Source organism: Acetobacter sp. (genome assembly GCF_047723915.1).
Taxonomy (GTDB): domain Bacteria; phylum Pseudomonadota; class Alphaproteobacteria; order Acetobacterales; family Acetobacteraceae; genus Acetobacter.
In genome coordinates this window covers 1-57,671 of sequence record NZ_JBDOBQ010000015.1, presented here as the reverse complement: position 1 = coordinate 57,671, position 57,671 = coordinate 1, and the positions used below count along the sequence as shown (strand labels likewise).

Below are 57,671 nucleotides of genomic sequence, written 5' to 3'. Positions count from 1 at the left end.
TACGGACACGCAATGGGGCGCCAATTTCTCCACCACCTTTGCCGCCGCCCGCAACAAGGTGGAAAACATGGCGTCCGACACCAACAAGACACCGGGCTACGCCATTTTCGACCTGACGGCATGGTACAAGCCCAGCATCGTCAAGGGGCTGCGGCTCGGGGCCGGGATGTATAACATGTTCGATAAAACCTATTACAATGCGCTGAACATTCCGGACAGCCCGACGCTGCCCAAGGCCTATTATTCGCAGCCCGGCCGCAGCTTCAAGGTAACGGCCATCATCAATTTCTGATCTCTCCCCGGCGCGAGGGCGGTCGGGCGTCATACGCCCGGTCGTCCCGAGCGTGACCCTCCCGCATGCAGGCCAGCAGAATGAGCAATGTCAATGACCTGGCGCCGCTTTCGCGCCGTATCAAGGACGTGACCCACCCGGTCCATGAATCTCTGGACCGGGCCATCATGACGCGTCACCTTTTCCACAGTGCGGAGGGGTATCGCACCTTCGCGGTCATGAACTATCTCTTTCACCGCGATCTCAACGGGCTGTACCAGAATTCGGAACTCATGGCGCTTGTCCCCGATCTTGGCGTGCGCAGCCGTTTTCACCACCTGCGCCAGGATCTGGAGGACCTGCGCGTTCCGCTGCCATACAGCACTGTCGACCCTGTACCCGCCGAGGTTTCGTCAGCCATGGGGTGGCTGTATGTGGCCGAAGGGTCCAAGCTGGGCGCGAATTTCCTGAGCAAGCTGACCGAAAAACTGGGCTTTACCTCGCAGTTCGGCGCACGGCACCTTGCCGCCGATCCCGCGGGGCGCGGACAGTCCTGGAACACCTTTCGCGACGCGCTCGATACGGCCGATCTCGACGCAGGCCGCGTCATTGCGGGCGCACAGGCCGGTTTTACGCGCGTGCGGCACTATCTCAACACCCTGACACAGCACACGCACGCACCCTGCTGAACAGCCCCACCCGACCTCCGGCCTGACCTGCGGAAAACGTGATGGGCCAGCATGTTGCGTTTGCGATGCATTATCATATAGAAACCATGCGGCCCGGAATCCGTCATGATTCCGCCCATAACAGTCTGGAGAAAACGGGTATGTTCACACGCAGGCAGATGGCCGCCTTGTTGGTGCCGCTCGTGGTGCCCGCCCGCGCCGTATGGGCGGCGGACCATACCGTGACCGATTGCCGCGGCAGAACTGTCACGACAGGCCCGGCCCGCAGGATTGTCTGCATTGGCGGCACCATTACCGAAACGCTGTACGGGCTGGGTGCCGCCGACCGGATCGTGGCAGTGGACATCACCTCCAACTGGCCCAGGGAAGCCCTCCAGGACAAAAAATCGGTCGGTTATATGCGGGCTCTTTCCTCCGAAGGGGTTCTGGCAATGAACCCCGACCTGATCCTTGTCATGAACGATGCAGGCCCCCCTGCGGCCCTGGAGCAGCTTATGGCCTCCCGGGTGCCGCTCGTGTTCGTGGACGCAACCCATTCCCCCGACGCCATTCTGGCCCGCACGCGTTTTCTGGCCGATCTTGTCGGCAAACAGGCGGCGGGGGAGCAGATGTGCGCACAGATCCGCCAGAACCTGGAAACCTTGGCAGCGTGGCGCAGCACGCATACCGCGTCCCGGTCGGTCCTGTTCATCATGCGCATGACCGGCGGGCGGGCCATGGCGGCCGGCACGGGCACCGCGGCCGATGCGGTTATCCGGCTGGCAGGGGGAACCAATGCCGGGGCGGGCATGCAGGGCTACAAGATCGTGGACCGCGAAAGCCTGGTGGCACTCAGCCCCGACCTGATCCTGACCATGCAGCAGGACGCCGGGACCGTGCGCGCGGCCCTGCTGGCGGACGCGGATTTCCGCCTGACCCCAGCGGGCCGGACCGGCGCCATTGTGGCCATGGAAGGCGAGCGCCTTCTGGGCTTTGGCCCCCGAACGCCCGAAGCCGCGCTGGAGCTCGCCCACCAGATCGCCGGGCTGGACACCCCCCGGTGACACGCTCCGGACGCCGGGCCACCGGACTGCTTGCCGGGCTTTCTGTCGTGCTTGTTCTGGCTGTGCTGCTCGGGCTCGACACAGGTGCAACCGGCCTTGGGCTGCGCGCCCTGTGGTCCGGACATACCGGGGCCGACGCGCAGGCCGCGTGGCTGGTCATCATGCAGATCCGCGCCCCCCGCATGGCAATGGCCACGCTGACAGGGGCGGCACTTGGCCTGTCCGGGGCCATCATGCAGGGGCTGTTCCGCAACCCGCTGGCCGACCCGGCGCTGATCGGGGTTTCGCCCGGGGCGGCACTTGCCGCGGCCTGCGTTATCGTGTTGCAGGGCACATGGGCGGGCCTGGGGGTTCTGGGGATATGGGGTGTGCCGGTCGCCGGGGTAATCGGCAGCTTCTGCGCGACATTCCTGCTTTATCTGTTCGCCACGCGGCAGGGTGTCACGTCGGTTTCGTCCCTGCTGCTGGCGGGGGTGGCTTTCGGGTCCTTTGCTGGTGCGCTCACGGGTATTCTCGTTTTCAAGGCGGATGAAACCGCCCTGCGCGACCTGACATTCTGGACAATGGGCAGCTTTGCCGGCGCAAACTGGACCGGCGCGGAACTGCTGGGGGGCTTTCTGCTGGTCGCGGCTGCCATTTCGGCCCGCCTGACGGTACCGCTGAACGCCATGCTGCTCAATGAAGGCAATGCACGCCTGATGGGCCACCCCGTCGAACGCGTGAAAGGCGGGGCCATGCTGGCCGTGGCCTGCGCCGTAGGGCCCGCGGTCGCCCTGTCGGGCGTGATCGGCTTTATCGGCGTGGTGGTGCCGCATCTGGTGCGGCTGGTCACGGGGCCGGACCACCGGTTCGTTCTGCCATGCAGCGCCGTGCTGGGTGCGGTGCTGCTGATCGCATCGGACACGCTTGCCCGCACGATTGCCGCCCCGGCAGAAATGCCGGTCGGGATCATCACCGCCGTGCTTGGCACGCCTGTCTTCGTGTGGCTGCTGGCCCGCCAGCATACGGGAAACCGGGGATGACGCTTGAACTGCGCCACACAAGCTGGAAAGCGGCGAAACAGGTTGTGCTCGACACTGTCAGCGTGACGTTCGAGCGTGGCGCGGTCACGGCTATTGTCGGCCCCAATGGCGCTGGCAAAAGCACGCTGCTGCGCATAGCCAGCGGACTGCTGCCCCCATCGGGCGGGGATATCCTGCTCGACGGGACCCCCCTCGGCACCATGGCCCCGGCCAGGCTTGCAGCGCACAGGGCCATGCTGGCGCAGGAAAACGCGGGGGAGGCCCGGTTTACGGTGCGCGAACTCGTGGCCATGGGGGCCACCGTATCCGCCCCGAATCTGGGCCGCACGGGGCTGGACGCCCTGGTGCAGGCCATACTGGCACGGCTGGGGCTGCAGGCACTGGCCGAACGCGACGTGATGAGCCTTTCCGGCGGGGAACGCCAGCGCGCGCATCTTGCGCGGGTTCTGATACAGCTTGAAGCAGCGGCAACCGATGGCCCACCCGGCTTCCTGCTGCTGGACGAACCTCTTTCAGCGCAGGACCCGGCCCACCAGCGCCAGGTGCTGCATGTGGCGCGCGACTTTGCGCGCCGGGGTGGTGGCGTGGTTCTGGTCGTGCATGACCTGAACTGGGCCTCCGCCGTTTCGGACACCCTTGTGGTCATGCACAAGGGCACAATCCACGCGGCAGGTGCGCCGGGCGTGGTTTTCAACGGGCAACTGGCCCGCACGGTTTTCGGTCTGCCAGAGGCATGCGTGGGATTCCACCCCGCCACCGGCAGACCGTACTGTCTTCCCCATGACACATTCGATGATGGAGCAATGCAATGTACATCGCCATGAACCGCTTTACGGTCAGACCCGACAGCGAAGAGGATTTCCGCCGCCGCTGGCTGGACCGGGATGTCCTGCTCAAGACCGTGCCGGGTTTTGTCAGCTTCCAGTTCCTCAAGGGCCCCGTGCGGGAAGACCATATCCTGTATGCCTCCCACACCGTGTGGGAATCCTATGACGCCTTTATCGGCTGGACGAAATCCGAACAGTTCCGCCAGGCCCACGCGCAGGCCGGAACCGGCAAGCCCCAGACCATGGGACCGCCGGTGTTCGAAGGGTTCGAGGTGTTGCAGAACATCGAAGTGAAATGACCACCCGCCTGCCCCGCACGACACGGGGCAGGCAATCCGGGGAAAAACTCCATGTTTGTTGTCATGAACCGTTTCAAGGTTATCCCGGACAGGGAACAGGCTTTCAGGAGCCGCTGGCTCGATCGCGAGATTACGCTCAAGGGTGTGCCGGGCTTTATGTCCATCCGTTTCATGAAAGAGGACAGCCACACCGATCATGTGCCTTATGCCTCGGAAACACAGTGGGTCTCGCGCACGGCTTACGAAAACTGGCGTGTCTCCGATGCATTTCGCAGCGCGCATAAGGACGTGGGCACCGGCGAGCCGCTCACGCTCGAAAAACGCGAGACACGATTTTACGATATCCTGAAAACGGTCGAATAGCGCACGGGCGCCGGTCCTGCCCCGCCCGGACTCTGCCTGACGGTCCGTGCGGCACCGGGCGAAAGACCCATGACCAAGACAGGACCGCCCACACGGCCCGCGCCGCACCGTTCAGAAGCTGGGAACAGAGCCGCCGGGCAGGCTGCTGGGCATGATCCGGGACCGGCACCGTTGGACAGAACTCGGTGGGCGTGGGCCGGGGCCAGAACTGCGGGGCAAGGCTCGGCGGCCATGGACCGGGACCAGCACCGTTGGGCGGGGCTCGGTGGGCAGGCGTTCAGGCCGGCAGCCTGTCAGGAACTGCCTGTGGGGCTGCCTGACCGGTGCTGGCGCGGATTTCAATTTTGCCGTTCTGCAGTCTTGCGTCCCACACACGCAGCACCTTGCTGGCATCCTCCACGCATACGCCGTCTTCCAGGCGGAAATGCTGCTTGTACAGCGGGGACGCCACAACCGGGCGGCCCTGCAGATCGCCCATGATACCGCGCCCGATGACATTGGCATTGGAGAACGGGTCATGATTGTCGATGGCAAAAACACGCGCTGCCGCGTTTTCCCCGGCGGGCAGATAGAACAGGGCCACCTGCGCGCCGTCATGCCAGGCGACCACGCCCGAACGCGCAACCAGATCCCCCTCGTTACACAGTGCCTGCCAATCCGCGGGGCCAGGGGCCGGGGCCGCCACCGGCCGATTTTCCGCCGGGCGGGTCTGATCCCGTTCCGCCACCATGCCAATACCCGGATCAGGCCTGCCATCGTTGACAAAGGTTCTGAAACGCTTGAGCTTTTCCTGATCGCCCAGCGCGTCGCGCCATTCGCACTGGTAAGTGTCGACTACGGACTGCATCTGCGCTTCCAGTTCCGCAGCAATGCCCAGACTGTCGTGAATGACGACATCGCGCAGGTAGTCCAGCCCGCCTTCAAGGTTTTCGCGCCAGACCGAGGTGCGTTGCAGCCGGTCGGCGGTGCGGATGTAGAACATCAGAAAACGGTCGATGTATTTGAGAAGCGTCACGGAATCCAGGTCGGTGGCGAACAGTTCGGCATGGCGCGGGCGCATGCCCCCATTCCCGCAGACATACAGGTTCCATCCGTTTTCCGTGGCAATGACCCCGACATCCTTGCTCTGTGCCTCCGCGCATTCGCGCGTGCAGCCCGAAACGGCAAATTTCAGCTTGTGTGGCGCCCGCAGGCCCTTGTAGCGGTTTTCCAGATCCAGCGCCTGGCCCACGCTGTCCTGCACGCCATAGCGGCACCATGTCGACCCCACACAGGATTTTACCGTGCGGGTCGATTTGCCGTAGGCCTGTCCGGTTTCGAACCCTGCTGCGATCAGTTCGGACCAGATATCGGGCAACTGGTGCAGTTGCGCGCCAAACAGGTCAATACGCTGGCCACCGGTGATCTTGGTGTACAATGCGTATTTCTTGGCCACCTGCCCCAGAGCGATCAGCCTGTCCGGCGTGATTTCCCCGCCCGCCACGCGCGGCACCACGGAATAGGTGCCGTTTTTCTGGATATTGGCCATGAACATGTCGTTCGTGTCCTGCAGCGGAATATAGCGCGGATCGGTGATCGGCCTGTTCCAGGCGGACGCAAGGATCGAGGCGACCGTGGGTTTGCAGATATCGCAGCCCAGCCCGCCATTGCCGTGGCGCGCCATAAGCGCCTCGAACGTGTGGATACCCTGCACCCGCACCAGCGCGTACAGGTCCTGCCGTGTATGGGAAAAATGCTCGCACAGGCTTTTATCGACCGTAATGCCGCGCGCCGTCAGTTCGGTCTCGAACACGGTTTTCAGCAGCGCGGTGCAGCCGCCACACCCAGTGCTGGCCTTTGTGTCGGCCTTGAGCGTGCCCATATCGGTGCAGCCACCCTCGATCGCGGCACAGATCGCACCCTTGGTAACGTTGTGGCACGAACAGATCATGGCGGTGTCCGGCAAGGCGTCCGCGCCCAGCAGGTCCGCCCCCTCCCCCCTTGGCAGGATAAGTGCTGCCGGGTCCGCAGGGGGTTTGATGGCGTTCTGCACATATTGCAAGATCGTGTCATAATAGGCGTTGTCACCCACCAGCACAGCACCGGTCACGCGGCTGCCGTCGGCGGACAGGACCAGACGACGGTACGCCCCCTCGGCCTCGCCGATAAAACGGTAGCTGGTGCTGCCCGGTTCGGCACCGTGCGCGTCACCGATCGACCCGACATCCACCCCCAGCAGCTTCAGCCTGGTGGACATGTCGGCCCCGGTAAAGGCCGCATCCTCTCCCGCCAAGACGGCGGCGACGGTGCGCGCCATGGTATAGCCGGGGGCGACAAGGCCAAAAACCGTGTCGTGCCAGGCCGCGCATTCGCCAATGGCAAAAATATGCGGGTCCGTCGTGCGACACTGGCTGTCGATGACGACACCGCCACGCGCCCCCACCGCCAGACCGGCATCGCGGGCGATCCGGTCATTGGGGCGGATACCCGCGGAAAACACAACCATGTCGGTTTCCAGACTGGAACCATCGGCAAAGTTCAGGCGATGACGGTGGTTTTCACCCGGCACGATCTCGCGCGTTGCGTGGGAGGTCAGCACCGTAATCCCCAGGGCTTCGATCCGTCGGCGCAGGGCCGCTCCCCCATCCGCGTCGAGTTGCACGGGCATGAGCCGGGGGGCGAACTCCACCACGGCGGTCCGCACCCCCAGCGACAGCAGTGCGTTTGCCGCTTCCAGCCCCAGAAGGCCGCCGCCAATCACCACGCCATGCGCCGCACCGTCCGATGCCGCGCGGATGGCGTCCAGATCGTCCAGCGTGCGGTAGACCAGCCCTGCGGTGCCCTCATTCCCCGGAATGGGCGGCACGAACGGGAAAGAACCGGTGGCCAGAATCAGCGTGTCGTAAGGGAACACGCCCTGCGCGGTCCGGATGGTGCGGGCCGCGCGGTCGATTGCCAGCACGGGTGTGCCCAGATGCAGATGCAGGCCGTGCGCGTCATGAAAACCATCGCGGTGCAGGTGCAGCGCCTGCGCGTCCTGGCCCGTCATGTAGTCCGACAGATGCACGCGATCGTAGGCGAGGTGACGTTCGGCACCAAAAACATGAATCTGGTGGCTTTCGTGCAAGCCGTGGCTGACAAGCTGTTCGGCGCAGTAATGCCCGACCATGCCGTTGCCGATGACGATAATGGATTTTTCGGGGTTCATCGTGACGGACATCACAATACGGCCTCATTCTTCGCGGGGTATCGGCGGTCTGGCCGCTTGGATTTCATATAGGGTGCAGCAACGCACCGGCCCACCCGGTGCCGGGCGCACCGCACGCCGACATATATGGACGGGGCGGACCTATCGGGACAGCCCTCTTGCCACGCATCCGGGCAGGGTCGCCAGCTTACGCGATCCGCGTTGCGGATCGAAGTCTGATATCGAGATACCCAACATCTCAAGAAACGATGGGTTTGTTCGTCCGTATTGGTTTACGCTGATGGCACAAGGCGTTTTCAACCCTCCGGAGGCAGCGGCATGGTTATGACAGGCACGCATGAGTTCCTGGCGACGACCGGCGTTCGCCTGCCCATTTTCCAGGCCCCTATGGCGGGTGTCTCCTCCCCGGCGCTGGCGGCCGCCGTCTCGGAGGCCGGGGGGCTGGGCGCTCTGGGGCTGGGCGCGGCAGGGGTCGACGCGGCGGGGCGCATGATTGCCGAACTCAAGGCCCGGACAGCACTGCCTTTCAACCTGAATGTTTTCTGCCATAGCCCGTCGGTCCGTTCCGCTGAGACGGAAAGCGCCTGGATCGCCCGCTTTGGGGGCCATTTCGCGGCACAGGGTGGCACGCCCCCTGCCGCATTGCAGGAAATCTACCGCAGCTTCAATGTCGACAGGGCCATGACAGCGCTTTTGCTGGCGACCCGGCCCAAGGTTGTCAGCTTCCATTTCGGCCTGCCGCCCGGCGATACAGTTCAGGCCCTGCGCGCCGCCGGGATCGTTCTGCTCTGCTCCGTCACCAGCCTGTCGGAAGGGCGGGCAGCCATGGCCGCCGGTGTGCATGCCGTGATCGCACAGGGGTACGAGGCAGGCGGCCACAGGGGCATATTCGACCCGCGCGCCCCCGATGACCAGCTCAGCACTGCCGCGCTGGTCCAGATTCTGGTGCGGCATCTGACATTGCCGGTCATTGCGGCAGGGGGGATCATGGACGGGGCCGGCATTGCCGCCGCCCTGACTTTGGGGGCCGCAGCCGCACAACTGGGCACGGCCTTTGTCGCCTGTGACGAATCCCTTGCGGATGACGCATACCGCACAGCACTGACCGGCGAGCCCGGCTACCATACGGTCATGACATCGGCTCTTTCCGGTCGGCCCGCGCGCTGCCTGGCCAACAGCTATACCGAACTTGGCCGCCAGATCCCGGTCGGTGACGTGCCGGACTATCCCGTCGCATACGATCTGGCGAAGGCGCTGCACGCCGCGGCAAAACAGAACGGCCAGACAGGTTACGCCGCGCAATGGGCAGGACAGGGCGCACCGCTGGCCCGCCGCATGCCAGCCGGCGAACTGGTACGCGTGCTCGCCAGCGAACTTGCACAGGGGACGGGCTGAACCCCACCAGCCCCCGGCCGCACGGTGTTGCCTCACCGACCAGACCGAACGCCCCCCGTCACGGCAACCAACGTACAAAAGCATGCAGGAGCGAGAACGCGCAGGCCGGGGGCTGCTTTTTTCTTACCCCATGTGCAGGCGGTGTCGCGCCGCATGCACATGCTCCACGAAACGGGACAGGGCATTGGGCACATAGGCATTGGCGCGGCGGATGAACACAGTCTGGACCGATGCCTCCGCCGCAGGAAGGTCATGGGCCGAAAGCACCCACCGCGCGGCGATCTGGGGCAGCATGGAACGGGGTGCCACCGTCACACCCAGCCCGGCTGCCACACAGCTACAGATTGCATCGAACGTTCCGAACTCGCTGGTTCTTGCTATGCAGACACCCCGGCGCGTCAGGACATCTTCCAGTTTCCGGCGATAGGAACACCCCGAATGTAATACCAGAATGGAGACCTCGCCCCCGGCCAGAATACCTGACAGGTCGGCCTGTTCCGGGGCTGCCAGAAGCACCAGGTCTTCCTCATAAACAGGTTCGGCGCGCAGGCAGGGGTGCGCAAGCGGACCGCAGACAAACGCGCCATCCAGTTTCTGGTCCAGAACCTGCCGTATCAGGTCCATGGTCGTGCCGGTGCGCAGCGTCAGGTCCACGCGCGGAAAGGCTTTTGCATAATCGCTGAGCAAGGCGGGAAGATGGATCGCGGCAGTGGTTTCCATCGCACCGATCGCCAGCCTGCCCTGGGGTGTGCCGTCATCATGCACGACTGTCCTGACGCTGCCCAGCAGGCTGCCGATCTGCCCGGCCACGGGAACCAGCCTGCTTCCGGCGGCGGTCAGTTCCACACCGCGTGTATGACGGCGGAACAGTTGAACGCCCAGTTCGGCCTCCAGCCGCTGAATGCGCGATGTAACATTCGACTGCACGGTGTTCAGGCGCTCCGCCGCCTTGCCAATACCGCCTGCCTCGCAAACAGCTAAAAAAAACTGGAGGTCGCCGCTGTTCATCCCATCTCTCCTGAAGATGCCTGACATCTGAACATCGGCCTTCCAGCCTGTCAAACCATCTTATATAACGATGGCAAAGAGGGACGCAGCAAGGGCATTTCTGCCCTGTTTTGCCCCGTTTTACCACGTGTCGCGCAGTTCGACCCGGCTTGCGGTCCGGCGAGCGACCCTGAGCCGGGCCAATATGTTGCGAACACGAAACGTATGAAACCCGCATGTGAACAAAGCTTTCACAGCGTATTTCCAGGACCTGATCATGCAGATGACAGCGGCGTTCACCGAGCTCATGGCCATTCGCGGCCTTACGGCCCCGGCACCGGCACCGGGCGAAGTGACCCTTCAGGGGCAGGACCCGATTTTTGAGACACCCTACCGGGTCGGTGAGACAATGGCGCAGATTTTCGCAGCCTGCGGTGTCGCGGCCAACGACCTGTGGGCAATACGGTCCGGACGCCGCCAGTCGGTTGGCATTTCGGTCAGTGCGGCGGCGGCCACCGTAAAAAGTAGTGGCTGCACCTTCCGGCGTGCAGACGACGGGACGTATGCCGTCATCCCCGGTTCCGACGCCATGAAACACATGGTCTCTCTGACGCAACCGTGGCCCACGGCGGATGGGCAATGGTTTTTACCGCATACGAACCTGCCGCATCTGGAACGCCGCGTGCTCGACCTGCTGAAATGCGACAGCACGCCAGCCTCGATCAGCGCGGCAATCAGGACATGGAATGCCCTGGAACTGGAAGAAGCGATTGCCAATGTGCAGGCCTGTGGCGGTATGGTCCGCACCGCCGAAGACTGGCTTGCCCACCCCCAGGGAGCCTATCTGGCCGAACGGCCCGTTGTTGAAATGGACAGAACCGGAGACAGTGTTCCAGAAAGGTTCAGCCCGGGCGCCATGCCGCTGTCAGGCGTGCGCGTGCTGGACCTGACCCGTATTCTTGCCGGCCCCACATGCGGCCTGAGCCTGACGGAATTCGGGGCGGATGACCTGATGGTGACAGCCCCGCATTTGCCGCAGGTTCCGGAATTCGTCCGGGATACCAGCCACGGTAAAAGAAGCTGCTTTCTCGACTTTACCACCCATAATGGCGCGGCCCGGCTGGCTGAACTGGTCAGCGAGGCAGATATCGTCATTGACGGCTATAGGCCCGGCCGGCTTGGCGCGCATGGGTTTGGCTGGGACGACCTGATGCGGATCCGGCCCGGACTGATCCATGTTTCGGTCAACTGCTTCGGGTCTGGCGGCCCGTTCGGCGACAGGGCGGGCTGGGACCAGGTGGCGCAGGCGGTGACGGGCATGTGCCATACGCAAGGCCTGGCAACCGGCGGCGGGCAACCGCAACTGACACCGGTTTACATGTGCGACTATGCCGCAGGCCGACTTGGCAGTTTTGGCGCCATGCTGGCCCTTGCCCGCCGCGCGCGAGAGGGCGGCAGCTACCGTGTTCAGGTTTCCCTGTGTCAGTCCGCCATGTTTTTCCAGCGTCAGGGCGTCGTTACGGCGTATGACACCGCGCCCGGCGGCATGTCCGATACGGAATTTCGCCAATACCGGATCGACGAACATGGAACCTGCTATGGCGACCTGCGCTGCCTTGGACCTGTTCTGCACATGTCCGAAACCCCGTGCCGGTGGCCGCGTGTCACACCCCGGCTGGGATCGGATGCGCCAGTCTGGCTGCCGCGCTGAACGACCGGATTTCGGGCGTTTTTCAGGGCGGCCTTCCCGCACGGGTTTTTGGCACGGGCTTTTCGGCGCAAGCTTTTGGGGTGGGCGCAACCCAGCTCCTGCCCGGGCACGTGACCGGGCACGCGGCCACGCGCGCGACTGGCGCACCGCCCCGTATCACGAGGCCGTGCGAGGGGTGGGAATTGTTTGATATTTAATAAACGATCGGTCTATTAAATATCATGAACAGCCCGGCCCAGACATCCCCCGAAATATCTCAACGGGCACCCCACCAGGCACCCCGTAGGGGCCGCCCACCGAACAGGCCCGACGGAATGGCGCAGGTGCGTGACATGCTGATCCGCAAGGGGCTGGAATGCCTGACGGAAAAAGGCTTTGTCGCAACCGGTCTGGACGGGCTGCTGAAATCCGCCGGGGTGCCAAAGGGATCTTTCTATTATTACTTCGACAGCAAGGACGATTTTGGACTGAACGTGATCGGGGCTTATGCCCGGTACTTCAACGCAAAACTCGATCGCTGCCTGAACGACCGGGCTCTTTCGGCCAGAGAGCGGGTCAGGCGGTTCATGGACGACGCCAGATCGGGCATGGTCCGGCACGATTTCCGGCGCGGCTGCCTGATCGGCAATCTGGGGCAGGAACTGAACGTGCTGCCCGAACAGTTCCGGCACACGCTCAACGACGTCATGCACCAGTGGGAGGCCCGCATGCAGTCCTGCCTGAGCGACGACTACCCCCCTGACACGGCCCGGACGCTTGCCGTCTTTTTCTGGATCGGCTGGGAAGGTGCCGTGCTGCGCGCGCGACTTGAAAAAAGCACCCGGCCTCTGGATGTTTTCGGAGACGGCTTTCTGGACCTGCTGGACAGGCTGTAAAACCCGGCCGCCAGAACGACGGCCCGGAATGCGGCCATAATTTTATAGACAATCGGTCTACCATCCTGGAAGGAGAAAACCATGTTCAAGGCGGTTATGATTGAAAAATCGGCTGATGGAACCCAGTCCGTCGCGATCAGGGATGTGCCCGAGGACCAACTGCCCGAAGGCGACGTGACCGTGCGGGTGGAATACTCGACCCTGAATTACAAGGACGCGCTGGCCATAACCGGTCGCGGCCCGATCGTGCGGTCCTTTCCGATGATTCCCGGGGTCGATTTCGCCGGTGTGGTCGAGAACTCGCAGCACCCGGATTTTGCGCCCGGCGCGCGGGTTATTCTCAATGGCTGGGGGGTGGGCGAAAAACACTGGGGGGGCCTTGCCCAGAAGGCGCGGATGTCGGGCGACTGGCTGGTGCCCGTTCCCGCGCAACTGACCACACGACAGGCCATGGAAATCGGCACGGCAGGCTACACGGCCATGCTGTGCGTTCAGGCCCTGCAACGTGAGGATGTCACACCCGACAAAGGACCCGTGCTGGTAACGGGTGCGGCCGGAGGGGTGGGCAGCGTCGCGATCATGCTGCTGAGCAGGCTGGGCTACCATGTCGTGGCCGTGACCGGCCGCCCGGAGGAGGAAGCCTATCTGACGGGACTTGGCGCCAGCGAAATCCGTGCACGGCAGGACTTCTCGACCCCCGGCAAGCCGCTGGACAAGGCCCGGTGGGCCGGGGCGGTTGACGTGGCGGGGGGCGTGATCCTGGCCAATGTCTGCGCATCCATGGCGTATGGCGGGGTTGTCACGGCCTGCGGCCTTGCATCGGACATGTCGTTCCCGTCAACCGTTGCACCGTTCATTCTGCGTGGTGTCACACTGGTCGGGATCGATAGCGTCATGTGCCCGAAACACAGGCGGCTTGCCGCGTGGGCCGGTCTGGCGGAGCTGATCGATGCGGCAAAACTGGCGGCCATGACATCAGACATCACACTGGACGACGCGATCGAGGCGGCGGCATCCCTGCTGGACGGCAAAATACGCGGGCGTGTCGTGGTGCGTATGCCCTGACACACGCTACCTGCCCACGCCCGGTAAACAACCCTGAACGGGCACGCCGGGCCAGCGCTAAAGGATAGACCAACCGGTAAACGGTAGACCGGCAAAAGGTAGGCAGGCACGCCTTACGCCAACCGGCAGGGACGAGCCGCCTTTACGGGTTGGCTTGCCCTTTGCCGCCCCCCGGTCCCGTGCGGCGCAAGCAGCCTTGCCGGTATGTCCCGGATCAGCACAGCCGCAGATATTTCTGGTACTCGACCTTGTGCCTGAACAGGAACAGAACATAATAATCGCGATAGTTGCGCCGCCGCCGGAAAGATTTTTCGTAAAACGGAAAGACATCGCAGGGGCCGTCAAACCCCTGCATGGTCTCATGGTCGGCCATAACGCATCTGACCTGGAACAGTGGCGCATACAAGGTGCTGTCCGATTTTTCGACGCGCCTGACATGAAAGAGGTTTTTACGAAAATCCCGCAACCGGGGCGGAAGAACGAAAACCATGTCCTGTTCGATCAGGGTCTGGCCGCCGTCATTCCTGCGCATGTAACGCATATCGTCGCTCATATCTGCGTAGAATGCGAAATTGCGTACGATCATCCCCACGGACCACTGTAATCATGACAGGAACGGCTTTCTTTAAGCACGGAGCCTTCACAAAATCAACATACGGTGAATATATAGACTTCTTCCTTTCCCTGGGGACACGCACATGGAAACTTCCGTTCTGGGCGCCCTTATTCCCGCCTATGTCTGGCCCGACAGCCTGCGGCCACGCCTTGCAGCCTTGTACGAGGCGATCGATGGCTCCATTGCACAGGGTGCGCGCGCCGCGGATCACGCCGGGCAATACCCGACAGCGGCCATTGCAAGCCTGAAGGCATGCGGCGCCATGGGCGCGGCTGTCCCCGCCCTTTACGGCGGCTGGGGGCTGACACAGGCGCAATCGCAGGAAATTCTGTTGCGCATGGCTCTTGCCGACCCGTCGGTCGCGCAGATTTACAAAGTACATGACGATCTGGTGCGGGAAATTTTCACCTTCGCACATGACACCACATGTCGCCGCCTCGCCCACGATATCACGGCGCGCGGCCTTGTCATCGGGCAGGCCATTGCCGAACCGGGCGCGCGCGCCGATCAGATCGGGCATGTTATTGCAACGCCCGCACCTGGCGGTCATGTGCTCAATGGCCGCAAGATTTATGCCACCGGTGCCATGGGGGCCGATCTGGTGGCCGTGACCTCCTACGACACAGCCAGCCAGGCCATGCGTTTCGACCTTGTGCCCCGCGACACGCCGGGCCTGAGCGTGCTGGACGACTGGCAGGGCATGGGCCAGCGGGCCACGGTCTCGGGCACGGTCCTGCTGGACAACGTGCGGACCGTACCCGGCCTGCTGGTTCCAAAAGACAACCAGCCCCCGCCCGACTGGTCGTCGCTGCGGCACCAGAACGGGTTTTCCGTCATTCTTGCCGGGATCGGGCTGGCGGCACTCCGCTGCGCCGCACGTTTCGTGCATGACCATGCACGCCCCTGGCTTTCGGTCGACGGCACCGCAGCCAGCGACGACCCGATGATACGCCGCCTGTTCGGTGACATCGGGGCGGAGCTTGCCGGGGCCATCGCTCTGGTCCGCGATGCCGCGTGCAGGCTGGACCTGCGGGCAGCGGGCACGATTTCACGGGCCGAGGCCGCCATGGCGGTCTATGCCGCCCGCTCTCTTGCCAGCCGGGCAAGCCTGCGCGCCACGTCGGATATCATGGCCACCATGGGCGCGCGGGGGGCCAGCAGCACGCTGGGCTTCGACCGTTACTGGCGCGACGCCCGCACGCTTTCGCTCCACGATCCGGTGGACTGGAAACATGAGGAAATCGGCCACCATATTCTGACAGGCTGGCTGCCCGATGCCGGCCTGTACCGCTGAGCGCCCGCCAAAACCGCCACCGTACCGGAACCTGCCGCTATTGCTGCCAGTCACGGAGCGCGCAAACGGTCTTTTTGCCCGGCCCCATATCCTCCACAGTTCCCGCACCCGGCGCAGGTTTGCATAAACGCGTGATCTGTTCATTGTCGCGTGCCGTTGTCCGCGCCCATACGGATACAAGGCCGGAATTGGCAATGGTCTGGTTACACCCGTCCCTGGCGTAAAAGGCGTGAATGGCGTTGCGTTCGATATAGGTCAGCCATTGCGTGTTACTGTCCTGGTCCAGGAACCATTTTTTCCATCGGTCCCGGGTTCCGTCAATTTCGACAGTCCAGCCCTTGTCGCCCCGCACCCGTCTGAACTGGTCATTATCCCAGTGCATGACCATATACCGGTTCTGGTCGATACATTCCGGCCTGGTCAGCGTCATGTACATTTCCTGCGGATGATGGTAGTGAAACGGATAGGACGTGTTGAAAAGCTGGACGGTCATGCCGATTTCGGCCCCCACCCGTTCCCCGTCAATTGTCCTGATCCGCAGGTTGCCCCATGGGCCCATCAGCTCGGCATACAGGTATCCGCCCCGAAAGCGCGCACTGCCCGCATCCGGATTGGCGGCGTAGAGAGGGATCCAGCCCACCGATGACCATAACGTCGGCAGGGCGCGGATACTGACATCCTTCGCCCAATGCGTGCGCGTATCGACCCGCGACGTGACAGCCACGAAATTTTCATTAAGCTCCAGACCCGCCGCACCGATCGGCCCACCCATTTTTCTGAAATAGTCCGTCAGCAACGGGCGTTTGAGCCACTGCGATGTCGGGGAAAGGCTCCTTACCTGTTCGCCTGGCGTGTACAGGGCGACGGTTCTGTAGTTTTTCTGCGGATCGAAACAGGCCCTGGCTTTATCCGGCTCCGCCAGAACGGCTTTGACATGTTTCGCCAGCAACGCCATGTCGCCATAATCCAGAATACAGCGCGTCTGTTCCCTGCCGGTTGCGGGCAGATAGGTCTGGACCGTCGCCTGTGCCGACTGCTGGCACCCGCCGGTCGGGGTTTCCAGCGCCTTGAGATACTGTTGCAGGTAAACGAGGGATTCCGCCCAGAAGCGGTCAACCAGTTTCTGTTCCGCAGCGGTCAGGTCAGCCGGTTTGACATCGTCCTGACATACGAACCGCGCTGCATGGGCCTTATGGCCGATCAGCCCGATGACAACGAGATACCATAAAATTCTGCCGCGCATACGAACCGGTTCCCTGCACCATCCGCCCCCGCATATGAGTTGACGGAACAATGCGGCAGGCCGTCAACCTGTTTCAGACACAAAGGCAGCCTGCCGGCACGCGGCCCATGCCCTGGCACCCGCGCCACAGCATAGGGCGGCACCGGCAGGCCCGCGCGACAGGACCCGCCTTCAGCCCGCCGTTATGCCGGCCCAGGGAATAACCTGATGTGCCGTATCGATATAATATGACTTCTGGCGCATATAGGCGCGCAGCCCTTCCAACCCTTTTTCGCGGCCCATGCCGCTTTCCTTGTCCGCGCCGAAGGGGGTGGAAATGGAAAACTGCTTGTAGGTATTGATCCAGACCGTGCCGGTTGTAACCGCCCGCCCGATAGCCAGCGCGCGCACGATATCGCGTGTCCATACCCCGCAGGCCAGGCCGTACTGGTTGTCATTGGCCATGGCGATCACGTCGGCATCCGTCTCGAACGGCAGGGCGACCAGAACAGGGCCGAACACTTCCTCGCGGCAGATGGTGGCGCTGTTGCCCACCCCATCGATAATCGTGGGCAGGTAGTAATTGCCCTGCGCGTATTCCGCCCCGTCCGGTGCGGCCCCACCAACCAGCACCCGCCCGCCTTCGGCACGGGCAATATCCACCCAGCGCGCGACATTGGCGACATGGGTGGGATGAATGAGCGGCGCCACCTGCGTTGCGGGGTCGAACGGGTGCCCAACCTTGAGCGCGCGCGTGGCCGCAACAAGGCGTTCGAGAAAACTGTCGTAAATGGAAGAATGAATGAATAGCCGCGACCCGGCGACACAGGACTGCCCTGAGGACGAAAACATGCCGTACAGAATACCGGCCAGCGCCTGGTCCAGATCCGCATCGGGCAGGACAATGGTGGGTGACTTGCCACCGAGTTCGAGCGATACGGGCACCAGCCGCCGTGCTGCCTTTTCGGCTATGGCATGGCCCACCTTTGTACCGCCGGTAAAGGAAATACGCCCGATGGCAGGGTCGGACACAAGGCGGTCCCCCACCGTGTGCCCACCACCCGGCAGCACCGACAACAGGCCCGGCGGCAGACCGGCCTCCGCCACGATACGGGCGAATTCCAGTCCCACAAGCGGGCTCCAGGTCGCGGGTTTGAGAATGACCGCATTGCCTGCCGCCAGAGCCGGGGCCACTTTCTGCGCGTCACTCGCGATCGGGGAATTCCACGGCGTAATCGCCGCGACAACGCCTATGGGTTCAAAGCGCGAAAGCGTCATCCATGGCCCGCGCGCGGGGGTAATGGCCTCCTCCATGGTTTCCAGCGCCGCGGCGAAATAGCGGAACGTGCTGGCGGCACTCATGGCCAGGGCCCGTGTTTCCTTCAGGGTTTTTCCGGTATCGCGGCTCTGGATGAAGGCTATGCGCTCGACATTGTCCGCAAGCCCCCGGGCAATGCGGTACAGATAATCCGCGCGCTGGTGGGGCAGCAGGTCGCGCCAGTGTGCATCCTCCACCGCAAGGCGGGCAGCGGCAATGGCGTCATCCACGTCCTGCTCGCCCGCTTCGCGCATGACGCGATTCAGGCTGCCATCGGCCGGGAAACGCGATTCAATTTCCGCCCCCTGCCCCTGCCGGAACGTGCCCGCCACAAAAATCCGGCCATCGGGCAGGTCATCGAGGGTAAAATCACTGACAGGAACGGAACCGGTCATGATGCTGTTTCCTTATGAAAAGGCCAGACACGAACTGATACAGGACAGAACACCGCGTGCGACACTATACCCTGCCGTCAGCGACGTTCTGGGATTATCGGGAGAAGGCAGCCCCTCCATACGGAAAAACCCGTTGGCGCAGCGGCCTGAAAACGTGATTTCATGCACGTTGTTCGTGCAGTCCCGATCCGCGAGCAGGCGAACCTGTGTCGCGTCGAACCCCAGCCCCGCCAGCGCGACCGTGGCCGCGACATTCGCATTTTTCGGGAATTTCAAAGCGGCTTCACGGGCGGTGCCTTCGAACACCACGGCATTGTCCGTATAACCGCCCGGCCAGGATGCCGGCGGCTTGCGCCCGACATACGTGACCGCATGCAGGCCCGACAGGCGCACGGCCTCAAGCGCGTCCATGCCCCCCACGGCGCCTGCCGCCACATGCAGTGTGCCGGTGTCGGCTGCGGCAATACGGGCCAGTGTTTCGGGCTGGGCCAGCGCCCCGACGGAGGCCAGCACCACGGTCATGCCCGCCGCCAGCAGGTCTGGCACCACGTCGCGCACCGCCTCCTGGGACGCACATTCGGCAACGAGACGCGGTGCCTGGGCAATGAGTCCTGCCGCGTCGGATACGACACGCACCAGACCGGGCTCCAGCCCCAGATGCCGCGCCACGTCGACCGGGTCACGGCCGGGGCGGGTCAGCACCGTGACCGCCGTGAGGGATACCCCCGCACCGCGCACCGCGCGCAGGACCGTTCCCGCCATGGAACCGCAGCCGATCAGGCCCAGATGCAAGGCTTGTCCGGTCATGTCGTGGGCTTTCCCGCGGCCCCGGCCGGAGGCCCCGCGAAACTGCGGGCGAACGGCCCGATGGACACCATGTCCACTTCCAGCAGGACCGGGCCGGACTGCGCCAGCGCCGCCTCGAACAATGTGGCAAACTGCGTGATGTCGGACACACGCCGGTGCGCAAGACCGATAGAGGCCGCGACCTGCGCGAAATCGGGAATGGTGGACAGCGTATAATGCTGCCGCCCGTCATATTGCGCGTCCTGGATATTGCGGATCACGCCGTAACCCCGGTCGTTCATGAGAATAAAGACGATCCCGGCGTTTTCCTCGACCGCCGTGGCCAGTTCACCCAGGTAGAGCATGGCCCCGCCGTCACCCACCAGGGCGACCGTGCGCGCGGCAACCCCCGAAAGCGCCGCCCCCACGGCCATGGCGATCCCCTGCCCGATACCACCGCCCAGCGCATGCACCCCCAGATTGGGCGCGGCAAGCCGGACATAGCGATTGCCGAACGTGGAGTTGGAAATGGTCACGTCCCGCACAAAGGCCAGTTCGCGCCCGAACACCGCATCGCGCAGGGTATCGGCCACAACGCCGTACGGACCCAGCGTGTCGCGCAATGTCGCCTCTCCCGCCGAGCGGGCGGCCACGACATCGGGCACAAGGGCCGGGTCCGTGTCCAGCCGTGCTGGCAGGCGGGCCAGCAGCCCGTCCAGCACGGCAGCCGCGTCACCATGAATGAACAGGTCGACCGGGTAATTGCGGGCACCCTGGCTGGCATCGGCATCGATCTGGACAAGGGTTTTGCCCAGTCGCATTTCGTTGTTGCGGGTTTCGTTGCCGCGCAGGCGCGAGCCCACCACCACCATCAGGTCGGCCCGGTCGTACAGCGCCTGGGCTTCGGGCGTCATGTTGAAAGCCCCGAGAGACGCCGCACTGTCCTCGGCCACGACGGCCCGGCCGTTGGTGCTGGTGACAGCGGCAATACCACGGCGCACCAGTTCCGCCGCCTGGGCCGTGGCGTCCCGCGCGCCGCCACCGAACCAGAACATGGGCCTGCGGGCGCGGGCCAGCATGTCGGCCAGGCAGTCTATCGCCGCATCATCGGCCTTGACGCTGGCCGTGCGCGGCTTGGGCCATACACGCGGCACAAGCGCATAGTCCCGTTGCACGTCAATCGGCAGTTCGACGGAAACCGGACCCGTGGGGGCCGACAGCGCCGCCGATGCGCCTGCGGCCAACGTGGTCAGGACCGATGCCCCCGACCAGGCCCGCAGCACGGTCTTGGACACGCCACGCAGCATTTCGGGCTGGCGCGGTACGTCATGAATGGGGGCCCGGTCCCGGTCGATGAAAGGCCGGTCGATCTGGGTGGTGATATGCAGGACGGGCGAGCCCGCCACCAGAGCCTCGACCTGGCTGCCCGCCGCATTGCCCGCCGCCGTGCCGGTGCTGGTAATGACAACGCCCAACCCGCGTGTGACACGGGCATAGGCGTCGGCCATGTTCATCGCCCCGGCCTCTCCCCGCGCGGGCACGAAGCGCACACGCCCCTGCCGGGCAATGGCGTCCAGAACGGGCATGTTATGGATGGAAATAACGCCAAACACGGTCCGCACGCCGATCTCGGCCAGCCAGGCGGCCACCAGATCGCCAACCTGCATGGTCTCCGCCTTGGACGAGGCCGGGACCTCCTGCACTGATGTCACGTTTATCATGGAATATCCGTCAGATATGTCGGGAAAGACCGCCAGAAACCTCGATCTGGGTACCGGTGACGAAAGACGCCGCCGGCGAGCCCAGAAAGGCGATGGCGCGGGCAACCTCCTGGGGAAGGCCGAGCCGGCCCAGGGGAATTTTCTTGCTGTGCGCCAGATCGGCAAGCCACTGCTCACGCGAAAGGGCACGGTCCTCGCGCGCCTGGAAACGCCGCTCCCACTGGCCCGATTCGATCAGCCCCACGACCACGGAATTGACCCGGATCGCCGGTGCGAATTCGCCCGCCAGGGACTTGAGAAGGTTCTGGACCCCCGCCCGCGCGGCCGATGTGCAGACCATATGCGCCTCGGGCTGGTAAGCCAGCAGGGAATTGACCGCCACAATCGCACCCTGCCCCGAACCGGCCAGCATGGGCGCGAACGCACGGGTGGTGTTGATCTGGCTGAAGAACTTGAGTTTGAGTTCCTCTTCCCAGGCGGCGTCGGTCGTATCGGCAAAGGTGGAAACCCGGCCCTGGCCCGCGTTGTTGACCAGCAGGTCGCACCGGCCCTGCCAGTCGCTGACCGCGGCCAGCAGGCCCGCCACCGCGGCCGTATCCAGAATATCGCACGGATAAGCCAGCACATCCCCGCACGCGCTCAGCGCCTGCCGGGCCTGTTCCAGCCGCTGGGGGTTGCGCGCGCAGATCGCGACGGCCATGCCTTCTTCAAGAAGCACACGTGCTGTCGCCAGCCCTATTCCCGAACTGCCGCCGGTAACGACCGCGACCCTGCCACGCAAACCCAGATCCATGTCCGTCTCCTACGATGCGGCGTGCGCGGGGGGCGCACTGGCCTCGCGCCAGCCCAGCCGCACTGAAATCTCGCGCGCGGCATCGACCACCAATGCCGCGATATGGTCCCGCCGTCCGTCCTCATGCACAAAGCGCGCGGTGGGGCCCGATACATTGACCGATGCAATGGCCCGGCCCGTGCCGTCGAACACGGGTGCGGCAATGGAACTCACGCCATCGGCGACCAGCCCGTCGCTTTCGGAATAGCCCTGCGCGCGTTCACGGCCGAGCGTCTCGCGCAGGGCGTTCCACGACGCGGGCGTGCGGTCGGTGTACTGGCCAAGCGGATAGTTCTCGTACAGGGCGCGCACTTCCTCGGGGTCCAGCCAGGCCAGAATGGCGCGGCCCAGCGTCGTGGCATGGGCGCCAATGCGTGACCCCACCGAAATGTTGCTGGCCAGCGGCACGTTGGGCACCCGGCGGGCAAGGTAGACGGCCTCGCGCCCGTCAAGAATGCCCAGATGCGCCGAAAGCCCCGATTTTTCAGCCAGATTGGCGACAATCGGCAGCGCGATCCGCACCAGATCCTGCCCGAACGCACTTTCGCCCACCAGCGCCAGCAGCCCGACCCCGATCTGGTATTCCCCGCCGCGCACCCGTTCGATGAATCGTTCCATTTCCAGCGTATGGATCAGCCGCAGCAATGTCGTGCGGCTGATGCCGAGCGTGGACGCCGCCGCCCGCAGGTTGGCAAGCGAACCCCCTTCACTGACATAGCGCAACAGCTTGGCCGCCCGCAGGACGGGGGGAGAAATATAGCTGTCGTTGTCGTCGTGTGTGGTGTCGTCGGAACTGGACATGTCAACGCCTCTCAGGCCTGGTCAGGTAAACACGAAGCCCGCATTGACCGGCAGAACCTGCCCGGTCAGCGCAAGGGCCTGACCAGTCAACAGGAAGCAGACCACGCCGACAATATCCCCCGGGTCCTGCGGGCCGGGCACGGCGCGACCGTTTTCGTAAAGATCGTGACGTTCCTTGGGCACATATTCCGTGGCCTCGGTCCGGACGATGCCGGGGGCGACTGCCGTGATCCCCACACCGCGCGGACCCAGTTCGCGCGAGAGCGAGCGCGTCATGGCAATGACAGCGCCCTTGCTGGCGGTATAGGCCAGCAGGCGCGGCGCCCCCCAGAGTGCCGTGTCGGACGCAAGATTGACAATGCGCGCCCGCCCCGAAAACAGCGGGCCGAGTGCGCGCACCATCAGCCATGTGCCGCGCACGTTCACGGTCTGCACCCGGTCCCACAAGTCGATCTCGATATCCTCGAACCCGCGACCGCCGACATTGGTTGCAATGGCGCCGTTATTGACCAGCCCGTCGACACTGCCCCAGGCCGCAGCCACCTCCGCCCCGAAGGCCGCGATGGAGTCCGGCCGCGCCAGATCGAGCGGCGAAAACCGGACCGTAACGCCATGCTCGGCCGCAATGGCCTGTGCCGTGGCCTGGCCTTCCTCCACCAGGATATCGGCCAGCCACAGCTCGGCCCCCATACCCGCGCAGGCGCGGGCCATGGCTTCACCCAAACCACGCGCCGCCCCTGTCACCACAATGCGATGACCGGCCAGCGTAAACGAACCGAACTGCATGAACGCCAACTCCCGTAGCCGGACTGACCGGGAGGTCTCTCCCAGGCCAGATTGACCAAATATGCACTAATGTTCCTTATTTGGTTTACTCATTGCCGCCGCTTGTGTCAAATGTGTTTCGCTGACAGAACAATCAGCGCGAGGACTGCCCCGCGGCGTGTCCGCGCATTCAAGGAGAAAGGCAGTCATCATGCAGCGCAGCCAGTCGCATGCCGCCCCGGTGGCAACGTCGGAACCGTTACCGGGCCTGCGAACCCTCGTGCCCGTTATCGTGCTGATGGCGGTAACCTATGTCTTTTACGGCTGGGACCGGCTGGTCATGCCGGTGGAACTGGTCGAGATCCGGCGCACGCTCAATCTCGACCAGAAAGCGGCCGGGTTCATGGCCAGCATTTTCACCCTTGGCATTGCCGTGCTTTCGCTCCCCGCAGGGATTCTGGTCGCGCGCCTTGGGCTTAAACGGGCCCTTGGAATCAGCACGCTGGTTTTTTCGTGCGGCACGCTGCTTTCGGGCATGGCGAACACCGTGCCCATGCTCGTGGCCGGGCGGCTGGCGACCGGGGCGGGCGAATCGCTTTTCAGCATCGCGCTGCTCATGATTATCGTCGCTCTTTTTCCACGCTGGCGCGGCACAGCCATAGGCGGGGCCACAGCCATTTTCGGGCTGAGCATGTTCGTGGGGCCGCGCATGGTCCTGGCCATGCAGGATATGGGCGGCGGGGACTGGCGCTTCCCCTTCAAGCTTATGGGGGGTGCGGGGGTGGCCACCGGCCTGTGCCTGCTCCTGTTCGTGCCCGACCGCCTGCAGGCGGAAGAGGCCGCACCCGCCATCCTGGGTGATTTTTCGTGGCTGCGTTCCCGGCCGTTGCAGGCGGTCTATGTCATGGCGGCCGCCAATGGCCTGTGCTGTTACGCCTATATGTCGCTGTTCCAGACCTATGCGCGGATCGGCCAGCACCTGACACCGACACAGGCCTCGCTCGCCTTCGGGTGCTTTGGTATCGGCAATATTCTGGGGGGTGTGCCCATCGGGCTCGTGCTCGACCGCACCGACCGCTTTCGCGGCGTGGCCATTCTGTCCGCACTGACCGGGCTTACGGGGGCGGCCCTGTTCATGTGGTCGCTGCACGAAACGAGCGCCATTGTCTTTTCGCTGATCTTCGGGGTGGGAATCGGCGGCATTTACGGAAACTGCTATGCCCTGGCGCGGGAAAACGCACCTGCGGCACGCGCGTCGCTTGCCATCGGGGTGCTGCTGACCGTCTATTACCTTGCGGCCTCGACCTCGGGCTATGTCTTCGTGCTGGCCATGGGGGATGACTTTACCGCCAACCTGCGCGGCGCGTTACTGATGTTCCTGCTGCCCTATACGCTGGCGGCCTGTGTCATGTTCGCGACAAAACGGGCCTGAAACACCTTTTGCCGCAGGCCAGCCTTACCGCCTGCGGCAAAAAACGGGCACCCGCGTGCCCCATGCCACCGCCCCGCGCCAGCGGGCCGGGAGCCAGAGCCCCGCCCGCCACAGGGCTGAACCCCGCCGCCTAGCTGTGCCCGCGTTCGCTGTTCTGCCCGTCCATTTTCTGGCGGCGGGTGGTGGCGTCCAGCCCGCCCGCGATCGCCCATTCCGCAAAATTTTCGGGGCGGCGTTCCCAGATCCGCGCCTCCCACGCTTCGGTGCAGTAATCCTCGTCCGCGTAATATTCGAGCGGGGCCGCAAGCGGGTTTTCAAAATACCAGAAATAGGCGGATGAAATCGGATGCCGCCCCGGCCCTATTTCCGTCTTCCAGCCCTTGCCGCTCATGGCGATGCCCCCACCCACCACTTCATGAATATCATTGAGCGTGAAGGCCACGTGATTGATGCCCGGCCGCCCCGGACGGCTGAGAATAAACAGGTTATGGTGCCCGCCACGCGGCTGGCACCGCAGAAAACAGCCCTGGTTGGGGTATTCGTCACTGACGATAAAACCGAGCTGCTCGGTATAGAACGCGCGCATGGCCGCGAAATCGGCCCCGAACACCACCACATGCCCGATCTGGATCGGGTCGGCCTGCGTGTAGACCGGGCCGCGCTGGTCCACCCTGTGGCAGGCCCCCGGTGCGTTGGGCAGCATGGGCGTGCCCACAACGGGACGCCTGCGCGACACACGAAAGGCCAGCGACAGCCCGTTCGGGTCGGTGACGCGGGGCAGGCCATCGGCCCCGACCCGCACGCGATCGCCAAGACGTGTCAGCACCGCCGCCAGGTCCTCGGGCGTGCGGGCCCCCCACACCACTTCGCGCACGGTCTTGCCGCCCTCTATCGCGGGGGGCAGATCGGGGGCGTCGGCCGGGCGCACCAACACTTCGCACCCGTCACGGGTTTCAAAAACAAGACGGTCGGGCTCGCATGTTTTCTCATGCAGGCCCCAGTCGCGCAGGAAGTGATGGGCCTTGTCCATGTCCTGGACGCCAAATGTGATCGCATCGATTCCACAAAGGGACATAAGGGACTCCGTTCTGTGTTTCATATATAAAACAAATGGCGCGTTTTTTGGCCCGTTCCGGGATCAATACAGCCAATATAGAGATTTTTTTGCTGTTTGCAGTAATATTTTTTCTTGTATCGTTATTTTTGTTTGTAATATGAAACGGAAAGTTCGCGCATACAGGCGAGTCCCCAGCACGGCAGGAGAACCCCGATGTCCGCCACCATTGAAAAAGCCACGACCGTCGCAGACGATTTCAACCGCCATCTTCAGAAATTCGCCAACAAGACCTTCGACTGGGACGCCTTTCCCTCCAACCGGGGCTTTCCCGACCTTGAACGCGCGCAGATGCGGTTTATCGGCTCAGGCGGGTCGCCCAAGGTCAACGATACCCAGACCCTCAAACCCGAACATTTCACGCTCAGCCTGCTGTACAAGCACCCCGGCAAATACGCCGCCTGCCACGCCCATGAGATCGAGGAAGCGTTTCTCGTGCTCGACGGCGTGCTGACCGTCGGCTGGGAAGATAACGGCGTGGTGGTGGAAGCCCCCCTTGGCCCCAAGGACATGATTTTGAACGCGCGTGACGTGCCGCATGGTTTTCGTAATGCCGGGGTCACTCCTGTCACCATGTCGGTCATGGTGGGCGTGGGCAAGCCGCTGCCGCCGCGTTATGTCTACCACCCCAAGGACGTGGGCGACGAACTGGCCATGCGTTTTGGCGCGCGCGACGGGCAGGTGCTGCCTGTGGATGCCAGTGGGGCCCACCCGCTCCAGCGCCTGATGGCCCATTATGTCGTGCGCTACGACGACCAGCCCCTGCACTGGACGCCAGCAGGCTTCGGCCGCAAAATTTACGTGGGCGAAGGCGGGGCCCCTCCGTCCACCGCGCGCAAGGAAATGTTCGTTGTGCCCGCAGGCGTGGGCGTGCAGCCCTATACCCGCGACTGCGAAGAGGCATGGCTGGTGCTCGAAGGTCATGTCACGGTCGGCTGGGACGATAACGGCACGACGATCGAAAAGCAGATCGGCCCCAAGGACGTGTTCGTCTCCCCTGCCGGGCGGGCGCATTATTTCCGTAATGACGATGTCAGCCCCGCCACGCTGTTCGTGGTCATCGGCACCCCCCTGCCGGGCGACCCTGACTACAAGGCAGCCACGCGGTCATGATGGCGATCCGCTCTGTTCTGACCACGCAGGCGCAGGGCGGAACACTGCGCTGGCTGGAAAGCGGCCCCACCGGTAGCCCCACCGACGTCCCCAAAGGTAGCCCCATTGAGAGCCCGGTGGGCAGCCCCATGGGCAATGCCTCGGGCGGGCAAACGCTGGTCCTGCTGCACGGGATCGGTTCGGACGCGCAGGCGTGGCGGGCCCAGCTTGAAGGCTTTGCCCCACGGCACAGGGTGCTGGCCTGGAACGCACCGGGCTATGCGGGCAGCACGCCGTTCCCACCGGCGGCGCACCCCGCCAACCCCTCATGCTGGGCCCGTGCCCTGGCGGCGGGGCTGGACGGACTGGGTGTGGAACGCTGCGTGCTGGTGGGCCATTCGCTCGGGGCGGTGACCGCCACGCGCTTTGCCGTGGAAAACCCGCACCGCGTTGCAAAACTTGTCCTGTCCAGCCCGGCGCGCGGTTATGGCCAGCCCCCGGGCGAGTCCCTGCTGCCAGCCCTGCAGGCGCGGGTCGACGATATTGCAACCCTTGGCCCTGCGGGCATGGCGGCACGGCGCGCGCCCCGCACGCTCACCCCGGACGCAACCCCCGCCCAGATCGAGGCGGCAACCGCCGCCATGGCGCGCGTGTCAGCCCAGGGGTACCAGGATGCGGTACACCTGCTGGCCGGTGCGAAACTGGTTGCCGACCTGACACGCTGGCAGGGAGATACCGACTTTATCGCCGCCGATGGCGACCAGATCGTACCCGCCGAGATAGTGCAGGCTGTGGCCCGCACATGTCCCGGTGCGGGGCTGCACCTTATTCATGGTGCGGGACATGCCTCGTACCTTCAGGCCCCCGATCAGTTCAACCGGATACTGGCCGATGTTCTGGCGCGCTGACCCACGCCCGGACCGGCCAGCCCCAGTTGCAGCCCCGCCACCGGGGGCAGGGCCGATAGCGCTAGGCCTGATAACCCAGCGCTGCGGAAATTTCGTCCGCCGCGGCCTCGACCTTGACGCGCACCACGTCCTCAAGCTCCGCCCGGTCATAGGCCGAAAGCGGGCAGATGGCGTTCACCGCCGCCTCGGCTATGCCGGCACGATTGCGCACGGGGGCGGCAATGCTTGCGACATCGGGTTCGAAATAGCCCCAGCTTGCAAGACTGCGCTGCGACCGGTCGGCCTCCAGCTGCGCGACCAGCGCGCCCAGGTCGGCGGGGGTCGCGTCCGTATAGGTAGGGAAGGCATAGCCGTCGTACAGGCGCACGACATCGGCCAGCGCCATATGGGCCAGCAGCGTACGCCCGATTACCGTGGCATGGGCGGGCAGGCGCGTGCCAACGGTCACGGTCCTGCCCGTCCATTCCGGTCCCGCGCAACGGGCGATATAGACCACATCCGTCCCCGCCAGCACGACCAGATGCGTGGTACACCCGGTCTCGTCACGCAGTTTTTCCAGCACCGGGGTTGCAATCTCCACCAGGTTACGCCCCGACAATGCGGCATATCCGAGCTTGAGCACACGGTTACCCAGCCTGAACGTGCGCCGCGTGGCGTTCCGTTCGACATAGCCCGCCGCTTCCAGCGTATGCAGCAGCCGGAACGCCGTCGCGCGCGGCAGACCGGCCTCCCGCGCGATCAGGGCCAGGCTGCGTTCGGGCGTCTGGTTGGTAAAACTTTCGAGAATGGCCAGCCCGCGCAGCAGGCCGGGAACGATGTAGCGATCCTCGGTCGAGGTATCCTCGGACGTTGCATCCCCTTCGGGCCCGGGTGGAAGATCATGTATCATGCCTGCCACCATATGCCGCTTTTACAGAAAGAAGAAAACAGCCATGCGGCGGGGATCGCACAGGAATGGGCTTGATTTCTTTCTTTCGATTACGTAACATTTGTCCATAATTGTTCATTGTGGTCATATTTGGTCAAATCGCGCACCACTCTTTTCGCCCAGCCCCGGGTGCCGGGCGTCCTTGCGGAGAACAACCGATGAAAAAACCCTTCGTACCGTATAACGAAACCTTTCAGTCCCGCCTCCGTGAGCCCGATCCGTACGAGAACATGATCGGTGACGCGCTTGAAGCGGCCTTCGCACGCGGGGCGACCACACTGGCCGACATCCTGCCCGTTCTGGCGGAGCGCGACATTGCCGCCCCGGACGGCTCGTCCTGGACCGAAGCCAAGCTGGCGGCCGAACTGGCCCGGCTGGCCGACTGAACCCGCCCTGTCCGCGCTGTATCCCGCAGGCATGCTGTCCCACCCCTTTCTGCCTCAAACAGGATCAGAACCATGACCGCCACCGACGCCCTTGAAACCCGCCTCCGCCACGGCCTGCGCAACCAGTGGTTCGCGGTCCTGCCATCCAGCCATGTGACAACCACGCCGACCTCCATCTACCGGTGCGGCTTCCGTATCGTGCTGTGGCGCGACCATCTGGGCCGGGCCTATGCGCTTGAGGACCACTGCCCGCACCGTGGCGCGCCGCTTTCGCAGGGGATCCCCATGGGCGACAAGATCGCCTGCCCCTACCATGGCGTGCAGGTGGATGCGGACGGCGTTGCCGTTAAAGTGCCCGGCAGCCCCGGCTGCCGCCTGGAAGGCATGCGCGCCACCCGCAGTTTTCCGCTACAGGAACGCGCGGGCGCCATTTTCCTGTTCGTGGGCGAAAACAACGACACGCCCCCCACCGAACTGCGCCTGCCAGAAGAATTCAGCGACCCCGACTACAGCTCTTTCCTGTGCTACACGGAATGGGGCGGCGACTACCGCTACGTGATCGATAACGTGATGGACCCCATGCATGGCACGTTCCTGCACCATCATTCCCATTCCATGTCCGAAGGGGATTCGATCGCCAATTTCCGTATTGTCGAAACCGACCATGGCTTCGTGTTCGAAAAGGACGCCCAGCGCGGCGTGAATTTCGACTGGACGGAATTTCTCGACCTGGGGTCCATGTGGCTCAAACTGGAAATTCCCTACCCCAAGACCGGGGGGCCGGGCGGCAATTTCATGATCATGGGCACCTACACCCCCATGCAGGACGGCTGGAGCGGCGTGTTCCACTGGCGGCTGCGCAAGGTCACGGGCTGGCAACGCGACGCATGGCGTTTCCTGTACCGCAACCGCCTGGAAGCCCGGCACTGGCACGTGCTGGAACAGGACCGCGTTCTGATCGAGGATTACGAACCCGGCGCCAACCAGCGCGAAATTCTCTACCAGCACGATGCGGGACTGGTGAGGCTGCGCCGCTATCTCAAACAGAAGGCGGAGCAGCAGCTCGAAGCCTGCGCCAATGGCTGAGACCCTGCGCGTACGCGCCTGCGTGCTGAAATGGGAGGCGCGCGATGTCGTCTCCCTCGAACTGCGGGCCCTCGACGGCGGGCCCCTGCCCCGTTTCACGGCGGGGGGGCATATCGACCTGCATCTGTCGCACGGGCTGGTGCGCAGCTATTCGCTCAGCAACAGCCCGGACGAAACCGACCGTTACGTCGTGGGCGTCGCCCTTGACGCCAACAGCCGGGGCGGGTCGCGCTATATCCACGAGACGCTGCGGATCGGTGCGGAGTTCGAGGTCGGGATGCCGCGCAACGCCTTCGCACTCAACGAGGCCGCGGGCGAGCATGTGCTGATCGCGGGGGGGATCGGCATCACCCCCATGCTGTGCATGATGCGCCGCCTGGTCACGCTGGGGCGCAAGCCAACCCTGTATTATGCCGTACGCGAGCATGCCCGCCTTGCCTTTGCGCAGGAGATCGCGGCACTGGACTGCCCGCATGTTTTCCATATCGACGCCGAGGCCGGCGGCCCGCTGGACATGGCCTCCATCGTGGCGGCCCATCCTTCGGCCGATTTCTACTGCTGCGGCCCTGCCCCCATGCTGGCCGCGTACGAAGCCGCCACAGCCCACCTGCCCGACACAAAGGTGCATCTGGAACGGTTTTCGGCAGCCCCGGTCAAGGCGGAAGACGAGACTGGCAGCGCCGGTTTCGAGGTGGAATGCGCCCGTTCCGGCCGCACATTCGAAATTCCGCCCGACAGGAGCATTGCCGACGTGCTGGAGGCAGGCGGGATCAGAATGGAGCTGTCCTGCCGCGAAGGCGTATGCGGCAGTTGCGAGACCCGTGTGCTGTCAGGCGAGCCGGACCACCGCGACAGCGTGCTGAGCAAAAGTGAAAAGGCCGCGAACAGGACCATGATGATCTGCGTCTCGCGCTGCCGGTCCTCAAAACTGGTTCTGGATCTGTAACACCCGCCACAAGGAATGCGCGATGACCGATACCGTCATGCTTACGGTGTTTCTGCGCCACGACCAGTCCAAAAACCTGGCGCAGCTTCAGGGCTGTCTGGACGAACGTGACTGGTGGAACCGTTTTCCCCCCAGGGGGGTGGAGGTGGTGACATGGAACGTGGTCATGGGCATTGGCCAGATCGTGACCCTGCGCCTGCCCCCAGCCCTGATCCCTGCGGTCAATGTGGAGCTTGAACGCTCGGCCTGGGGCGTGTTCAGCACCGAATTTTTCCCCAGCTATGACTTCATGCCCGTGCATGCGCGTCTGACGCGCGAGGCGGCTCAACGCAAGGCCGAGGCTGCCACGCCGGGGCGGGATACGACTGCCCCGGCCGCCAGCACGGCACCCGGCCAAACGCCGTCGCAAGCAACTCCCGGCGGAAACGGGCCGTGAAAAAAGCCATTGCGCCGTCCGGCCTGCCCGCCCCTCCGGCCGGGCTGTTCAGCCATGGCGTGACCTGCAACGGATTTGTGTTCGTCTCTGGCATGCATGCCGGTGGCCCGCACGGCATAACCGGCGCGGAACACGCCATGCCCCCCGATGCCGAAACACAGGCCGATGAAGCGTTCCGCCGCATCGGCCTGGTACTTGCGGCCGCGGGCTGCGGGGTGGAGAACATTGTCAGCCTGACCATCCACCTGGCATCCATGGACGACCGGGAAGCCGTGGGCCGCAGCCGGCGGCGCTGGCTGGGCGGGCTTGCCGTACCCCCTGCCGCAACGCTGGTCGGGGGCGCAACCTTCGTGCAGGACGGCCTGCTGGTCGAGATTTCGGCCATTGCCTGTTGCCCGACCGCAGTTCCAGCCCCGCCTGAAGCATAACCCTGACTCAACGGGGCCTGCCCTCCGCACCTGGCAGGTTGGGGCAGAATTTTGCACCATTGGCATGTTGCCCCCCCACCCGCCCGTGCAGCCTCCTAACCTCCCTTGGGCGGCTCCGTGCCCTCGATCTGAACACGGTAGCCCGAACGCACATGCGGCCAGCAATCCCGTATGACGCGATGATGCGTGCAGTGATTGTCCCAAAGAGCAATGGAATGCGGCCACCATTTGAAGCGGCAGCTCCATTGTGCACACGCGCAATGCCCGATCAGGAAAGCTGACAGGGAGAGGAATTTGGCCTCCTGTTGGGGAAATCCCTCTATTTCGCGCACAGAATCTGTATTGATGAACAAAAGCCTGCGGCCCGTATCGGGGTGCCGCACGACAACGGGATGGGTCGAGACAGGCGTGCCCGGACCCAAAACCCGCGTGCCGTCATGAACCGCGACCGGCCCTGCGAGCAACGTCTTCATCCGTTCGGACAAGGCGTCATACGCTGCGTACATGCTGGCGGACGGAGTGTCGGGACCACCATCGGGCAGGGTAGTGTGCAAGGAAAGCCTGCTGGCCAGAGGCGGGGATTACGGTACAGAATTGATCGCTGTGCAAACTCTCGCCTGCTACGGGCTTGCTCGACGCATCGGCGTGGAAACGGCGCACATACGGGTTGTCGGTCGGGCGGCAGATGGTCTTGACCCCGACATGCCGGCCGGGCGTTCCAAAACAGCACGCAACCCGCACATGATTGTCGAAGCTATTTTTCTGGCCCCGGAAAAAACAACACCTGATCCGTCAACGAACAGTCGGCGCAGTTCCGGCATCTGTTCGCCGCTGAGGGGGCTGTCAGATCAACCCCGAAACCCTCTACCCCGAGAGAGGAGAATAACGGCGCCATCAGGTGCCGGAACGCTACGGGCCACGCAACAAGGGGTTTGTCGCCCATGGCGTTACCCCTCTTGGCATGGCCGAACACGGTCGGCCGGGTCACGTCAACGCCTGCTGCCCGACCATGAATTGCAGCCCTGTCAGAAAGACGAGTTCACCCGCAGGTAGTAGTACCCGCCGTTGATATCCATCTGCCCCACAAAGTTGTCGTACATTTCTGCCCCGGCGTAACGCCCGTAGCTGGGCAGGCGGGTGGGATGGTTGTTGAACAGATTGTTCGCACCCACGGCCACATGCACTTTTTCCGCGACACGGTACCCAAATTCGACATTGGTGATCCATTTCGGGTTGCTCACAAACGGGAAGAACACCGAATTGGAGTTCGTGTACGGCCCGGAATAATAGGTGGCCATATCCTTGGTCTGGCCCCAGCGTATTTCCTGCACGTACACATCGAGTTTTTTCCATGTCCACCGACCGGACATCAGGATTTTGCTACGGGGCGATACCGTTGTCAGGTAGGAAATACCCTGCGCCGTCAACAAGGGATTGCCGTTCGTATCATTTGCAAGATGTGTCAGGCGTGTCCGGTTGAGCGAAATACCCAGGTTCCAGTCAATGCGTCCGGCCTCATGCAGGTCGGTCAGATAACTGGCGACAATATCCGCACCCTGTGTCCGGGTACTGGCACCGTTCGAATAATACCTTGCCGTCACGGCCCCAGGCGCGATCCCGGCCGGGATGGTCGACCCCATTTCGGCGATGGCGTTTACCGCATCCGCACCGGAATAACTGCCACCGTTAATGATACGGTCACGAATGTTGATCTGATACACATCCGCCGTGATATTCAGGTTCTTGATCGGCCGCAGCACGATCCCGCCCGATGCATTGGTCGAGAATTCGGGCGTAAGCGGAACGGCCCCCAGCGCGCCAGCCGCAGCCGAGCTGACGGCAAGCTGCCCCTGTGCAAAGGTCGGGGCGACACTGAGCGCACCGTAATGTTCCTGACCCAGCGTGGGCGCACGGAAACCGGTATTGATCGCGCCACGCACGGCAATCCAGTTCGTGAAATCGTAACGGGCCGCCACCTTGCCGATCTTGGCGTCTCCCGCATCGGTATAATGTTCGAACCGGCCTGCAAAATCGATATCAAGGTGCTTGATGGGCTGAATGTCGACATCCACATAACCGGCATAGACATCACGATACCACTGCCCGGCCAGGTTGGGTGTCAGCCCCACCAGGGCCTGCGACCCTGTGCCGAAATAGGACGCGGGCTCACCCGCCACAATCCTGTAACTTTCAAGCCGATGTTCGGCACCGAACGCCAGCGTAAGGGGTTTTGCAAAACCCGGCACGGCAAAAGAGCGATGGATGTCGAGATTGTTGGTCCATTGCGTGGCCTGGAACGAGCGTTCCTTGAAGTTGGTGGGTGTCCAGCCATACGCGTGGTAGAAGGAGACGTTGGCGGAATTCTTCATGCCGATATCGACATTATCCGAACCGTACGTCGTGCTCAGATCCCATGCGAAACCAAGAAGATCCCTGCCCTTGATCCCGAGCGTCGCTGAATAATCGTCCTCGTTCGAAGTGATGAGCGGCACAAAACCGTTGGGATAATATTCGGGCAACGTGCTGGCGACACGGAAGAACTGGCCGACCTGCCCGTTTTTGTGCCCGTAGATGACATTGCCGTAAAATGTCAGCTTTTCATCCATAAAGCTCTTGCCCCAGTCCATGGCAATGTTCTCACGCGTGAGATTGGGCTTGCCTTCGGTCCTGAAGTCGTACTGGTGGGTTCTGGTATCCATACCGTCGCGCACGGTCCTGTCGGTGTGCATGAAATCCATGCCGATATGCAGGTAACCGTCTTCACCCAGTTCGAAACCATGGTCTCCACGCAGGGAGTAATTAAAGCCGTCCCCCTTGTAGTTGGCGCCGACCATGCCCTGCTGCGAACCACGCGTCGCACTTTTCTTGAGCACGATATTGACAACGCCGGCAATGGCGTCGGACCCGTACTGCGCGGAAGCACCGTCACGCAGGACCTCGATATGATCGATCATGGAAACCGGAATCATATCGATATCAACGGGCATTTCACCCGATTCCGGCCCGGCGTCGGCATTGATGTTGGCCGTGGTATGACGTCTTTTGCCATCGACCAGAACCAGCGTCTGGTCAGGGTTAAGCCCCCGCAGACGGAAAGACGACGTCAGGGCGTTCAGTGTGGTCTGTCGCGACTGCGTGGAAATGGACGGATTGACCAGCGAAAGGGCGGCCGTCAGGTCTGTCTGCCCGGTGCTGGCGATCTGCTGGGCAGACACAACGTCAATCGGGCTCAGGCTTTCTGTCACTTTGCGGGCCGAGCCACGCGATCCTGTCACAACCATTGATTCGCTGCTTGTCGCCCTGATCGGATCATGGCTGACGGGTGCAGCAACCACCGCCCGGCTGCCTGTCACCGGCCCTGCCGCCGCCGCATGAGCAGGCTTTGCCGTTTTGCGCGCATGCACAGCCGCGGGAGCGGAGGATGAAGATGGCCGCGTAGCCGAAGTGGCGGCCGAGGCAGCTTCGCCCATTGCACCCGCCACCATCAGGGCAATCAGAGAAACATCAACGACAAGCCCGAAGCGATGACCGCAATTACGCATTGTTTACCCCTTAGTGTAGCTGGCGGCGCTGATGGAACAAGCGGGTTGGAAGGAAATAGTCCATATTTGGACCATGTGTTCATAATTTGACGTTATCGATTCGATTTCGTAATGTCAAGAAACAAACCACGGCCCCACAACCGGGCTGAGCCGCATAGAAATTGACCCGATCTTTGGCAGAGGCCGTCGGACACACCGCGACGCTGAGCAGAACGGCCCCACGGACCAAGTATGGGGAAACGCTGTTGGGAAGGGGAATACAGGCCCTGGAAGCGGGGCGGTGCGTGCGGGCAGGTGGCTCAGGCATGCCGGACTGGCGTGCGGCAGACAATCACGGCCCGTTGGACGGGCAATGCAGTAGAAAGAGCGGCATTTCGCCAGAAATCGAACGCCCGAAGTGGCCGTCAAGTCGGCTGATATGCGGACATTTCACGCCAAAAGCGGTATATATCCGGCTGACTGCCTGCACATTACCCGTATTCACGGCCCGCGTGATCAGAGGCCATACATAATTGACCCGCCACAGCCCCGACTTTCCGTGACGCCGCATATCCGCCGCCGGAGTAGCAAGGAACAATGTGTTGGCTGATGGCTGATGGCTGATGGCTGATGGCTGATGGCTGATGGCTGATGCAATATGATTGCGTCTGTCTGTGCTGCAAGCATGCAAGACAGCAGCGGAGCCATGGCCTGATCTGCCAAAACAAAACGGGGCAGCCATTATATACAGTCACAAGCAGCATTCGCTTTTGTGACCTGCCCCCGACCACCGTCATAAGGAGAACAGGCGCTATTCGGTCAGATCATGCTCTCAGGGTAGCGGAAAGTATCTGCCTCACCAGCTGGCGTCCGACAAAACGGCCGTCGTCAGACGCTACCGATCGCCCTCCGACAGCCGGAAATGATCTCTTTAAGAAAAAAAACATTCGGTTATTTGATATCCATATCTTACAATCAGAACTTAAAGACATAACCTCTGGCTGCCACATCACACCAAACCAGCCGCCTCGAGAGAATACTTACAGTCATGGCTTTTGTATAAAAACATGGACAGTAGGGGCTGGGCCAGTCGATCTGACCGAAGGCAATAAATCCATGCTACTTATAGCACAGTTTGACTTGAAAAGCCTGTGTATACAACGGGATATTTCGCCTGCATTTCTGCCAGGAGACACAGAAAATCAAAGCCACCTTACGACTGGGGCCTGTATAAAACAGGCCACATTACGCAAAACATGACCACAAAGTTCAAAGACTGACAGCGTGTTGCGACCGAACACAACTGCCGCACTCATATTTTCATGCCTCCCATCCAGATCTCAACACGCTGCATCTTACATCTCAAAGAATAACTCTTGAACCTGACATTCAATTCTGTCAGAGAATTTTTGGATTCTTACCAGTTATAAGAGATGTTCCCATAAAAACGGCGGGCCTGCCCAAGATAGCACTGATCCGAAGAACATCCTGTAATGTAATATTTATTTGTCAGATTCGAAACCGCCAACTGAGCGCGCAGCCCGTGCAACTTAGGCGATAGTTCTACAAAATCATAATGTGCGCCGATATCAAAAAGGACATATGCCGGAACTTTATAAGAATTGGCAGCATCTGGATAGGTAAACCCTATATAACGAATACCCCAGTTGACACCCAACCCATGAAACACAGAACGAGGAAGGGTATAATCGATAAACGCTGACATCATATTACGGGGAACGTTTTGTACATACTTCCCTTGCTCTGACACGACTTCATTTTCACTCAGAGTAGCCAGATCAATCCTGGAAGTTGTCAGATTGTTTTTTCTATAATGAATATCCGTATAGGTGTAGGACGCTGTAAGATGCAGATCCTTGGTGATGTTGGCGTTTGCTGAAAGTTCGACCCCTTTGGCTGCGACCCGCCCGGCATCGGCACTGAAATTGGGATGCGCATCGTCACCGACAAGATAATGATCTTCGTTAAGATGAAAGGCTGCTGCCGTCAGGAAAACCTCGGTTTTTGGAATCTGGTATTTAAGACCGGCTTCGAACTGCTTTCCTGTAAGCGGTGAAAACGGTTTTCCACGCCAGTCGCTTGTTGTCTGCGGCACAAATGAAGTACTGTAACTGAAGTATGGGGCAAGACCGAAGTCGAACTTGTAGACAAGGCCGGCACGCCAGGTAAATGCCATTTGCGGGCGCTCACTAGGCGATCCGCCTGTAACGGTAGAGGTGCCATCCGCACTGTATTGCCGTGCTCCGCTGCGATTTGTCGTGTTGAACCAGTCCTGTCGACCACCCAGAATAACAGACAACCCGCGCCATTTGATCTGATCCTGGAAATAAACACCTTCCTGGAAATAGGACGTATGAGTGAGATAACCCGTAGAACCGCATGTATACGGATTGGCTATGCAGGGGACGAAACTGTAATCAGGGGAAAACAGATTAAGCGTATCAAATTCACCAAACATATTAGCCGTTTTTGATTCGATCTGGCGGAAATCAGAACCGACAAGCCACGTATGGTGGAGCGGTCCTGTCGTGACGCGGCCCGTCAGGCGGGTATCAAGCGCCACAGTCCGGTTATATCCCTGCACCTCCCATGCTCTTCGCCTGACCTCGCTGGCGGAAACCTGCTCGTTGAAATAGGAATTCCGGAGGTCCCAGTCAGACGCCTCCCACCGGAAAACCTGCTGAAAATCTAAAAAATCATTGAATTTGTGACGAAACTGATATTCAAACATGGAGGACGTGGTCTTGTTCGTGTTCCAGCGAGGCATGCCAAGAAATACGCTACGGGAAATCCGCCCATACGGACCCCGAAGAAGCGATCCGACAAGCGGATACACAACCGTATTGGCACCGCTGTCTGGCGTATAAATATAACTTCCCAGAATACTCAATGATGTTTTCTGATCTATATCCCACGTCAGGGATGGCAGTACGCCAACACGCTTGTAAGCGACATACTGTGTCTGTGTTCCCTGCGTCACGCCAATGGCTGCGACACGGTACCGCAGGTTGCCGCTTTTGGTAATCCTGTCGCTGACGTCAACAGTTGCTTCGTATCGCCCCCAGTTGCCAAAGCCAAGTGTGGCCTGACGGAGTGGCGTTGTGGTGGGTTTTTTCAAATCCATTCCGATAAGGCCACCCGGTGCGGACTGTCCGTAAGTGACGGAAGCCGGACCATTGACGACTTCAATCCGATCCAGAAAAGCAGTTTCTGCGGCTGTATAGGAGCTGGATTGCAGGCCATCGACAAACTGTGTTGTCACGAAACCACGCTGCCTTATGCCGTTTTCACCGCTATAGGCTGCACCGGTAAGATTTGTGCCCTGCGCTTCAGAATAAACGCCCGCACTATAACGCAATGCCTGAGCAACATTCTGTGCCTGCTGATCGACCATCTGCTGCCTGGTGACAACATAGATCGAATTGGGAATTTCAATGAGCGGAGTATCTGTTTTTGTTCCGGCCATGGTGCTCTCGGCAAAATAACCAGCACCAGGACCAGTCGGGTCCTGACGGGTGACGGCTCCCCCCACGCGGACAGGACCAAGTGTGATCGACGACGTGCTTCTGCGTTCCAGAATGAGTGTGCGCGCATTCAGTCTGCGGAACTGAACGGGTGTCCCGTTCAGCAGAGTGGAAAGGGCAGACTCTGGCGTCAATGTCCCCGATACACCTTTTGTCGCAAGACCTGTCGTTATGGCGGGATCGTAGGAGATCTGCCGCCCTGATTGCTGGGCAAAGACCGTTAACGCGCTGGAGAGCGACTGTCCGGCAATATGGAAGTTTTTGACCTTGCTATCCTGTTGTGCCGGGTCGGACGCAGCCGCCAGGGCCGGAACGCCATGCAGCAGCGCGATCTCCGTAATGCCGATCAACAAGTAATACCGAAAACGCTGCGCAGCGCGCGGAGCCGTCTGACTGTTGGCTGCCATCCTTAAACTCGCCTCTTTTTTTCCGAATGCCTCATAAATATGCGATCAATTATCATTCGCATAATTACAAGAAGAACGAGGGCGATTTTTTTATAGGGGCCTGGGAAAAAAATGCGGTGTCGTGGCTGGGCCGGTTATGTGGTGGACTAGTCTCCTGTTGGCCCTGATCACGATGGTTTTGCACCGACCAGCAAAACACGGGAACCTATTTCTCTGATGGCAACATGAGCGGGAGCGGCTACGGCTTTCAGGGCACCCGGTATGTCCGTCAGGTCATATGATCCGGCAACATGGATCGTATCGAGACCTGAACCGTAGACAACTATAAAGCCCGGATAATAGCGACGCAGGTTTTCCACCACGGATTGAACCGTTGCATCACTGACGGTCAGGCGTTTCTCCTGCCAGGAGCCTATCTCGGCCGGATTCACGTGGAACTGTGCGACTGCCCCTGACCGCACATCGATCGAGACCCGATCTCCGGCGCGCATATGCCGTTCGGTCATCGCGCCCTGATTGCCATAGTCAAGACCAATACACCCCTCATTAACGGCCACGTCGATCCGGGCATCGCTTTTATTGACATCGAAGCGTGTGCCGATGTCACGCGCCGTCATCTGGCCGGCCTGAACGACAAAAGGATGAATGACGTCATGGCGCACATTAAAAAACACCTCGCCGGCCAGAACGTTGATCTGTCGTTGCCCGGATGTGTAATGAAGAGCTATGGCCGAACGCGCGCCCAGTGTCGCGGTGCTGCCGTCAGGTAGCTCGATCATGCGGTTCTCGGCTGTTCCTGTCCGATAATCCGAAAGAACAGCAAGACGGATATCGTTTCTGAACACAAAAGCGAAGCCCACCGCGCACAGGGCGCTGGCAACAGCAACAACACGACGGGGGGTGAAAACAGGGCTTCTTGCGGGACTGATGGACGCTTTTTCGAGCGGCAGAAGAACTGGCCCGATATCTCCTGTCAGATGCCAGACATCCACCATGCTGCGCCACGCCGCATCATGTGCGGTGTCGGCTTTCCTCCACCGCTGAATTTTCATGTGGAGCGATGCATTTTCCGGGTCGTCCAGAAGCAGAACCAGAAATTCAGTCGCCTCCGAGACTGCCTGCCGATCATCGTCGGTCGAGGATACGTTCATGGAATCCCCATGGAAAAATGAGCTTACGCCACATTCTGATGGCATGCCCTGTCATGTGACGGATGGGAGGTCGTGTTTTCAAGGGGTGGTGTCTGTTTTCATCCGAGATTTCTCCTCGTCAAGAGCGTCTTTACATTCTCTGAACGCGTCTGCGATCAGTTGAGCCGCTCGTCCTATGGAGATGTCGAGAACATCAGCGATTTCGCGCAGCTTGTACCCACCGAATCTCTGCATTTCGAAAGCTATGCGTGTCCGCTTCGGCAACGTATCCAGAACAGACGCAATAATGGCGAGTTGCGACCGGGAGAGAGCGGAATCTTCGGGAGTGCGATAATCCACGGAGAGTGCCGCGAGCGCCTGCTCCGTATGTGTCTGTTCAAATCTGACTTTACCCGAACGCATATGATCAAGAGAAAGCCGCCGTACGATTTGTATGAAGTAAAAGAGAGGACTGATGACGGTCGTGCCGCTGCTGACCGCCTGCGACACATTGACGAACGCATCCTGCACAATGTCTTCGGCTTTTGTGCGGGAACCGACAATTCTGGTAGCAAGATTCAGGAAACGAAGCCTGTTGTCCAGATAGACTGAAAGAATTGTTTCGTCGCTTGCCACTGCATTCCGTTCCAGCACTCACAGAATCCGACATACCAAAGCACACTCAATGTTATTGATAATAGATCGCAATTTCAAGACTGAAAGAAGAGGGTATCGGTTTCCACGTGAGCGATCTCGCGCATATCAGCACAGCTTTTTTCAACCCTATAAAAATGGGCAGGATGTTCGTCTTGCCACCTGCTCCAGTCTCTACACTACTGTCTTTTGTGTCCTTCCAAACGGATACTTCCCTTGCTCACCAACAGATAAAGCGCCGGTGTCGTGAACATGGTCTGTGCCTGACTGACGAGCAAGCCACCGATCAGCGCAATGCCCAGAGGCTGGCGCAGTTCCATGCCGTATCCGCCCATCAGCACGAGTGGCAACGCACCAAGGGCGGCGGCAAAGGTGGTCATGACGATGGGCCGCAGGCGCAGCAGACACGCCTCGCGGATCGCATCCCGTGGCGTCAGGCCGCGTTCTCGCTCGGCATAGATGGCGAAATCCACCAGCAGGATGGCGTTTTTCAGCGAGATGCCCGTCAGCAGCAGCATGGCGATAACCGCCATGCCGGAGAACGGCAGGCCAAACAGGTCGAGTGCGACCACCGCCCCGATCCCGGCCGAGGGGATGGTGGAAAGAATGGTGAGCGGATGCCACAAGCTTTCATAGAGCATCCCCAATGTCAGATAGACGGCCAGCACCGCACCGATAATCAGAATCTCGCTGTCATGCGTGCTCCTGCCGACGTCCCCTTCATCGCTCTGCAACTCCCCGTTGATAGTCTCCGGCAGGTGCAGGCTTCGCCACTCCTGATCGATGATCGTCTGCACCTGTGACAGGCTGACGCCGGGGGCCAGTTCCAGCGCCAGCGAGGCGGAACTGGCGTAGCCGATATGGGTGACCGCCACCGGGTCTAGGCTGGGGGTGATGCGGGCGACCACCGACAATGGCACCAGCGTCTCCGCCCCGGTCGCCACGGCCGAACCGGTCGAGGCATTCGCCCCGCCCGCCAGAGAATTGGCGATCTGGTTTCTGAATGCCGTCGCACCGGTTGAGGTTGTGGTGCTGGTTGTGGTGCTGGTTGTGGCCGACGTGACCACCCGGATGGTGTTCGACGCCGAACTACCTGAAGCAGACCCACCGGACGGGCTGACCCAGAACTGCCTCAGGATTTCCGGGTCCTGCTGAAAGCGGTTTTCCACCGTCAGCACCACGTTATACTGCCCATGTGCGGTGTAGACGACCGAGGCCGTGGTCTGGCCGAGCGCATCGGACAGGGTGTTGCCGATCACCTGTGGTGTCACCCCGACACGGGCAGCGGTATCGCGATCAATGGTAAGCGTGATCCCCTGCCCCGGCGGATCGACATCCGGGTCCACGTCCCTGAATTCGGGACGATGCCGCAGGGCTTTCGCCAGCCTGCGTGTCGCCGGTCCCAGCAGCCGGTCGTCCTCGCTTCGCAGGATGTAGCTCACCCCGCTGCTGTTCGAGCCGACCCGCATCATGATGTTGCCGGGCGCCTGGGCATGATATTCGGCGTGAATGTCTTTCCCCATCCGGGCCACCACGCGGGCCGCCACTTCTGCCCCGGAGGCTCGTCCGGTGGACAGATCGCGCAGCGTGGCGAACACCATACCGTGGCTGGAGCCTTCGCTGGTATCGAGATAGGCAATGACATGACTGACGGCCGGGTCTTCCAGCAGCACTTTGCTGAAGTGTTCTAGCCGCTCCTTGGTCTGGGCAAGAGAACTGCCACTTCCCCGCGAGCCGCCTGAGACGATGCCGATATCCTGACGCGGAAATACGACCTTTGGCATACGCAGGAACAGAAAACCGGTCGCCAGCAGGGTCAGTGGCAGCAGCAGTGCCGTCTTGCCGGGATGGCTCAGGCAGACGTCCAACGTGCGGCGATACAGGCCGCCGCCGTGTTTCTCATGAGCGAGGAAAGCGGCGGCACCGCCATGATCTCTGCTGACTGGGGTAAGGTTCTGTTCGACCTGCTCCGGCCTTTTCCCTTCGGCAAAGCGCATGCACAGCGCCGTCAGACACGGCGTGACCACGCAGGACAGAACCAGCGACACCGTGACAGTGATACCCACTGTGCCCGCGAACTCCCGGAACAGCCGTCCCGTCAGACCGGGGGCAAAACCGATGGGCAGGAACACCGCCAGCACCGAGACGGTAATGGACAGCAGCGTGAACGCCACCTCGCTGGCACCGACAATGGCCGCCTCGTCGATGGAAAGCCCGCGCTCGCGCATGCGGATGATGTTCTCGATCACCACGATGGCGTCATCCACCACCAGTCCCGTGACCACCGTCAGCGCCATGAGCGAGAGATTGTCCAGCCCGAACCCCGCCAGATGCATTGGGCCGAGACTGGCGACCAGGCAGCACGGCACGATGATCGCCGCCGCGACCGAGGCGGTCCATGAGCGCAGGAACACCCAGACCACGACCAGCGCCAGCCCGCAGGACGCCAGCAGCGTCACCAGCGTATGGTGCAGGGAGGACCGGATCACGGCCGAGCCATCCCGCGCCACCGCAATATCCGCCCCCGGCGGCATCAGTGTCCGCAACTGTGGCAGTCGCGCTTTTACCGCATCAACAATGCCGACCAGATTGGCCTCCGGCTGGGCACGCACCATCAGGGTCAACGCCGGCTTTCCATCAAAGAACGCGGCGGCGTTCACGTCCTGCATGCTGTCGGTGACGGTCGCGACGTCACGCAGCCGGATAGGGCGTCCGTTTTTATATGCGATGACCAGATCCCGGTAGGCTGCGGCATGGTCGGCCTGATCGTTCACGGCCAACTGGTAGCGCTGCCCGGCCATATCGATCACACCCTTTGGCGTATGGGCATTGGCCGAAGCCAGAGCTGCGCGCAGGTTCTCGAACCCCATGCCGTATTTGAAGAACAGCAGAGGGTTCATTTCCACCCGCACGGCGGGGGCCGAGCTGCCCATGAGCGTCACATCCCCCACCCCCGGCACCTGCAGCAGCATGGGTCGCAGAGTGGTGTTCACCAGATCATACAGGCGGGACATGGACTGCATGCCCGGTGTCACGGCAAGGATCAGCACCGGCGTCGCATTGGGGTTGGCGCGATGGTAGCCCGGGTCCGACCCCGGCGTGGTCGGCAGATCGCGCCGCGCTGCCCTTATCGCGGCTTCCACATCGCGCGCGGCCCCATTGAGGTCACGCCCCAGCTCAAACCCCAGCGAGATGGAGGTCTCGCCCCGCGTGGAGGTGGACTGCATCTGCGTCACACCGGCGATATTGCCCAGATGGCGCTCCAGGGGTGCTGCCACCGTGCGGGCCATGACCTCAGGCGAGCCGCCAGCATTGGAGGCGGAGACAGAGATCACCGGCAGGTCGACATCGGGCAGGTCGGAAACCGGCAGATGGGGCAACGCCATCAGCCCCGACAGCACGGCGGAGACCAGCAGCAGCGTTGTCGCCACTGGACGATGGACAAACCAGGCGATGAATTTCAAGGAAGATGTCCCGTCCCTGCGGGAGGGCTCACTCTATAAGACGATCGATGCGGGCATTTTTTTCAAAAAAAGGGCGAAAAAATATTTCGCCCCCTATCCTGTTCATCATGACGCGCTGGCTGACGACGTGACCGTGATGGCGGCTCCCTGCACGGCCAGTCCGTGCTCAGCCGCGACCCGGCGTAATACCCTGACCACTTCCGGGGCATTGCAGGCGATCTTCCGTCCGGTCCCGGCCTCCACAAAGGTAATCGCGAGCGCTGCCTTGCGTTCGATGGCCACACTGTAGAGCCATTGCCGGTCGGGCGTGACATCGCGGCGCAGGATACCCCGTTCCACAAACAGATTCAGATTGCGCTGGATCGACCCCTGCGAGGGTGCGTGCCCGTGCTCCAGCATTTTGCTGAGCGTTTTCCATATCTCCACCGCCGTCGCGCGTGGTCCGGCTTCCAGAATGCCGTGAAACAGGATGCGCCGTAGATCGGTCATTTTGATGCCGACCTCCTCGCAGCGTTCTTCCAGGCTGCGCACGGCGCTGCGGCTGGCGCCCATGCCGGGGCGGATCTGGTTCACGGCTGGCGGCGAACGACGATGTTCGGAAAAGGTAAGCATGGGTTTGATCCTGTCACGATCAGAGATAAGGAAACGGCAGGAACCTCAGTTCCCACCGGAATGAATGTAGAACTCGACGGGCACGGTCAGGGTTATGGGATCCCCCGCGACACTGTCCGGCGGGATGGGCAGCGGCTGGGCGCGTTTGGGCAGGGCGATGGCTTCCTGATCCAGCAGAGGATGGCCGGAGGAGCTGGCCAGCGTGACCGAAAGCACATGGCCTTTGCGGTCCATGGAGAAGGTCACGGTCGGCACGCCTTCCTGATGGTCGGCCATGGCGTCGGACGGATAGCGCTTGAACTTTTCGAGTTGCGCCAGCAAAGCCCCCTGCCAGGTCACTGGATCATGCGATGCCTTGGACGACGAAGCACCCGGTGCAGGTGCTGCCTGTGCGGGCGCTGGCGGCGCTTCAGAGGATGGCGGGGCTGTGGTCGCCTCGGCGGGTGGCGTCTTGTCCGGGATCGGCTTTTTGAGCATCGGCACCGGCTTGTGCTTCTTGACCAGTTTCTTTGGCTTTTCGGGCTTGGGCACCGGGATTGGCGGATTGGGCGCAGGTGACGGCGGAGCCGTGATCTTTGGCGGTTCGACCGGGGCCGGATCCGGAATGGACTGGGTCTGCTGCGGTCCCGGTGGCAGATCAGTCGGCGGGGTCGGTGTGGAGACCGGTTCCGGGGCCATATCGATTGCGATCGCAGCCGGTGGCGGTTCAGGCACGGCCATGACCGGCGGTGGCAGCCGCATGATCCACCAGACTGCCCCGCCACTGACGGCGAGCACGGCAAGGAAGGACAGGCCCCACCTGACCGTGTCCTCACGCCGGGCCAGAAGGAGTTGTTCGCGCTGCCAGTCGGCAAAGGACGGCAAAGCCGCATCCTGCGTGGCGTCTGTAGCCCCTGTCGTCGCCATGTCCGCCGTACCGCTCACGGTGTCGCTCCGGATATGGGCGCGGCGGGAGCAGTCGGTGTGGCAAGGGGCGCGCCATCACCCACTGGAACCGGCGTCGTCCCGGCTTCACTGCCTTCTTCCTGCCCCTGAAGGTTGACGAGCGCGACCTTGAGATAACCGGCAGACCGCAGTCTATCCATCACGCCCATCAGCGTGCCGTAATCCACGGTTTTGTCGGCACGCAGGAAGATTCGCTCGTCCTTGTTGCCCTTGGTCGCACCCTCCAGCGCGCCGGGAAGTGCATCGGTGCTGATGTCATCCTCACCCAGCGCCAGGCCATGATCGGCCTTCACCGTCAGGAACACCGGATCATCCGGGCGTGGGGTTGGTTTTTCGGTCGAGGACGGCAGGTCCACCGGCACGTTCACCGTGGTCAGCGGGGCGGTGACCATGAAGATCACCAGCAGCACCAGCATCACGTCGATGAACGGGGTGACGTTGATCTCGCTCGCCTCATGCGGGTTCTCATCGGTATGGCGGATGCAGATCATGCCGCTTACTCCCCGGCCACCGAGCGGCTGTCGCGCGATGCGCCAAGCCGCACCACCTGCCCGCTGGCCGTCAGCGCCTGCATGCGCCCCAGATCACGCGAGACAAGACGCATGACCAGCGCGGTGAGGTCCGCCACCTGTGCGCGGCACGAGGCGGTCTGGCGGGCAAGATGGTTGTAGATCACCACGGCCGGGATGGCGGCCACCAGACCCAACGCCGTTGCCAGAAGGGCTTCGGCGATACCGGGAGCCACCACGGCGAGGCTGGTCGCCTTGCTGGCCGCGATACCGGTAAAGGAGGTCATGATGCCCCAGACTGTGCCGAACAGACCGATGAAGGGCGAGGTTGCACCAATGGTGGCCAGCACGCCGGTACCACGCATCAGCCTGCGGCCTTCGGCGGCTTCCAGCCGTTCGAGGTGCAGGACAATGCGTTCCTTCAGGCCTTCGCTGTCATCGGGAATGTCCTGCGACCGCTTGCGTTCGGTCTCGGCGGCCATGACCAGTGTGTGGGTGATACCGTTCTGACGGGTGCCTTCCTCGCCGAGATCCAGCGTATTGGCCTGCTCCAGCGTCTGTTCGGCTTTTGTCAGCTTCATCCGCACGCGCAGCAGTTCGACCGATTTGGCGATGAAGATGGTCCAGGTCAGCAAAGAGGCCACAGCCAGCAGGATCATCACGCAGCGGACAACCGGACCGGCGTTGAGGAACATCTCCCACGGAGAAAAGGAAATAGGAGCAAGATCGGTCATGAGAGACCTCCTTTGGAAGACGGTCGGCTCCATGCCCGGATCAGGCAAATGACCGTAACGATAAGGGGAATGGAAAGGGCCGCCCACGAGAGGGCCAGCCAGATGCCGTGCTGGCCCAGCAGGGCGGACAGCAGGCCAAAGGTGGTGAGCAGCCCTAAAGCAATTGGCCATGGCCACACGGCGATGGGCGCGCGACGACCCACATCAGGCGAGGCCCGCGTCGGGCTTTCGGGAGAGACCGCGTTCATCGGGCTCTCTCCGATGTCAGGGCAGAAACAGGCGCCCCCTCCGCGTCATCCAGATCATACCCCAGTGCCCGCAGTCGGGCATCGGTGGCGATCTTCCGCTTGCACGCCCACAGCACCAGACCGCTGACCAGCACGCCGATCACAACGATATCGAGCAGAGCCCAGAGAATTTTCAAGGGCATGCCACCGTAATCACCGAAATGCAGCGGGCGGGAGATTTCAAGAAAACGCAGATACCACGGCATCGGGTAAGCTCCGGTCAGCTCGCCCGTGCGGGCATCCACCAGAACCGGCGTGAACAGCCGCGCCCGCAGAGGGGTCGCTCCGTGCGTCCACAGCACGTAATGCACCGGGCTGCCGTAGGACGCACCGGGGAAGGACAGGCCCGTCACCTCGTTACCGGGAGCTGCCTTGGCCGCCGTGTCGAATGCGGCCTGCACGGAGGACAGATGATCCTGCGACGGTACGGGCAGATTGGCGTAGGGACGCAAAATCTGCCGCACGTCGGTCACGCGCCACAGGCCGAACAGCGGCGTCTGGAGTTCGTTGACCAGTCCCGTAAAGCCCACCACGGTTGCCCAGACCAGTGTGGCCGCCCCCAGCAGGTTGTGCAGGTCCAGCCATGTCAGGCGCGACGCGCGATGCCGCCGCACAGAGCCGAATGGCAGCCGCTTCATGAACCGGCCATACAGAACCGTGCCGGAGATCAGGGAGGCGACAAAGATACCGCCCATGAGGCCGAGAAACAGGCGACCGGGCAGATACGCGAACAGACTGGTATGCAGGCGATTGCAGATGCCCATGATGATACCCGTCCAGGTGCGCGGCTCCTTGGGGGCATTGGCTGGACGTGACTGCTCCAGCATCTTGGCCGTACGGGCATCGAACTTGATCCAGTGGCCGGAATTGCGGTCCGGATAATTCTCGTCGTCCTTCAGCGCCTGCCAGCTTGGCGCCATCGAGATCAGAACAGCCGGTTCATCATCGTCCGGATTCACATTGGTGATGATCTGACCGGGGTAAAGCGCCCTCGCCTTCTCCACGATAACATCGAGGCTGGCATTGGGTGTGCCGGGCGGCAGAACCTCGTAGGGCGGGTCATCGTCGCCGACGAACGTGTCCCAGATCTGTTCGGAGAACAGCAGTGGCAGGCCGGTTACGCACACGATCAGCAGGAACAGCGTGCAGATCAGGCTCGTCCATTTATGGACCAAGAACCAGCGACGGAGGGTACGGACGGTCATGAAAACCGCAGATTCACAAATGCGTGTAAGATTAAGTCGCAACTGGAAAATATACGCAAAACCTCGTCCCTCGCCGTTCTTTTCCGGCTTTTCCAGTCGCATGACATTCATCCTTACGCTTATGCGCAGCGGGACGTTCCATGCCTGATTGGAAACCGAACTTATGCTTCTCATTATGTAAGACGAGGGAACGAGCTCTTTTTCCAAAGGACTCAGAATTTTTTTTCGGACGACCTGCCAATAAGGAACGGTCCTGCTTGATCGGGCATGCGTGACACGCCGGATGACGCTGGAGATCTCCAAGATTATTTGAGAATGCGGGAGGACGACGCAACAGTGTGACAGGGTATAATTGCAAGCACCTTTTTCATCGTTGGTAACGATCACTCTGATGCCTGACGACAGCGCAGCGCCGGGGGCACGCTTCGGCGCAATTATTTCTTGCGAGAAGACGCCCCGTTGACAGTGACCATTAATATTATGGTGCTCAGACAGTCATAACCCGGATAAAATACTCTCATGCGACCTGTCAGACACATTTCGTATCATGACAGATATTATAAAGACTCCTGTATATCCCTGTGTCACGGATCTGACATGACGACCCCGTGTAACCGAGTGAACGGGAAGGACAATTCAACCTCCGTTTCCGGCGGTCGGCTGTGCGCGGGATCGGCATCTGATCTGCCCTTGAGCGTAGTATTGGGACAAAAGAGAAGATACCGAACCTGAAAGGAAAAATGTACTATATAGTCTGCGCTGCTTCACCAGCTATATGACAGGTTTCCATATACTCGTCGCCCCTGGCCAATGTAACAGGCATAATTTCCGCCACAGGACGTAACGTAATATTTATTGGTGAGGTTAGAAACGGCAAGTTGCGCCTGCAAGCCTTTAAGAAACCGAATTTTTTGTCCGAAATCATAATGCATACCGATATCGAAGAGATAATATGCCGGCACTTTAAATGTATTTACGGCATCGTTGTACGTGAAGCCGACATAACGCATACCGCCATTGACAGACAGACCAGGCGCAATATTTCCGGGAATTCGATAGTCGAGAAAAAACGAAAACATGTTGCGAGGCACTCCGTCGACATACTTTCCTTTTTCTGACGCGGCAGGACCGTATCCTCCGTCCGGAAGTTGGGCTGCGGCGGTAAGATTGGTACGGGCATACGTCATGGAATTATAGGAATATGACGCAATCAGACGAAGGTCACGTGTCAGATTGGCATTGGCCGAGACCTCGAACCCTCTGGCGTTGACGCGCCCTGCATTGGCAGAATAACCCGGATGGAGATAATCCGTGACCAGATAATTCGTTTCATCGATGTCATAGGCCGCACCCGTAATCAATATATCACGTCCAGGCACCTTGTACTTGATGCCGACTTCTTTCTGCTGCCCTTTGAGCGGCGGTTGAGGCGTGCCCTGCCAGTCACTCCCACTCTGCGGTATGAAAGATGTCGAGTAACTGAAATAGGGCGCCAGACCGAATGCGAAATTATATATAAGCCCAGCACGCCAGGTAAACGCCGTCTGCGGACGGGGGTCCGCACTGAGACGGGTCAAGGTAATGCTATGATCGGCGTTTCTGTTACTGTAAACCATGCCGTGATAATGAGTATTGACCCAATCCTGACGTCCCCCAAGCAAGACAGATAACCCTTTCCATTTAATCTGGTCCTGAAAATATACCCCCTCCTGAAAATAACTGTAATTATAACTTCCATGCCATGTTTCACATTGTGATGACTTCAGATCAGCACAGCGGATATAGTCATTCTGAGGATTGAAAATATCCACAAGATAATACCCTTCCGCGCCCGGATAACCGTTAGAACCAGGTGTTTTATCCGCGATGACATTCCATTTATAATTGTACTGCCGGAAATCGGACCCTACAACCCAAGTATTGTTCACTTCTCCAATATTGAATTTTCCATGGAAACGCGTATCCAGCCCGGCTACCGTGTTCTTATTACGCATCTCCCACGGATCAAGCGCTGCAATTCTATCCGTATACATACCATCAAGTATCATCGTCCGATTATCTCTGGTGGATTGCTCCCATCGGAAAACCTGACTGAAATTAACGTAACGATTGAAACGATGTTGAAACTGATATTCAAACATCGCGTCACGGGTCTCTTGAGTATTGAAATTTGTATTGCCGACAAAGCGACTTCGCGGAATTTTACCGTAAGGGCTACCATAAAGCGTGCCCTCCACTGGAAATTGCATGTAATTTGTGCCCATCGCCGGCGTATATAAATAACTTCCTATCAATGTAAGAGACGTTTTTTGATCTATGTCCCACGTAATGGATGGAAGGACGCCCACCCTTTTATAATCGATATGATTGGTCTGGGTACCCTGTGTCGTCCCCATGGCCGCAATACGGTAACGCAGGTTACCCGATTTCGTAATTTTGTCACTATAATCGAATGTTGCCTCGTAACGACCCCAGTTGCCAAAGCCTACGCTTACCTGGTGCAATGGTGTATCTGTTGGTTTTTTCAGGGACATGTCGATCATACCGCCCGGCGTTGTCTGCCCGTACATGACCGACGCCGGACCGTTCACGGCTTCGACCCGTTCGAGGAAAGCCGTCTCTCCCGCGCTATAGGATTCTGACATCAATCCATCAATGAATTGGGACGTATCAAAGCCGCGCTGGACAATTCCGCCGCAACTCCCTTTACTGGCGCATCCATTACTGTAAGTGCCCAGCTGTTCCGTATAAATGCCAGGCGTATAACGCAATGCCTCCTGTACGCTCTGCGGTTGCTGATCGAGCATTTGCTGTTTGGTAATGACGTAAATTGAATTCGGAATCTCTGTTATAGGGGTGTCGGTTTTCGTCCCCGCCATGGTGGTTCCGGCAACATAGCCAACGCCCGGACCCGTAGGGTTTTCGTGTATCGCAGTTCCACCAACACGCACGGGACCAAGCGTGATATTTGTAGCTGTAGGTATTAAAGTTACAACATTACCGTTGATACGATATGTCAGGCCTGTACCACTCAGAATTTGCGCCAGAGACTGCGCAGGCGACAATGTTCCGTTGACGGCATGGGACATCTTGCCTTCGGCCAGTGACGCCGGAATGCTCACCTGCAAACCAGCCTGCCGGCCAAACTGTGTCAGTGCAGCGGGCAAAGGTTGCGCAGATATGTGAAACTCCTTCAGCATCGCGGTCTGTGCATGCAGTGGCGACAACACAATTCCACTCATAACCGACGTAACAAAAAAAATTGTTGAATTCCTAATATATTTCCGCATCCGTGCGTCGCCGGACTTTACACCCATCACATAACTACCTTCTCTATGGCACCGTCGTATGGCGCTTGCTGCGTTGCCAGTTATTTACGAACGCGACGCAACTGCATGCCCCATGTTTCTACTGACTGTTGAGAAGGTATTTTTTTGAAAATTCTGAAAAATAAATTACAGGCTGAATGAAAGGTTTCAGTTTTCAGACAGAATCACAAGCCAGGGCGACAGCCGGGTGATTCTGATCCCATAGGCATCGGCCAAAGCCTCGATCGCTGCCTGTGGATGTCGAAGATCATAAACACCCGTCACGCGACGGGCTCCGAGCCTCCTCCCCCGAAGAATGAGTATTCCCCTGTGCCAGGGGCGGATTGCCTCCACGACATCGGAAACTGTCTGATTCTGGACAGTAAGCACCCCGTCACGCCACCCCGCGATCATAGTCGGATCGACATTACCTCGTCTCACACCATGGTCAGCAGAAATCGCAACAGTTTGTCCGGCGACAAGATCTTCGGCTATCGGTGGCGGATTGACAGACGCGACCTTCACCGCGCCACTTTCTACCGCTATCTTTGTTATCCGTCGGGCTTCCTGCACGTCAAATCTCGTACCGATATCCATCACGTCCAGATCATGTGCAACGACATGGAAAGGACGCTCCGGGGAATGTCGTATATCAAACCACGCTTCCCCCCGCAGAAGCCGGACAGTGCGCGAATGCGTGTCGGACGTAAAAGCGATTGCAGAACGGGGAGCAAGAGTCACCGTGCTTCCGTCAGGTAGAGACACGGTTCGTATCTGCCCTACACCCGTTATCTGATCCGCCTGCAAAAACAGACTCACATCAGGCCTGACAGTGCACCAAACGACCGCTACGCCCGCAGCAACGGCTGCTACTCCATACAGTGACAGTGGCCTGCGACACACAGTTCGCCGGCCAACCAACACGACAGAAGCAGTGGGCGTAACCTTGCCTACAACCGGACGCCATATATCCTCAAAAACAGGCGTCGTCTCGCCTATACCACCGTACACCCGCGATACTTTGCGCCAGGCCCGTGCATTCTCCTCTGTCGCTCGTAACCAGATGGTAAATTCCTGACGAAGTGTCTGATCTTCGCTCTCTTCCTGGAGCAAGATTGCCCAATCCAACGCCTGGCTTTCTTCAGGCGTCAGATTTTCCAGATCATCTGTCTCCGCCACGAAGCCCCCAAACACAAATAAACATGCGGGAGAGCATATCCATAGGTAGACCGATCCATCTCCCTCTTATGATGAAAAGACTATCGAACGCTGGTTTTTTCCGGGAAAAACGTCTTGGCATAAAAGAAAATCAGCCTAATTTCGTTAGGCAGTGCGCAACACCTTTACGTATGAAATAATGAGCCTGCGTCGTGGAGACATCCAGCGCCTCAGCAATTTCCCGTAATTTCGCGCCACCCAGACGGTGCATCTCGACGGCTATACGTATATTATCCGGCAATTCAGACAAAGCCTCCTGAAGCCGGAAAATTTCCATACGCGAGAGTGTCTGTTGTTCTGGCGAAGCTTCCGACGATGCCATATCAGCCAGATTTGTATCTGTATCCGGGACGAAGAGCCTCTCCCGCCGCTTCCGAGACCTGATATGATCAAGGGCGAGATTATGTACAACCCGTCGCAGATAGGCCGCAGGCTTTTCTAAGAGCTGCTTTGCCGCTGCTTCGGCCAACCGGACATAAGCTTCCTGGACAACCTCTTCTGCCTGATCACGACTTCCCGTCAGACGCCAGGCATAGCTCACCATTTCGCCGTGCACCTGCATACTGTGTTTGTAGATTGCCGTACTCACCTGCCGCTGCCCTGAATTCCAACTCACAAAGTGAGAATGCTTCGCATTTATACTTATGTCAGGACATCATGGAAGGCAAGAGGAAGCTTGGCGGATCGGCCCTGCGCTGTGTGGCTTGGCCCGATTGTCGCACTCGTCCAGAATAAAGAAGGCATCGCGCTGCTGCCCGCCCCGTGGTTGCCGCTGATCCGCGATCAGCATGGTAACGACATCGCGATCATGGAAATCCGTGACTCGGGCGGTTCCTCCCATCTGGCATTCGGCATTGTCTGGTGGCCTGACAATGAGAATCCCTGCGCCCAAACCTTCGCCCGGCCTCTCGAATCCCATCGGCCATAAGGTTACTTTTCCAATGATGCAGCTTTTGCCTGCCACCGTGCACTGGCGAACCCCTTGTCTGCCATCATGAACTGCCGAAGCATGGAGGCGATCAGTCGTTCCGGATCCATTGCCCCACCGCTACCAGAAAGAAGTGCGGCATAGACCAGCAGGTCACGATGGATATCGGGAGGTAACGCCACGGTCATTTTCACCGGTTTCTCATCGGGAAGCTCCCGGATTTTCAGATCCGTCATCATATGTGTCCTTGATACCGGTAGGGTTTGAGTAACAGGTCGTGCCCGACCAGAAAGGTGAACGACAGGCCTGGCCGGTCGGAGCTGATTTTTGTTTTCAGCGCACCAGCGATCACCGTTACCTGCCTGGAAGAGGCAGGGCGAGACCAGCGGCATGATACGATCGGGGCTGGTCGTCGCGCGATCGGGTTGTCCTTACAGGAAGGCAATGTTCCCCGCCTGTGGTCCGGCCGTGGTGGACGCCCGCCTCTGAGAGGACGGAGCACCCGGCCCGGGCGGGGTCGCCTGTTCGCTGGCGCGGTCACGCTCCCCCGTGTGCATAAACAGCCGGCTCGCGATCGCCGCCTCGACCTCTGCGCGGCGCGGTGGTCTTCGGTGCCGGACGCCACCTTCTCCTGCCCTTGCGCATGCAGGATGGCGCGCCCGAGATCACCGGGCAACGATGGCCCGAGGTTCGACACGGAATTGTCAACATAATCGGAGGGCAGTCCGGTCAGTCCGTCGGCTGAGGGGCGGACATCGGTGTCCTGCGCCGTAGGCGTGGATAGCGACCGGTGGCTGGCCTGAAGGGCATAGCCCAGCGCGAATGCCACCATGCCGACCCCTCCCAGCATCCAGACCACGGTGCGGAAAAGCCGCACGACACGTGGCCGGTGCCCGCAGACGCAGATCGGGCGGCGGCGTTGCAGCACCTGCGGAATTTTCGCCCATTGTGGGTGCCTGCCCGGTCATGACGGCCGTCCGTCGGCGCGAACGATGCGCCCCCGCCGTTCGGAATGCTTATCGCCCAACCGCAGTTCAGCGGCGGCAAACAGGCGATCCACGATCATCCAGTTCTGACGCACCCGGTAATTGACCAGTTCCGGCACGCCATCGGACCCGAGCACAAAGAGCGGGGGCAGTTCCCCCCTGCCCGATCCCGGCCGGAAGGCGATACAGACTTTGTGGCCATCATCAAATGCCCGGCTGGGCAGCCAGAGCGGGGTGCCCCCTTTCACCGGCGGTATGACATAACGGAAATTCAACGCATTCAGGTTCAGCCCTACATCCACAGGGACAGCATCATCGGCCGCACTGTCCTGCCGATGCAGAGCAATCAGGTCATCCTCGGGATAATCCCAGGACACCCACGCCATGTAGGTGGCGGGGGGTGGAGCGAAGTTCCGCTAGCCTTCATGATGTTGAGAAGGTCTGGGGAGTAGCTTCAGAGAATCTCCTTCGGGACGTCAGTTATAATGGAATGAGCTCGGTTCAGCCAAGCCTACAATATATACTGAATGTGGGGGAAGGGGCGAATAGCCATTCGGATACTTCGACCATTCCACGCACTGTAATATTTAGCTTGAATGTAAGCGCAATGTTTTAATTGTTGTATTTTAATGAAATCGGCATTTTTAAATGCAGGGTTGGTGATTTTGCATAGAAAATATGCCAGTTTTAGTTTGGGAATGACCTATTATTCTCCAGCGCTGGCTGACTGGGAATTGGGCAGGGAGTAAAGATAATGGCTAAGACACCAGGTGGATTTTCTCCAGCTGAACTGGAACGTATCCGTATCAGGCAGGAAATTATTGATGACCTGGACGAAGAATTTGAACTAGAGCTTGAGGACGGCGATGCTGATGACAAGACAACAGAATATTCAACATCGTTTCGGAAAACATATTTCAGTGAACTGGTCCGTTTACAGGGTGAGCTTGTAAAGCTGCAGGATTGGATCAAGCAAACGGGCAACCGGGTTGTTGTTCTTTTTGAAGGCCGTGATGCGGCTGGAAAAGGCGGAGTTATCAAGCGTATTACGCAGCGTCTGAATCCGCGTATCTGTCGCGTGGTGGCATTGCCTGCTCCAACCGATCGCGAACGAACACAATGGTATTTTCAGCGTTATGTTGCCAACCTGCCAGCCGCGGGTGAAATGGTTCTGTTTGATCGAAGCTGGTATAACCGTGCCGGCGTAGAACGTGTGATGAATTTTTGCTCGGACGACGAGTATGAAGAATTCTTCCGCTCCGTACCAGAATTTGAACGGATGTTGGTGAGAAGCGGTATCAAATTAGTCAAATACTGGTTTTCGATTACCGATGAGGAACAGGAGGCTCGGTTCAAGGCGCGTATTGAAGACCCCTTGAAACAGTGGAAACTAAGCCCCATGGATCTTGAAAGCAGGAAACGGTGGGAAGCCTATACAAAAGCAAAAGAGATCATGCTGGAGCGTTCAAGTATTCCGGAAGCACCATGGTGGGTTGTACAGGCTGTTGATAAAAAGCGCGCGCGGCTGAACTGTATCAATCATCTTTTGCAACAAGTGCCTTATCAAATAATAGCTCATTCCGAAGTCGTTTTACCACCACGTGTTTATCATGAAGATTATGAACGGCAGCCCACACCGGAAAACATGATTGTTCCAGAGATATATTAGAGATAGTTTTAGAAAGAATTGGGTAAATCGAGAATTTCTTTATACTGAGAACGATACGAAGTCGTTAACGCTCATCTGGGCGATGTTGGTGGCGTGTGGCTTCGGGATGGGTTGGGCTGGAGCCGGGAAAAGGCATAGACTGGCTCTGGCGGCCTGAGCGGTATAATCGGTGAGACTGAAACCGAACTGATTGTGTCGACAATCGCGGCTTCCTTTGATTTTTCCGAGCAAATTCTGGCTAGTCTTATATGATCCCTGACGTGCCCCCCTTTTTGTATCCACTCAAAAGGAGAGTTCCCGTTTTTTATG

At 60.7% G+C, this 57,671-nt stretch carries 49 protein-coding genes and 3 pseudogenes (1 of these 52 running past the window's edge); 22 read left to right on the top strand and 30 right to left on the bottom strand.

All coding sequences use genetic code 11. From position 1 onward, the window contains the following. From ABF990_RS09630 to ABF990_RS09600, 7 genes are all read left to right on the top strand, one after another. On the top strand, positions 1-292 hold the final stretch of the coding sequence (locus ABF990_RS09630) for a TonB-dependent hemoglobin/transferrin/lactoferrin family receptor (protein WP_415500176.1). Its footprint begins 2,084 nt before the window's first position; 292 of the gene's 2,376 nt are visible here — the last part of the coding sequence; the start codon falls outside the window, past its left edge; it ends in the stop codon at positions 290-292. An 80-nt stretch (positions 293-372) separates the two neighbouring features. Beyond that, positions 373-960: a biliverdin-producing heme oxygenase gene (locus tag ABF990_RS09625; RefSeq protein WP_415491241.1), complete on the top strand. Its 588-nt coding sequence runs from the start codon at positions 373-375 to the stop codon at positions 958-960. A gap of 140 nt (positions 961-1,100) precedes the next feature. Beyond that, positions 1,101-2,003: a heme/hemin ABC transporter substrate-binding protein gene (locus tag ABF990_RS09620; RefSeq protein WP_415500177.1), complete on the top strand. Its 903-nt coding sequence runs from the start codon at positions 1,101-1,103 to the stop codon at positions 2,001-2,003. Next, positions 2,000-3,025, top strand: a complete 1,026-nt coding sequence (locus ABF990_RS09615) for a FecCD family ABC transporter permease (protein ID WP_415491243.1) — start codon at positions 2,000-2,002, stop codon at positions 3,023-3,025. Before ABF990_RS09620 ends, ABF990_RS09615 begins: the two co-directional genes overlap by 4 nt. Beyond that, positions 3,022-3,849 carry an ATP-binding cassette domain-containing protein gene (locus ABF990_RS09610; protein ID WP_415500178.1) on the top strand — a complete coding sequence of 276 codons (828 nt, stop codon included), beginning with the start codon at positions 3,022-3,024 and terminating at the stop codon, positions 3,847-3,849. Before ABF990_RS09615 ends, ABF990_RS09610 begins: the two co-directional genes overlap by 4 nt. Then, positions 3,834-4,151 carry an antibiotic biosynthesis monooxygenase family protein gene (locus ABF990_RS09605; RefSeq protein ID WP_415491245.1) on the top strand — a complete coding sequence of 106 codons (318 nt, stop codon included), beginning with the start codon at positions 3,834-3,836 and terminating at the stop codon, positions 4,149-4,151. Before ABF990_RS09610 ends, ABF990_RS09605 begins: the two co-directional genes overlap by 16 nt. A gap of 51 nt (positions 4,152-4,202) precedes the next feature. Continuing rightward, a complete protein-coding gene (locus tag ABF990_RS09600; protein WP_415500179.1) occupies positions 4,203-4,514 on the top strand; it encodes an antibiotic biosynthesis monooxygenase family protein in 312 nt (103 codons plus the stop codon). A 277-nt stretch (positions 4,515-4,791) separates the two neighbouring features. Here ABF990_RS09600 and nirB read toward each other — a convergent pair whose 3' ends face one another. After that, positions 4,792-7,713: a nitrite reductase large subunit NirB gene (gene nirB / locus ABF990_RS09595; protein WP_415500180.1), complete on the bottom strand. Its 2,922-nt coding sequence runs from the start codon at positions 7,711-7,713 to the stop codon at positions 4,792-4,794. 306 nt (positions 7,714-8,019) lie between these two features. Between nirB and ABF990_RS09590 the strand changes: the two genes are divergently transcribed. Next, positions 8,020-9,096: an NAD(P)H-dependent flavin oxidoreductase gene (locus ABF990_RS09590; RefSeq protein WP_415500181.1), complete on the top strand. Its 1,077-nt coding sequence runs from the start codon at positions 8,020-8,022 to the stop codon at positions 9,094-9,096. Between the two features lie 123 nt (positions 9,097-9,219). On the opposite strand, the gene ABF990_RS09585 is transcribed toward ABF990_RS09590, so the two are convergent. After that, entirely contained in the window at positions 9,220-10,104 is an 885-nt protein-coding gene (locus ABF990_RS09585; RefSeq protein WP_415500183.1) for a LysR family transcriptional regulator, read from the bottom strand. 217 nt (positions 10,105-10,321) lie between these two features. Here ABF990_RS09585 and ABF990_RS09580 point away from each other — a divergent pair, with 217 nt between their 5' ends. The 3 genes from ABF990_RS09580 to ABF990_RS09570 all read left to right on the top strand — a co-directional run bounded on the left by ABF990_RS09580 (position 10,322) and on the right by ABF990_RS09570 (position 13,734). Next, on the top strand, positions 10,322-11,794 hold the full coding sequence (locus tag ABF990_RS09580; protein ID WP_415500184.1) for a CoA transferase: 1,473 nt from the start codon (positions 10,322-10,324) through the stop codon (positions 11,792-11,794). Between the two features lie 314 nt (positions 11,795-12,108). Then, the gene (locus ABF990_RS09575; RefSeq protein ID WP_415500186.1) at positions 12,109-12,669 is read left to right on the top strand and encodes a TetR family transcriptional regulator C-terminal domain-containing protein; all 561 of its coding nucleotides are present in this window, start codon (positions 12,109-12,111) and stop codon (positions 12,667-12,669) included. Between the two features lie 81 nt (positions 12,670-12,750). Then, positions 12,751-13,734, top strand: a complete 984-nt coding sequence (locus ABF990_RS09570; RefSeq protein WP_415500187.1) for an MDR family oxidoreductase — start codon at positions 12,751-12,753, stop codon at positions 13,732-13,734. Positions 13,735-13,948: 214 nt separating this feature from the next. Here ABF990_RS09570 and ABF990_RS09565 read toward each other — a convergent pair whose 3' ends face one another. Next, the gene (locus ABF990_RS09565; RefSeq protein ID WP_415500188.1) at positions 13,949-14,287 is read right to left on the bottom strand and encodes a hypothetical protein; all 339 of its coding nucleotides are present in this window, start codon (positions 14,285-14,287) and stop codon (positions 13,949-13,951) included. A 145-nt stretch (positions 14,288-14,432) separates the two neighbouring features. Between ABF990_RS09565 and ABF990_RS09560 the strand changes: the two genes are divergently transcribed. After that, positions 14,433-15,644, top strand: coding sequence for an acyl-CoA dehydrogenase family protein (locus tag ABF990_RS09560; protein ID WP_415500189.1), 1,212 nt, complete (start codon positions 14,433-14,435; stop codon positions 15,642-15,644). A 37-nt stretch (positions 15,645-15,681) separates the two neighbouring features. Here the strand turns inward: ABF990_RS09560 and ABF990_RS09555 are convergent, their stop codons facing one another. The 7 genes from ABF990_RS09555 to ABF990_RS09525 all read right to left on the bottom strand — a co-directional run bounded on the left by ABF990_RS09555 (position 15,682) and on the right by ABF990_RS09525 (position 23,505). Next, the gene (locus ABF990_RS09555; RefSeq protein WP_415500190.1) at positions 15,682-16,887 is read right to left on the bottom strand and encodes a dimethylsulfonioproprionate lyase family protein; all 1,206 of its coding nucleotides are present in this window, start codon (positions 16,885-16,887) and stop codon (positions 15,682-15,684) included. 171 nt (positions 16,888-17,058) lie between these two features. After that, a complete protein-coding gene (locus ABF990_RS09550; protein ID WP_415500191.1) occupies positions 17,059-18,579 on the bottom strand; it encodes an aldehyde dehydrogenase in 1,521 nt (506 codons plus the stop codon). Positions 18,580-18,591: 12 nt separating this feature from the next. Continuing rightward, positions 18,592-19,386: an aspartate dehydrogenase gene (locus ABF990_RS09545; protein ID WP_415491258.1), complete on the bottom strand. Its 795-nt coding sequence runs from the start codon at positions 19,384-19,386 to the stop codon at positions 18,592-18,594. After that, the gene (locus ABF990_RS09540; RefSeq protein WP_415491259.1) at positions 19,383-21,086 is read right to left on the bottom strand and encodes a thiamine pyrophosphate-binding protein; all 1,704 of its coding nucleotides are present in this window, start codon (positions 21,084-21,086) and stop codon (positions 19,383-19,385) included. Before ABF990_RS09540 ends, ABF990_RS09545 begins: the two co-directional genes overlap by 4 nt. A gap of 10 nt (positions 21,087-21,096) precedes the next feature. Then, entirely contained in the window at positions 21,097-21,879 is a 783-nt protein-coding gene (locus tag ABF990_RS09535) for an SDR family oxidoreductase (RefSeq protein WP_415500192.1), read from the bottom strand. A gap of 9 nt (positions 21,880-21,888) precedes the next feature. Beyond that, positions 21,889-22,719 carry an IclR family transcriptional regulator gene (locus ABF990_RS09530; RefSeq protein WP_415491261.1) on the bottom strand — a complete coding sequence of 277 codons (831 nt, stop codon included), beginning with the start codon at positions 22,717-22,719 and terminating at the stop codon, positions 21,889-21,891. A 21-nt stretch (positions 22,720-22,740) separates the two neighbouring features. Continuing rightward, positions 22,741-23,505, bottom strand: coding sequence for an SDR family oxidoreductase (locus ABF990_RS09525; RefSeq protein WP_415500193.1), 765 nt, complete (start codon positions 23,503-23,505; stop codon positions 22,741-22,743). A gap of 190 nt (positions 23,506-23,695) precedes the next feature. Here ABF990_RS09525 and ABF990_RS09520 point away from each other — a divergent pair, with 190 nt between their 5' ends. Then, positions 23,696-24,916 carry an MFS transporter gene (locus ABF990_RS09520; protein ID WP_415500194.1) on the top strand — a complete coding sequence of 407 codons (1,221 nt, stop codon included), beginning with the start codon at positions 23,696-23,698 and terminating at the stop codon, positions 24,914-24,916. A gap of 130 nt (positions 24,917-25,046) precedes the next feature. Here the strand turns inward: ABF990_RS09520 and ABF990_RS09515 are convergent, their stop codons facing one another. Beyond that, positions 25,047-25,991 (bottom strand): VOC family protein, encoded by a 945-nt coding sequence (locus tag ABF990_RS09515; RefSeq protein ID WP_415500195.1) that lies wholly within the window; start codon positions 25,989-25,991, stop codon positions 25,047-25,049. 195 nt (positions 25,992-26,186) lie between these two features. On the opposite strand from ABF990_RS09515, the gene ABF990_RS09510 reads away from it, so the two are divergent. Both ABF990_RS09510 and ABF990_RS09505 read left to right on the top strand, forming a co-directional pair. Then, the gene (locus ABF990_RS09510) at positions 26,187-27,143 is read left to right on the top strand and encodes a cupin domain-containing protein (RefSeq protein ID WP_415500196.1); all 957 of its coding nucleotides are present in this window, start codon (positions 26,187-26,189) and stop codon (positions 27,141-27,143) included. Further along, the gene (locus ABF990_RS09505) at positions 27,140-28,030 is read left to right on the top strand and encodes an alpha/beta fold hydrolase (RefSeq protein WP_415500197.1); all 891 of its coding nucleotides are present in this window, start codon (positions 27,140-27,142) and stop codon (positions 28,028-28,030) included. Before ABF990_RS09510 ends, ABF990_RS09505 begins: the two co-directional genes overlap by 4 nt. A gap of 61 nt (positions 28,031-28,091) precedes the next feature. Here ABF990_RS09505 and ABF990_RS09500 read toward each other — a convergent pair whose 3' ends face one another. Beyond that, positions 28,092-28,919 carry an IclR family transcriptional regulator gene (locus tag ABF990_RS09500; protein WP_415491267.1) on the bottom strand — a complete coding sequence of 276 codons (828 nt, stop codon included), beginning with the start codon at positions 28,917-28,919 and terminating at the stop codon, positions 28,092-28,094. Positions 28,920-29,116: 197 nt separating this feature from the next. On the opposite strand from ABF990_RS09500, the gene ABF990_RS09495 reads away from it, so the two are divergent. The 5 genes from ABF990_RS09495 (at position 29,117) to ABF990_RS09475 (ending at position 32,240) form a co-directional block, all read left to right on the top strand. Continuing rightward, entirely contained in the window at positions 29,117-29,344 is a 228-nt protein-coding gene (locus ABF990_RS09495; RefSeq protein WP_415491268.1) for a recombinase-like helix-turn-helix domain-containing protein, read from the top strand. Between the two features lie 72 nt (positions 29,345-29,416). Continuing rightward, complete coding sequence (locus ABF990_RS09490) at positions 29,417-30,430, top strand: Rieske 2Fe-2S domain-containing protein (RefSeq protein WP_415500198.1); 1,014 nt, start codon at positions 29,417-29,419, stop codon at positions 30,428-30,430. Next, entirely contained in the window at positions 30,423-31,376 is a 954-nt protein-coding gene (locus ABF990_RS09485; protein ID WP_415491270.1) for a PDR/VanB family oxidoreductase, read from the top strand. Before ABF990_RS09490 ends, ABF990_RS09485 begins: the two co-directional genes overlap by 8 nt. 22 nt (positions 31,377-31,398) lie before the next feature. After that, a complete protein-coding gene (locus tag ABF990_RS09480) occupies positions 31,399-31,812 on the top strand; it encodes a hypothetical protein (protein ID WP_415491271.1) in 414 nt (137 codons plus the stop codon). Beyond that, positions 31,809-32,240, top strand: a complete 432-nt coding sequence (locus ABF990_RS09475) for a RidA family protein (protein ID WP_415491272.1) — start codon at positions 31,809-31,811, stop codon at positions 32,238-32,240. The genes ABF990_RS09480 and ABF990_RS09475 overlap by 4 nt, the downstream gene beginning before the upstream one ends. Before the next feature lie 95 nt (positions 32,241-32,335). On the opposite strand, the gene ABF990_RS09470 is transcribed toward ABF990_RS09475, so the two are convergent. The 15 genes from ABF990_RS09470 to ABF990_RS09400 form a co-directional block, all read right to left on the bottom strand. Further along, a complete protein-coding gene (locus ABF990_RS09470) occupies positions 32,336-32,812 on the bottom strand; it encodes a TauD/TfdA dioxygenase family protein (RefSeq protein ID WP_415506585.1) in 477 nt (158 codons plus the stop codon). 453 nt (positions 32,813-33,265) lie between these two features. Continuing rightward, on the bottom strand, positions 33,266-35,782 hold the full coding sequence (locus tag ABF990_RS09465) for a TonB-dependent receptor plug domain-containing protein (RefSeq protein ID WP_415506582.1): 2,517 nt from the start codon (positions 35,780-35,782) through the stop codon (positions 33,266-33,268). A gap of 1,396 nt (positions 35,783-37,178) precedes the next feature. Continuing rightward, complete coding sequence (locus ABF990_RS09460) at positions 37,179-39,713, bottom strand: TonB-dependent siderophore receptor (protein ID WP_415506581.1); 2,535 nt, start codon at positions 39,711-39,713, stop codon at positions 37,179-37,181. 167 nt (positions 39,714-39,880) lie between these two features. After that, on the bottom strand, positions 39,881-40,864 hold the full coding sequence (locus ABF990_RS09455) for a FecR family protein (RefSeq protein WP_415506580.1): 984 nt from the start codon (positions 40,862-40,864) through the stop codon (positions 39,881-39,883). 78 nt (positions 40,865-40,942) lie between these two features. Then, positions 40,943-41,479 carry a sigma-70 family RNA polymerase sigma factor gene (locus ABF990_RS09450; protein ID WP_415506579.1) on the bottom strand — a complete coding sequence of 179 codons (537 nt, stop codon included), beginning with the start codon at positions 41,477-41,479 and terminating at the stop codon, positions 40,943-40,945. A gap of 197 nt (positions 41,480-41,676) precedes the next feature. Continuing rightward, entirely contained in the window at positions 41,677-44,961 is a 3,285-nt protein-coding gene (locus ABF990_RS09445; RefSeq protein WP_415506578.1) for an efflux RND transporter permease subunit, read from the bottom strand. 105 nt (positions 44,962-45,066) lie between these two features. After that, positions 45,067-45,573, bottom strand: a complete 507-nt coding sequence (locus ABF990_RS09440; RefSeq protein WP_415506577.1) for a Fur family transcriptional regulator — start codon at positions 45,571-45,573, stop codon at positions 45,067-45,069. Positions 45,574-45,618: 45 nt separating this feature from the next. After that, entirely contained in the window at positions 45,619-46,497 is an 879-nt protein-coding gene (locus ABF990_RS09435) for an energy transducer TonB family protein (RefSeq protein WP_415506576.1), read from the bottom strand. After that, entirely contained in the window at positions 46,494-47,009 is a 516-nt protein-coding gene (exbD, locus tag ABF990_RS09430) for a TonB system transport protein ExbD (RefSeq protein WP_415506575.1), read from the bottom strand. The genes ABF990_RS09435 and exbD overlap by 4 nt, the downstream gene beginning before the upstream one ends. Positions 47,010-47,014: 5 nt before the next feature. Continuing rightward, complete coding sequence (gene exbB / locus ABF990_RS09425) at positions 47,015-47,761, bottom strand: tonB-system energizer ExbB (RefSeq protein WP_415506574.1); 747 nt, start codon at positions 47,759-47,761, stop codon at positions 47,015-47,017. Further along, entirely contained in the window at positions 47,758-48,009 is a 252-nt protein-coding gene (locus tag ABF990_RS09420) for a hypothetical protein (protein ID WP_415506573.1), read from the bottom strand. The genes exbB and ABF990_RS09420 overlap by 4 nt, the downstream gene beginning before the upstream one ends. Continuing rightward, complete coding sequence (locus ABF990_RS09415) at positions 48,006-49,223, bottom strand: PepSY-associated TM helix domain-containing protein (protein WP_415506572.1); 1,218 nt, start codon at positions 49,221-49,223, stop codon at positions 48,006-48,008. The genes ABF990_RS09420 and ABF990_RS09415 overlap by 4 nt, the downstream gene beginning before the upstream one ends. 794 nt (positions 49,224-50,017) lie before the next feature. Beyond that, positions 50,018-52,495 (bottom strand): TonB-dependent siderophore receptor, encoded by a 2,478-nt coding sequence (locus tag ABF990_RS09410; RefSeq protein WP_415506571.1) that lies wholly within the window; start codon positions 52,493-52,495, stop codon positions 50,018-50,020. 234 nt (positions 52,496-52,729) lie between these two features. Beyond that, complete coding sequence (locus ABF990_RS09405; protein WP_415506570.1) at positions 52,730-53,740, bottom strand: FecR family protein; 1,011 nt, start codon at positions 53,738-53,740, stop codon at positions 52,730-52,732. Positions 53,741-53,870: 130 nt separating this feature from the next. Further along, positions 53,871-54,368, bottom strand: coding sequence for a sigma-70 family RNA polymerase sigma factor (locus ABF990_RS09400; protein WP_415506569.1), 498 nt, complete (start codon positions 54,366-54,368; stop codon positions 53,871-53,873). Positions 54,369-54,491: 123 nt separating this feature from the next. On the opposite strand from ABF990_RS09400, the pseudogene ABF990_RS09395 reads away from it, so the two are divergent. Then, positions 54,492-54,707 (top strand): annotated as a pseudogene (locus ABF990_RS09395) (LysR family transcriptional regulator); the annotation flags it as partial. A gap of 2 nt (positions 54,708-54,709) precedes the next feature. Here the strand turns inward: ABF990_RS09395 and ABF990_RS09390 are convergent. The 3 genes and pseudogenes from ABF990_RS09390 to ABF990_RS09380 all read right to left on the bottom strand — a co-directional run. Beyond that, a complete protein-coding gene (locus ABF990_RS09390; protein WP_415506584.1) occupies positions 54,710-54,943 on the bottom strand; it encodes a DUF2274 domain-containing protein in 234 nt (77 codons plus the stop codon). 41 nt (positions 54,944-54,984) lie between these two features. After that, a pseudogene (locus ABF990_RS09385) lies at positions 54,985-55,675 on the bottom strand (conjugal transfer protein TrbI); the annotation flags it as partial. Further along, a pseudogene (locus tag ABF990_RS09380) lies at positions 55,672-56,113 on the bottom strand (TrbG/VirB9 family P-type conjugative transfer protein); the annotation flags it as partial. The pseudogenes ABF990_RS09380 and ABF990_RS09385, both read right to left, overlap by 4 nt. 334 nt (positions 56,114-56,447) lie before the next feature. On the opposite strand from ABF990_RS09380, the gene ppk2 reads away from it, so the two are divergent. Next, positions 56,448-57,362 carry a polyphosphate kinase 2 gene (ppk2, locus tag ABF990_RS09375; RefSeq protein WP_415506568.1) on the top strand — a complete coding sequence of 305 codons (915 nt, stop codon included), beginning with the start codon at positions 56,448-56,450 and terminating at the stop codon, positions 57,360-57,362. Positions 57,363-57,671: the final 309 nt, after the last annotated feature.

What these genes read in the sequence shown, in the direction of transcription:
- ABF990_RS09560 (WP_415500189.1), top strand. Translation starts at nt 14,433, where the DNA reads ATGGAAACTTCCGTTCTGGGCGCCCTTATTCCCGCCTATGTCTGGCCC.
- ABF990_RS09585 (WP_415500183.1), bottom strand. Translation starts at nt 10,104, where the DNA reads ATGAACAGCGGCGACCTCCAGTTTTTTTTAGCTGTTTGCGAGGCAGGC.
- exbD (WP_415506575.1), bottom strand. Translation starts at nt 47,009, where the DNA reads ATGATCTGCATCCGCCATACCGATGAGAACCCGCATGAGGCGAGCGAG.
- ABF990_RS09440 (WP_415506577.1), bottom strand. Translation starts at nt 45,573, where the DNA reads ATGCTTACCTTTTCCGAACATCGTCGTTCGCCGCCAGCCGTGAACCAG.
- ABF990_RS09495 (WP_415491268.1), top strand. Translation starts at nt 29,117, where the DNA reads ATGAAAAAACCCTTCGTACCGTATAACGAAACCTTTCAGTCCCGCCTC.
- ABF990_RS09555 (WP_415500190.1), bottom strand. Translation starts at nt 16,887, where the DNA reads ATGCGCGGCAGAATTTTATGGTATCTCGTTGTCATCGGGCTGATCGGC.
- ABF990_RS09550 (WP_415500191.1), bottom strand. Translation starts at nt 18,579, where the DNA reads ATGACCGGTTCCGTTCCTGTCAGTGATTTTACCCTCGATGACCTGCCC.
- ABF990_RS09600 (WP_415500179.1), top strand. Translation starts at nt 4,203, where the DNA reads ATGTTTGTTGTCATGAACCGTTTCAAGGTTATCCCGGACAGGGAACAG.
- ABF990_RS09410 (WP_415506571.1), bottom strand. Translation starts at nt 52,495, where the DNA reads ATGAGTGGAATTGTGTTGTCGCCACTGCATGCACAGACCGCGATGCTG.
- ABF990_RS09460 (WP_415506581.1), bottom strand. Translation starts at nt 39,713, where the DNA reads ATGGCAGCCAACAGTCAGACGGCTCCGCGCGCTGCGCAGCGTTTTCGG.
- ABF990_RS09605 (WP_415491245.1), top strand. Translation starts at nt 3,834, where the DNA reads ATGTACATCGCCATGAACCGCTTTACGGTCAGACCCGACAGCGAAGAG.
- ABF990_RS09545 (WP_415491258.1), bottom strand. Translation starts at nt 19,386, where the DNA reads ATGACCGGACAAGCCTTGCATCTGGGCCTGATCGGCTGCGGTTCCATG.
- ABF990_RS09565 (WP_415500188.1), bottom strand. Translation starts at nt 14,287, where the DNA reads ATGAGCGACGATATGCGTTACATGCGCAGGAATGACGGCGGCCAGACC.
- exbB (WP_415506574.1), bottom strand. Translation starts at nt 47,761, where the DNA reads ATGACCGATCTTGCTCCTATTTCCTTTTCTCCGTGGGAGATGTTCCTC.
- ABF990_RS09610 (WP_415500178.1), top strand. Translation starts at nt 3,022, where the DNA reads ATGACGCTTGAACTGCGCCACACAAGCTGGAAAGCGGCGAAACAGGTT.
- ABF990_RS09530 (WP_415491261.1), bottom strand. Translation starts at nt 22,719, where the DNA reads ATGTCCAGTTCCGACGACACCACACACGACGACAACGACAGCTATATT.
- ABF990_RS09590 (WP_415500181.1), top strand. Translation starts at nt 8,020, where the DNA reads ATGGTTATGACAGGCACGCATGAGTTCCTGGCGACGACCGGCGTTCGC.
- ABF990_RS09570 (WP_415500187.1), top strand. Translation starts at nt 12,751, where the DNA reads ATGTTCAAGGCGGTTATGATTGAAAAATCGGCTGATGGAACCCAGTCC.
- ppk2 (WP_415506568.1), top strand. Translation starts at nt 56,448, where the DNA reads ATGGCTAAGACACCAGGTGGATTTTCTCCAGCTGAACTGGAACGTATC.
- ABF990_RS09625 (WP_415491241.1), top strand. Translation starts at nt 373, where the DNA reads ATGAGCAATGTCAATGACCTGGCGCCGCTTTCGCGCCGTATCAAGGAC.
- ABF990_RS09390 (WP_415506584.1), bottom strand. Translation starts at nt 54,943, where the DNA reads ATGACGGATCTGAAAATCCGGGAGCTTCCCGATGAGAAACCGGTGAAA.
- ABF990_RS09525 (WP_415500193.1), bottom strand. Translation starts at nt 23,505, where the DNA reads ATGCAGTTCGGTTCGTTTACGCTGGCCGGTCATCGCATTGTGGTGACA.
- ABF990_RS09420 (WP_415506573.1), bottom strand. Translation starts at nt 48,009, where the DNA reads ATGAACGCGGTCTCTCCCGAAAGCCCGACGCGGGCCTCGCCTGATGTG.
- ABF990_RS09520 (WP_415500194.1), top strand. Translation starts at nt 23,696, where the DNA reads ATGCAGCGCAGCCAGTCGCATGCCGCCCCGGTGGCAACGTCGGAACCG.
- ABF990_RS09510 (WP_415500196.1), top strand. Translation starts at nt 26,187, where the DNA reads ATGTCCGCCACCATTGAAAAAGCCACGACCGTCGCAGACGATTTCAAC.
- ABF990_RS09485 (WP_415491270.1), top strand. Translation starts at nt 30,423, where the DNA reads ATGGCTGAGACCCTGCGCGTACGCGCCTGCGTGCTGAAATGGGAGGCG.
- ABF990_RS09490 (WP_415500198.1), top strand. Translation starts at nt 29,417, where the DNA reads ATGACCGCCACCGACGCCCTTGAAACCCGCCTCCGCCACGGCCTGCGC.
- ABF990_RS09480 (WP_415491271.1), top strand. Translation starts at nt 31,399, where the DNA reads ATGACCGATACCGTCATGCTTACGGTGTTTCTGCGCCACGACCAGTCC.
- ABF990_RS09465 (WP_415506582.1), bottom strand. Translation starts at nt 35,782, where the DNA reads ATGCGTAATTGCGGTCATCGCTTCGGGCTTGTCGTTGATGTTTCTCTG.
- ABF990_RS09500 (WP_415491267.1), bottom strand. Translation starts at nt 28,919, where the DNA reads ATGATACATGATCTTCCACCCGGGCCCGAAGGGGATGCAACGTCCGAG.
- ABF990_RS09505 (WP_415500197.1), top strand. Translation starts at nt 27,140, where the DNA reads ATGATGGCGATCCGCTCTGTTCTGACCACGCAGGCGCAGGGCGGAACA.
- ABF990_RS09455 (WP_415506580.1), bottom strand. Translation starts at nt 40,864, where the DNA reads ATGAACGTATCCTCGACCGACGATGATCGGCAGGCAGTCTCGGAGGCG.
- ABF990_RS09535 (WP_415500192.1), bottom strand. Translation starts at nt 21,879, where the DNA reads ATGGATCTGGGTTTGCGTGGCAGGGTCGCGGTCGTTACCGGCGGCAGT.
- ABF990_RS09575 (WP_415500186.1), top strand. Translation starts at nt 12,109, where the DNA reads ATGGCGCAGGTGCGTGACATGCTGATCCGCAAGGGGCTGGAATGCCTG.
- ABF990_RS09620 (WP_415500177.1), top strand. Translation starts at nt 1,101, where the DNA reads ATGTTCACACGCAGGCAGATGGCCGCCTTGTTGGTGCCGCTCGTGGTG.
- nirB (WP_415500180.1), bottom strand. Translation starts at nt 7,713, where the DNA reads ATGTCCGTCACGATGAACCCCGAAAAATCCATTATCGTCATCGGCAAC.
- ABF990_RS09515 (WP_415500195.1), bottom strand. Translation starts at nt 25,991, where the DNA reads ATGTCCCTTTGTGGAATCGATGCGATCACATTTGGCGTCCAGGACATG.
- ABF990_RS09540 (WP_415491259.1), bottom strand. Translation starts at nt 21,086, where the DNA reads ATGATAAACGTGACATCAGTGCAGGAGGTCCCGGCCTCGTCCAAGGCG.